66 protein-coding genes, 5 tRNA genes and 1 other RNA gene (1 of these 72 running past the window's edge) are annotated in these 56,670 nt (G+C 43.5%); 49 read left to right on the forward strand and 23 right to left on the reverse strand.

Annotated features, from left to right (window positions below; all coding sequences use genetic code 11):
* Positions 1-161: 161 nt before the first annotated feature.
* The 4 genes from COU90_01475 to COU90_01490 all read left to right on the forward strand — a co-directional run bounded on the left by COU90_01475 (position 162) and on the right by COU90_01490 (position 2,680).
* On the forward strand, positions 162-437 hold the full coding sequence (locus COU90_01475; protein PJE64495.1) for an acylphosphatase: 276 nt from the start codon (positions 162-164) through the stop codon (positions 435-437).
* A complete protein-coding gene (gene uppS, locus COU90_01480) occupies positions 373-1,146 on the forward strand; it encodes a di-trans,poly-cis-decaprenylcistransferase (protein ID PJE64496.1) in 774 nt (257 codons plus the stop codon). The genes COU90_01475 and uppS overlap by 65 nt, the downstream gene beginning before the upstream one ends.
* 164 nt (positions 1,147-1,310) lie before the next feature.
* The gene (locus COU90_01485; GenBank protein ID PJE64497.1) at positions 1,311-1,565 is read left to right on the forward strand and encodes a hypothetical protein; all 255 of its coding nucleotides are present in this window, start codon (positions 1,311-1,313) and stop codon (positions 1,563-1,565) included.
* Positions 1,566-2,098: 533 nt separating this feature from the next.
* Complete coding sequence (locus COU90_01490; protein ID PJE64498.1) at positions 2,099-2,680, forward strand: adenylyl cyclase; 582 nt, start codon at positions 2,099-2,101, stop codon at positions 2,678-2,680.
* Positions 2,681-2,683: 3 nt separating this feature from the next.
* On the opposite strand, the gene COU90_01495 is transcribed toward COU90_01490, so the two are convergent.
* From COU90_01495 to COU90_01540, 10 genes are all read right to left on the reverse strand, one after another.
* Positions 2,684-2,758 (reverse strand) — tRNA-Gly (locus tag COU90_01495).
* A 183-nt stretch (positions 2,759-2,941) separates the two neighbouring features.
* Positions 2,942-3,023 (reverse strand) — tRNA-Leu (locus COU90_01500).
* Positions 3,024-3,064: 41 nt separating this feature from the next.
* Complete coding sequence (locus COU90_01505) at positions 3,065-3,451, reverse strand: hypothetical protein (protein ID PJE64499.1); 387 nt, start codon at positions 3,449-3,451, stop codon at positions 3,065-3,067.
* Between the two features lie 77 nt (positions 3,452-3,528).
* The gene (locus COU90_01510) at positions 3,529-3,909 is read right to left on the reverse strand and encodes a hypothetical protein (protein ID PJE64500.1); all 381 of its coding nucleotides are present in this window, start codon (positions 3,907-3,909) and stop codon (positions 3,529-3,531) included.
* A gap of 50 nt (positions 3,910-3,959) precedes the next feature.
* A complete protein-coding gene (locus COU90_01515) occupies positions 3,960-4,319 on the reverse strand; it encodes a hypothetical protein (protein ID PJE64501.1) in 360 nt (119 codons plus the stop codon).
* A gap of 208 nt (positions 4,320-4,527) precedes the next feature.
* Positions 4,528-4,923 (reverse strand): hypothetical protein, encoded by a 396-nt coding sequence (locus COU90_01520; protein PJE64502.1) that lies wholly within the window; start codon positions 4,921-4,923, stop codon positions 4,528-4,530.
* A 33-nt stretch (positions 4,924-4,956) separates the two neighbouring features.
* Positions 4,957-5,352, reverse strand: coding sequence for a hypothetical protein (locus COU90_01525; protein ID PJE64503.1), 396 nt, complete (start codon positions 5,350-5,352; stop codon positions 4,957-4,959).
* A gap of 23 nt (positions 5,353-5,375) precedes the next feature.
* Positions 5,376-5,672, reverse strand: coding sequence for a hypothetical protein (locus COU90_01530; GenBank protein PJE64504.1), 297 nt, complete (start codon positions 5,670-5,672; stop codon positions 5,376-5,378).
* Positions 5,672-5,989: a hypothetical protein gene (locus COU90_01535; GenBank protein PJE64505.1), complete on the reverse strand. Its 318-nt coding sequence runs from the start codon at positions 5,987-5,989 to the stop codon at positions 5,672-5,674. The genes COU90_01530 and COU90_01535 overlap by 1 nt, the downstream gene beginning before the upstream one ends.
* Positions 5,986-6,423: a hypothetical protein gene (locus tag COU90_01540; protein PJE64506.1), complete on the reverse strand. Its 438-nt coding sequence runs from the start codon at positions 6,421-6,423 to the stop codon at positions 5,986-5,988. The genes COU90_01535 and COU90_01540 overlap by 4 nt, the downstream gene beginning before the upstream one ends.
* Positions 6,424-6,541: 118 nt before the next feature.
* Between COU90_01540 and COU90_01545 the strand changes: the two genes are divergently transcribed.
* Complete coding sequence (locus tag COU90_01545; protein PJE64507.1) at positions 6,542-8,977, forward strand: hypothetical protein; 2,436 nt, start codon at positions 6,542-6,544, stop codon at positions 8,975-8,977.
* Positions 8,978-9,049: 72 nt separating this feature from the next.
* Here COU90_01545 and COU90_01550 read toward each other — a convergent pair whose 3' ends face one another.
* The 4 genes from COU90_01550 to COU90_01565 form a co-directional block, all read right to left on the reverse strand.
* Complete coding sequence (locus tag COU90_01550) at positions 9,050-9,610, reverse strand: hypothetical protein (GenBank protein PJE64508.1); 561 nt, start codon at positions 9,608-9,610, stop codon at positions 9,050-9,052.
* Between the two features lie 65 nt (positions 9,611-9,675).
* A complete protein-coding gene (locus tag COU90_01555; GenBank protein ID PJE64509.1) occupies positions 9,676-10,842 on the reverse strand; it encodes a hypothetical protein in 1,167 nt (388 codons plus the stop codon).
* Positions 10,843-10,859: 17 nt separating this feature from the next.
* A complete protein-coding gene (locus COU90_01560) occupies positions 10,860-12,170 on the reverse strand; it encodes a hypothetical protein (protein ID PJE64510.1) in 1,311 nt (436 codons plus the stop codon).
* A gap of 8 nt (positions 12,171-12,178) precedes the next feature.
* Entirely contained in the window at positions 12,179-12,721 is a 543-nt protein-coding gene (locus COU90_01565; GenBank protein ID PJE64511.1) for a hypothetical protein, read from the reverse strand.
* 71 nt (positions 12,722-12,792) lie between these two features.
* Between COU90_01565 and COU90_01570 the strand changes: the two genes are divergently transcribed.
* Entirely contained in the window at positions 12,793-13,017 is a 225-nt protein-coding gene (locus tag COU90_01570) for a hypothetical protein (protein ID PJE64512.1), read from the forward strand.
* A 139-nt stretch (positions 13,018-13,156) separates the two neighbouring features.
* On the opposite strand, the gene COU90_01575 is transcribed toward COU90_01570, so the two are convergent.
* From COU90_01575 to COU90_01585, 3 genes are read right to left on the reverse strand one after another with little or no spacing between them, the layout of a single operon-like run.
* Complete coding sequence (locus COU90_01575) at positions 13,157-15,598, reverse strand: DNA gyrase subunit A (protein PJE64513.1); 2,442 nt, start codon at positions 15,596-15,598, stop codon at positions 13,157-13,159.
* Positions 15,599-15,624: 26 nt separating this feature from the next.
* A complete protein-coding gene (locus COU90_01580) occupies positions 15,625-15,876 on the reverse strand; it encodes a hypothetical protein (GenBank protein PJE64514.1) in 252 nt (83 codons plus the stop codon).
* Positions 15,877-15,926: 50 nt separating this feature from the next.
* A complete protein-coding gene (locus tag COU90_01585; protein ID PJE64515.1) occupies positions 15,927-16,538 on the reverse strand; it encodes a hypothetical protein in 612 nt (203 codons plus the stop codon).
* A gap of 96 nt (positions 16,539-16,634) precedes the next feature.
* Between COU90_01585 and COU90_01590 the strand changes: the two genes are divergently transcribed.
* The 3 genes from COU90_01590 to COU90_01600 all read left to right on the forward strand — a co-directional run bounded on the left by COU90_01590 (position 16,635) and on the right by COU90_01600 (position 18,691).
* The gene (locus tag COU90_01590; GenBank protein ID PJE64516.1) at positions 16,635-17,015 is read left to right on the forward strand and encodes a hypothetical protein; all 381 of its coding nucleotides are present in this window, start codon (positions 16,635-16,637) and stop codon (positions 17,013-17,015) included.
* A gap of 72 nt (positions 17,016-17,087) precedes the next feature.
* Entirely contained in the window at positions 17,088-18,347 is a 1,260-nt protein-coding gene (locus tag COU90_01595; protein PJE64517.1) for a 30S ribosomal protein S1, read from the forward strand.
* 68 nt (positions 18,348-18,415) lie between these two features.
* The gene (locus COU90_01600; protein ID PJE64518.1) at positions 18,416-18,691 is read left to right on the forward strand and encodes a hypothetical protein; all 276 of its coding nucleotides are present in this window, start codon (positions 18,416-18,418) and stop codon (positions 18,689-18,691) included.
* A 2-nt stretch (positions 18,692-18,693) separates the two neighbouring features.
* On the opposite strand, the gene COU90_01605 is transcribed toward COU90_01600, so the two are convergent.
* The gene (locus COU90_01605; protein ID PJE64519.1) at positions 18,694-20,769 is read right to left on the reverse strand and encodes a hypothetical protein; all 2,076 of its coding nucleotides are present in this window, start codon (positions 20,767-20,769) and stop codon (positions 18,694-18,696) included.
* Between the two features lie 169 nt (positions 20,770-20,938).
* A complete protein-coding gene (locus COU90_01610) occupies positions 20,939-21,544 on the reverse strand; it encodes an aminoacyl-tRNA hydrolase (protein ID PJE64520.1) in 606 nt (201 codons plus the stop codon).
* Positions 21,545-21,609: 65 nt separating this feature from the next.
* Between COU90_01610 and lepB the strand changes: the two genes are divergently transcribed.
* The 8 genes from lepB to COU90_01650 all read left to right on the forward strand — a co-directional run bounded on the left by lepB (position 21,610) and on the right by COU90_01650 (position 27,790).
* The gene (gene lepB / locus COU90_01615) at positions 21,610-22,263 is read left to right on the forward strand and encodes a signal peptidase I (GenBank protein PJE64521.1); all 654 of its coding nucleotides are present in this window, start codon (positions 21,610-21,612) and stop codon (positions 22,261-22,263) included.
* 39 nt (positions 22,264-22,302) lie between these two features.
* A complete protein-coding gene (locus COU90_01620; protein PJE64522.1) occupies positions 22,303-23,643 on the forward strand; it encodes a histidine--tRNA ligase in 1,341 nt (446 codons plus the stop codon).
* 46 nt (positions 23,644-23,689) lie between these two features.
* A complete protein-coding gene (locus tag COU90_01625; protein ID PJE64523.1) occupies positions 23,690-24,013 on the forward strand; it encodes a histidine triad nucleotide-binding protein in 324 nt (107 codons plus the stop codon).
* Positions 24,014-24,046: 33 nt separating this feature from the next.
* Positions 24,047-24,265, forward strand: a complete 219-nt coding sequence (locus COU90_01630) for a hypothetical protein (GenBank protein ID PJE64524.1) — start codon at positions 24,047-24,049, stop codon at positions 24,263-24,265.
* Positions 24,266-24,272: 7 nt separating this feature from the next.
* Positions 24,273-24,728, forward strand: a complete 456-nt coding sequence (locus tag COU90_01635) for a hypothetical protein (GenBank protein PJE64525.1) — start codon at positions 24,273-24,275, stop codon at positions 24,726-24,728.
* A gap of 12 nt (positions 24,729-24,740) precedes the next feature.
* Positions 24,741-25,163 (forward strand): rRNA maturation RNase YbeY, encoded by a 423-nt coding sequence (gene ybeY / locus COU90_01640; protein PJE64526.1) that lies wholly within the window; start codon positions 24,741-24,743, stop codon positions 25,161-25,163.
* 66 nt (positions 25,164-25,229) lie between these two features.
* On the forward strand, positions 25,230-26,459 hold the full coding sequence (gene ftsA, locus COU90_01645) for a cell division protein FtsA (GenBank protein ID PJE64527.1): 1,230 nt from the start codon (positions 25,230-25,232) through the stop codon (positions 26,457-26,459).
* A 155-nt stretch (positions 26,460-26,614) separates the two neighbouring features.
* A complete protein-coding gene (locus COU90_01650) occupies positions 26,615-27,790 on the forward strand; it encodes a cell division protein FtsZ (protein ID PJE64528.1) in 1,176 nt (391 codons plus the stop codon).
* Between the two features lie 301 nt (positions 27,791-28,091).
* Here COU90_01650 and rnpB read toward each other — a convergent pair.
* Positions 28,092-28,533, reverse strand: an RNA gene (gene rnpB, locus COU90_01655) — RNase P RNA component class A.
* Between the two features lie 121 nt (positions 28,534-28,654).
* Here rnpB and COU90_01660 point away from each other — a divergent pair.
* The 6 genes from COU90_01660 to COU90_01685 all read left to right on the forward strand — a co-directional run bounded on the left by COU90_01660 (position 28,655) and on the right by COU90_01685 (position 36,516).
* The gene (locus COU90_01660; protein PJE64529.1) at positions 28,655-31,135 is read left to right on the forward strand and encodes a hypothetical protein; all 2,481 of its coding nucleotides are present in this window, start codon (positions 28,655-28,657) and stop codon (positions 31,133-31,135) included.
* A gap of 73 nt (positions 31,136-31,208) precedes the next feature.
* On the forward strand, positions 31,209-32,885 hold the full coding sequence (locus COU90_01665) for a hypothetical protein (GenBank protein PJE64530.1): 1,677 nt from the start codon (positions 31,209-31,211) through the stop codon (positions 32,883-32,885).
* 374 nt (positions 32,886-33,259) lie between these two features.
* On the forward strand, positions 33,260-35,089 hold the full coding sequence (locus COU90_01670; protein ID PJE64531.1) for an elongation factor 4: 1,830 nt from the start codon (positions 33,260-33,262) through the stop codon (positions 35,087-35,089).
* Between the two features lie 253 nt (positions 35,090-35,342).
* Positions 35,343-35,729 (forward strand): hypothetical protein, encoded by a 387-nt coding sequence (locus COU90_01675; GenBank protein PJE64532.1) that lies wholly within the window; start codon positions 35,343-35,345, stop codon positions 35,727-35,729.
* A gap of 46 nt (positions 35,730-35,775) precedes the next feature.
* The gene (locus tag COU90_01680) at positions 35,776-36,342 is read left to right on the forward strand and encodes a hypothetical protein (GenBank protein ID PJE64533.1); all 567 of its coding nucleotides are present in this window, start codon (positions 35,776-35,778) and stop codon (positions 36,340-36,342) included.
* A gap of 103 nt (positions 36,343-36,445) precedes the next feature.
* Positions 36,446-36,516: transfer RNA gene (locus tag COU90_01685), tRNA-Gly, on the forward strand.
* A 55-nt stretch (positions 36,517-36,571) separates the two neighbouring features.
* Here the strand turns inward: COU90_01685 and COU90_01690 are convergent.
* Complete coding sequence (locus COU90_01690) at positions 36,572-36,892, reverse strand: hypothetical protein (protein PJE64534.1); 321 nt, start codon at positions 36,890-36,892, stop codon at positions 36,572-36,574.
* A gap of 93 nt (positions 36,893-36,985) precedes the next feature.
* Here COU90_01690 and COU90_01695 point away from each other — a divergent pair.
* The 14 genes from COU90_01695 to COU90_01760 all read left to right on the forward strand — a co-directional run bounded on the left by COU90_01695 (position 36,986) and on the right by COU90_01760 (position 46,506).
* Positions 36,986-37,061, forward strand: a tRNA-Thr gene (locus tag COU90_01695).
* A complete protein-coding gene (locus COU90_01700) occupies positions 37,028-38,143 on the forward strand; it encodes a peptide chain release factor 2 (protein PJE64535.1) in 1,116 nt (371 codons plus the stop codon). The genes COU90_01695 and COU90_01700 overlap by 34 nt, the downstream gene beginning before the upstream one ends.
* Positions 38,144-38,155: 12 nt before the next feature.
* Positions 38,156-38,839, forward strand: a complete 684-nt coding sequence (locus COU90_01705) for a cell division ATP-binding protein FtsE (protein PJE64536.1) — start codon at positions 38,156-38,158, stop codon at positions 38,837-38,839.
* 8 nt (positions 38,840-38,847) lie between these two features.
* The gene (locus tag COU90_01710) at positions 38,848-39,756 is read left to right on the forward strand and encodes a hypothetical protein (GenBank protein ID PJE64537.1); all 909 of its coding nucleotides are present in this window, start codon (positions 38,848-38,850) and stop codon (positions 39,754-39,756) included.
* 219 nt (positions 39,757-39,975) lie between these two features.
* A tRNA-Gln gene (locus COU90_01715) sits at positions 39,976-40,049 on the forward strand.
* 106 nt (positions 40,050-40,155) lie between these two features.
* Positions 40,156-40,776 carry a hypothetical protein gene (locus COU90_01720; GenBank protein PJE64538.1) on the forward strand — a complete coding sequence of 207 codons (621 nt, stop codon included), beginning with the start codon at positions 40,156-40,158 and terminating at the stop codon, positions 40,774-40,776.
* A 496-nt stretch (positions 40,777-41,272) separates the two neighbouring features.
* On the forward strand, positions 41,273-41,695 hold the full coding sequence (locus tag COU90_01725) for a hypothetical protein (GenBank protein ID PJE64539.1): 423 nt from the start codon (positions 41,273-41,275) through the stop codon (positions 41,693-41,695).
* Between the two features lie 75 nt (positions 41,696-41,770).
* A complete protein-coding gene (locus COU90_01730; protein PJE64540.1) occupies positions 41,771-42,493 on the forward strand; it encodes a disulfide bond formation protein DsbA in 723 nt (240 codons plus the stop codon).
* Positions 42,494-42,495: 2 nt separating this feature from the next.
* A complete protein-coding gene (locus COU90_01735; protein PJE64541.1) occupies positions 42,496-43,056 on the forward strand; it encodes a hypothetical protein in 561 nt (186 codons plus the stop codon).
* 2 nt (positions 43,057-43,058) lie between these two features.
* The gene (locus tag COU90_01740; protein PJE64542.1) at positions 43,059-43,655 is read left to right on the forward strand and encodes a hypothetical protein; all 597 of its coding nucleotides are present in this window, start codon (positions 43,059-43,061) and stop codon (positions 43,653-43,655) included.
* Between the two features lie 19 nt (positions 43,656-43,674).
* On the forward strand, positions 43,675-44,130 hold the full coding sequence (locus COU90_01745) for a hypothetical protein (protein ID PJE64543.1): 456 nt from the start codon (positions 43,675-43,677) through the stop codon (positions 44,128-44,130).
* A 356-nt stretch (positions 44,131-44,486) separates the two neighbouring features.
* A complete protein-coding gene (locus COU90_01750; protein ID PJE64544.1) occupies positions 44,487-45,038 on the forward strand; it encodes a hypothetical protein in 552 nt (183 codons plus the stop codon).
* A gap of 49 nt (positions 45,039-45,087) precedes the next feature.
* Entirely contained in the window at positions 45,088-46,005 is a 918-nt protein-coding gene (locus COU90_01755) for a hypothetical protein (protein ID PJE64545.1), read from the forward strand.
* A 114-nt stretch (positions 46,006-46,119) separates the two neighbouring features.
* Positions 46,120-46,506 (forward strand): cupin domain-containing protein, encoded by a 387-nt coding sequence (locus COU90_01760; protein ID PJE64546.1) that lies wholly within the window; start codon positions 46,120-46,122, stop codon positions 46,504-46,506.
* Between the two features lie 50 nt (positions 46,507-46,556).
* On the opposite strand, the gene COU90_01765 is transcribed toward COU90_01760, so the two are convergent.
* Complete coding sequence (locus COU90_01765; GenBank protein ID PJE64547.1) at positions 46,557-47,129, reverse strand: hypothetical protein; 573 nt, start codon at positions 47,127-47,129, stop codon at positions 46,557-46,559.
* 28 nt (positions 47,130-47,157) lie between these two features.
* Here COU90_01765 and COU90_01770 point away from each other — a divergent pair, with 28 nt between their 5' ends.
* Both COU90_01770 and COU90_01775 read left to right on the forward strand, forming a co-directional pair.
* The gene (locus tag COU90_01770) at positions 47,158-47,655 is read left to right on the forward strand and encodes a hypothetical protein (protein PJE64548.1); all 498 of its coding nucleotides are present in this window, start codon (positions 47,158-47,160) and stop codon (positions 47,653-47,655) included.
* A gap of 144 nt (positions 47,656-47,799) precedes the next feature.
* The gene (locus tag COU90_01775; GenBank protein ID PJE64549.1) at positions 47,800-49,755 is read left to right on the forward strand and encodes a peptidase M13; all 1,956 of its coding nucleotides are present in this window, start codon (positions 47,800-47,802) and stop codon (positions 49,753-49,755) included.
* Positions 49,756-49,762: 7 nt separating this feature from the next.
* Here COU90_01775 and COU90_01780 read toward each other — a convergent pair whose 3' ends face one another.
* Positions 49,763-50,395 (reverse strand): hypothetical protein, encoded by a 633-nt coding sequence (locus COU90_01780; protein ID PJE64550.1) that lies wholly within the window; start codon positions 50,393-50,395, stop codon positions 49,763-49,765.
* Between the two features lie 228 nt (positions 50,396-50,623).
* Here COU90_01780 and COU90_01785 point away from each other — a divergent pair, with 228 nt between their 5' ends.
* From COU90_01785 to COU90_01830, 10 genes are all read left to right on the forward strand, one after another.
* Positions 50,624-50,812, forward strand: a complete 189-nt coding sequence (locus COU90_01785; GenBank protein PJE64551.1) for a hypothetical protein — start codon at positions 50,624-50,626, stop codon at positions 50,810-50,812.
* 121 nt (positions 50,813-50,933) lie between these two features.
* Positions 50,934-51,314: a hypothetical protein gene (locus tag COU90_01790; GenBank protein PJE64552.1), complete on the forward strand. Its 381-nt coding sequence runs from the start codon at positions 50,934-50,936 to the stop codon at positions 51,312-51,314.
* 12 nt (positions 51,315-51,326) lie between these two features.
* On the forward strand, positions 51,327-51,953 hold the full coding sequence (locus COU90_01795) for a DNA-3-methyladenine glycosylase I (GenBank protein PJE64553.1): 627 nt from the start codon (positions 51,327-51,329) through the stop codon (positions 51,951-51,953).
* Positions 51,954-52,037: 84 nt separating this feature from the next.
* Positions 52,038-52,415 (forward strand): response regulator, encoded by a 378-nt coding sequence (locus tag COU90_01800; GenBank protein ID PJE64554.1) that lies wholly within the window; start codon positions 52,038-52,040, stop codon positions 52,413-52,415.
* A 48-nt stretch (positions 52,416-52,463) separates the two neighbouring features.
* Positions 52,464-53,177: a cytochrome C biogenesis protein gene (locus COU90_01805; protein PJE64555.1), complete on the forward strand. Its 714-nt coding sequence runs from the start codon at positions 52,464-52,466 to the stop codon at positions 53,175-53,177.
* A 76-nt stretch (positions 53,178-53,253) separates the two neighbouring features.
* Positions 53,254-54,348: a thiol-disulfide isomerase gene (locus COU90_01810; protein ID PJE64667.1), complete on the forward strand. Its 1,095-nt coding sequence runs from the start codon at positions 53,254-53,256 to the stop codon at positions 54,346-54,348.
* Positions 54,349-54,358: 10 nt separating this feature from the next.
* The gene (gene xth, locus COU90_01815; protein ID PJE64556.1) at positions 54,359-55,129 is read left to right on the forward strand and encodes an exodeoxyribonuclease III; all 771 of its coding nucleotides are present in this window, start codon (positions 54,359-54,361) and stop codon (positions 55,127-55,129) included.
* A gap of 115 nt (positions 55,130-55,244) precedes the next feature.
* Positions 55,245-55,727, forward strand: coding sequence for a peptide-methionine (S)-S-oxide reductase (gene msrA, locus COU90_01820; GenBank protein PJE64557.1), 483 nt, complete (start codon positions 55,245-55,247; stop codon positions 55,725-55,727).
* Positions 55,728-55,808: 81 nt separating this feature from the next.
* On the forward strand, positions 55,809-56,546 hold the full coding sequence (locus COU90_01825; protein PJE64558.1) for a hypothetical protein: 738 nt from the start codon (positions 55,809-55,811) through the stop codon (positions 56,544-56,546).
* Between the two features lie 29 nt (positions 56,547-56,575).
* On the forward strand, positions 56,576-56,670 hold the start of the coding sequence (locus COU90_01830; GenBank protein PJE64559.1) for a hypothetical protein. The gene runs 280 nt beyond the window's last position; only the first 95 of its 375 coding nucleotides appear in the window; it begins with the start codon at positions 56,576-56,578; its stop codon lies beyond the right edge, outside the window.

The raw sequence follows: 56,670 nt of genomic DNA on the forward strand, positions 1-56,670 counted from the left end.
GCTACAACGCGCTCCGCGCGTGGGAATTGTCAGCGATTTTGGAAATAGGTTCGAGCGTGGTAAAATAGAGGCACCAACGCAAAACACCCTTCGGAGGGTGTTTTTATGTGTTTGCTTTGAAAGTGACCTTTTCCCCGAACGTGTGTTATATTAGTACTCATATGCAAAAACAAATGACCTGTACCGTTTCTGGGCGGGTTCAGATGGTAATGTACCGCGATTTTACCTGCCGGCGGGCTCGCGCACTCGGGCTCACCGGATGGGTTAAAAATAACGATGATGGTACGGTAACCGTTGTGGCGGAAGGAGAAGAAGATGTTTTACGGGAACTGCTCTCCTTCCTTCATAGCGGATCTATGCTTTCGCGCGTAGATGATGTACGTTCAGCGTGGAAAGAGCCCTCCGGCTCTTTTTCCTCGTTTTCCATCGTTTATTAGCTTTTTATTTATGGAAAAGAGAAACGTACCAAAATGTGTAGGGCTTATAATTGACGGCAACCGAAGATGGGCACGCGCACAAGACCTCCCGGCATTTGAAGGACATCGCAAAGGATATGAAAAATTAAAAGATGCGGTCAGGTGGGCGAAGGATGCAGGCGTGAAGAATGTGATTGTATATGTATTTTCTTCCCAAAACTGGAACCGTGCCGAAGAAGAAATTTCCTATCTTATGAAGCTTATTAGGCGTCTTTTAATGGAAGATGCGGAGGAGTTTAAGAAGGAAGAAGTGCGTCTGCGTATTATCGGCGATCGCACGCGGCCTTCGAGAGATATTATGGAAACGGCGCGAAAACTTGAAGAAGAAACAAGACATTTTACGGCATGCACCCTTGCTCTTGCATTTTCGTACGGCGGGCGCGAAGAAATTACGGATGCGGTGAACCGTATAGTGGCGGAGAAGGAATCGTTTGGCGGGCGGGCAATAACCGAAAAAGATATAGCGGAGCGTTTATGGACGGCGGATATCCCTGATCCGGACCTAATAATCCGTACCAGCGGAGAGAAGCGACTTTCCAATTTTCTTCCCTGGCAGTCGGTGTATAGTGAGCTCTTTTTTGTATCCAAGCACTGGCCGGCATTTACGAAGGAGGATTTTTTAGGAGTTCTGGATGAATTTGCCGGTAGAGAACGTCGGTATGGGAAATAATAGTTTATTATTATGAGCGAGTTACTGTATGACGTTAGAATCTCTTTGGAGGAGTTAGGAAAAGTGTTTTTAGTGCCTGTATTTGTAAATTAACGTTGAACTAACTGTGGACAAGTACATAAATGCACGCTATTCTGGCATAAGATTTGCAAATAGGAGGTTCTATGTCAGATAAGAAATATCGTCTCCAAATAGATTTCGGCGAGGAAGCATACCATGAGCTGTGTGATTTGGAACAACAACTCGGTGCTCATTCTAAATCAGAAGTAATCAGAGATGCTCTTGGTGTGTTGTGGTGGGTAAATGATGAGATACGAGATAAGAACAAGATTCTTGTTGAGAAACGTAAACAAGAAGGGCAAGAACAAGCCGAAGTAAAGGAAGTCGTTTTTCATTTTATTAAAAAACCTTCCACCTAAACCCAAAAGACAATTCCCCCTCTTTATTAGAGGTTCTAATTCCCGCTATGGGTAGCGGGAATTTTTGTTGAGAAATAAGGGTTTATTATATGGAGCGAGTTACTGCATTACGTTAGAACCTTTGTGGAAGGACTTGGGAGGTTCATTTCTATACCTTTGTTTGCTCTGAATGGGTAAAAAGTGTTGAAATATAGGGATTTTCTGTGCATTCAGGATGGACAAGCGAAGAAATACATGCTAAAACAATGCCAAATTGGAGTACTCGTTGAAAAATGAATAAAGGAGGAGCTCATGAAGCATTTCATATGTCTTGAAGGCATAGACACATCACAATCTGTTTCAATTCTGGCTCTAAAGGCGGTACTACGGAAGCTCAAACGCCGCGTGGCTTGGCAGAGTATGAGGTATTAGATCTCTATAAAAATTGGGATGATGTTCCTGAAGATTTCCGTCCAAAGTAGAAATCTATATTCTTTAATCGGCTGATCAGATATTTCTGGTCAGTCGTTTTTTTTCATGCTATATTCATATGCATGAAGACGGAATACGAAGCCACATTTACGAATATAGATAAAGAATGGATGCGCTCAAAATTAAAAGAAAGTGGTGCAATTCTTGTGCGTCCGGAGTTTCTTCAAAGACGTGTTACTTTTAATTTGCCAAATGGGGTTATTATACAAGGTGGATGGCTGCGCGTACGAGACGAAGGAGATAAAATCACGCTTTCTCTCAAAGCAGTACACGGCGATGGAATTGAAAGCCAAAAAGAAATACTTCTTACAGTTGATGATTTTAATCAGGCGGCAGGGCTTTTGACCATTCTTGGCTGCAAGCAGAAATCATATCAGGAAACAAAACGAGAATTGTGGAAGATCGGCGCCGTGGAAATTACCATTGACGAATGGCCGTTTTTGGAACCGTTTGTGGAAGTGGAAGGATCATCTGAAGCAGAAGTGAAATCTACATCCGAGCTATTAGGGTTTGATTACAACGATGCATTGTTCTGCGCTGTCGGAACACTGTACAGCAAAAAATATGGAATAGAGGAAAGTATTATAAACAACAAAACGCCAAAGATTGTTTTTGATATGGAAAACCCGTTTCTTGCTACTTGATTCTTGAGCGGGTAAGGGGAGTCGAACCCCTATCTCATCCATGGCAAGGATGTATAATAGCCATTATACGATACCCGCAATCAGCTTTTGTGTGTCTTTTATAACATAGTTACCCCGCTTTTTCCAGTTATGAGTAAGATATATAACGGGATATCGCAGGGTATTTTATTTTCATACCGTGTTAGTGTTTTTGTACATTTGCACACCGCATATTTGGAGTAAATGACACACTACACAAAAATATCCGGGAGATATTTTGTGTGCCGGGGAGAGGACTCGAACCTCCACAGGTTTCCCTACCAGTTCCTAAGACTGGCGCGTCTACCAATTCCGCCACCCCGGCGTGTTACGCTAGCATATAGTTTTTATGCCGTCTTGTCTATATTATATGAAAGGGTCCAGGATGGGGCCGGGAATAGGGGAAGGTGTTTGCGAGCCAAACAGAGTGCCGGAGATAAGGCGTACAATCCCCCACATGCCGATCATTATAAAAAGAGCAATTATGCCCCAAAAGATGAGCTTCCTTCCTTGTTGTATTTGCTGTTCGTCACCTCCCGCGGATACATATCGGATAACGCCCCATATGAATATGACGGTGGCAAGTATCATAAGAACCGGAATGGTGCTGTCTAGAAAGGTGGTCATGCGGGTAAAAATATCTTTTATGGTAAGGTCTCCTCGGACGGTAGGGTTCGTTGTTTGCGCATATAAATTATAGGGAGATAGAAGTGTTGTTCCCAGAGAAGCTACTGCTGATACTATGTTTTTCATGTATATATTGTACCGTATTTGATATAAAGATAAAAATAAAAACCCGGCATGGCCGGGTTTTTATGCATCACGATCTTCTACTGTTGAGGTCCGAGTGGGATAGGTGTTGGATTGTCTGCTGATCCGCTAGGATTACCGCTGCCGAAAACAAAATCGAGCAAGATATTTACGAATCCCCAGATGGCAACCATAACGGCAAGAAAGATAATGCCCCAGATGATGTAACCGCGTGCTTCCTTTATCTTTTCCTCGTCGCCTCCGGCGGTAATGTATTTCACAATACCCCATAAAAAGAGGAACGTAGCAAGAAGAATAAGAAGAGTAATGAGGAAGTTAACAATATCGGTTACCGCCTGCAAGTTCTCCTCTATATGAGTTCCCGAAAACGTTTGCGCGGAAGCAAGAAAGGGAGCTGTCAGTAAAGAAAGAGGGGAAAGATATTTAAGTAATGTTGTCATTATGCTCTTTGAATATTAATTAATAATACGAAAAGTTCGACCTGTATTGGTTACTGATTTGGTCCCAAGGGAATATCGGTAAAGCTGTCAGCCCCTTGTCCAAAGATAAAATCGAGAATAAGGTTTACGAATCCCCAAACGGCAACCATAACGGCAAGAAAGATAATGCCCCACACAATCATCCCGCGGGCTTCTTTTCGTTTTTCTTCATCGCCACTTGCCAGGATGTAGCGCACAATACCCAAAAGGAAGAGGAATGTGGCAAGAAGAATAAGGAAACTTATCAGGATGTTGATAATATCGGAAGCGTCTGCAAGGAGATCTTCAATATTCACATTTACCTGCGCAAGGGCGATAAAAGGAAAAAGAAGAGATCCTGCCGCAATGCCGTAACGTAAACGATGTATCATGACAAGAAAATTATATTAATAATGTCTGCCCGCGGATAAAGCAGGCAACCTGCTTGTTTGAGTAAGAATTGCATGTATGGTGCATACAATAATGACCTTTGAAAAGTACATATAAATGTATCGTAATAGTATCATGAGCCAAATAGTGTCTACAATACGCAAGAAAGGAATGTTGGGGATAGTTTTCTCCAGTGAAAATTTTCGTTCATTACGGAAGGGCGCCTTTATCAAGGCGCGGGCCGGGAGGAATTACATCATTATTATTAATGGCATTTGGGTCATCGAATACAAAGTTAAGAAGAAGCGCAACAAATCCCCAGATGGCAACCATCACAGCAAGAAAGATAATACCCCATACGATAAACTTTCGTGCTTCGGCAATTTGGTCTTGGTCTCCATGTGCCGATATGTACCGCACGATGCCCCACATAAATACCGCCGTTGCTAGAAGTACAAAAAAAACGATACTGGCATTGATAAAATCAGCAACGTCAACGAGAACGTCCCCAATATCAATGTTACCCTGGGCTGATGCAAAAAACGGCAGGGATAATATGCTGTACATAACGGCTATGGGTGAGATGTATGCGTAGTGTTTGAACATAATGATAATTATGAATAAAGGACAGTACTTATATTAGGGTAGTCTGTCAATTAATGCGTTCGTATTTCCTTCGGGACCCATTGGTATGGTGGTGAAATCATCTGCTTCTTTGTTAAAAAAGAAATCGAGCAAGATATTGACGAATCCCCAAACGGCAACCATAACGGCAAGAAGGATAATGCCCCATACGATAAACTTTCGCGCTTCGGTGCGCTCGTTTTCATCTCCTCCGGCGGCAATATAGCGAACAATACCCCAGAGAAAAAGGAATGTGGCGCCTAAGATGGCGAGGGATATAAGGATGTTGAAAAGAATGGAAAAAGAATCAAGAACATTGAAAATATCATCTCCCGAAAACTGCGCGAGTACCGCTCCGGGAACGGCAAGAAAAGAAAGGGAAGGCAGGATGTAGTGTAGAAATGTTTTCATGTTTTGTGCGGTGCTGATATTGTCTATATGGGCTGTACGATATCTATGGGAATGGTTGGTGCCGGATCAAGGCCTGATCCGAAAACGAATCCGAAAAGCAGTGCAACAAGTCCCCATACGGCGGTAACGACGGCAAGAGAGACGATGCCCCAGACAATAAATCTTCGTGCTTCAGCGATTTGGTCTTCATTTCCGCCGGCAGTGAGGTAGCGGACAATACCCCACATAAATACCGCCGTTGCCGTTACCATTAAAAGAGGAATAACGATATTATTTAGAAGAAGCGCAATATTATGCAGTATGGCATCTATAGTAAGCATTATAATGCACTGAAGAAGTTAGAAATAACGAGCATGATGGCGCCGGTGCCAAACATAATAAACATACCGACAATGCCCCAAATGATATAGCGTTTTCCCGTTGCCTGCGCTTCCTCGCTGTCAGCGCCCGCAATAAACCGGATGAGACCTATAATGAATACTACGGTAGCGAGTACAAACAAAAATACAATGGCCGGTAATATGGCCTCATTCCATAGTTTTTTAATGATATCACCAAGCGTAGGGCTTGCCGGAATCTGTGCATGCGCCGAAGGGATGCCAAATAATAATTCCATGTAGGAAAGAATAATACTCATGGTACGCTAAGATTTTTAGCAAAGTTTACGATGGCCGTTGCGATAGCAAAGGCACCGATAACAATGACACCGCCGATAAGTGCCCAATAGAAAGTTGTTTTTGCCTGTTGGAGTTTTTGTTCATTTCCGCCGGACGTAACAAACAAGAACCCGGCGTAAATAAGAAAAATGGCAACGAGAGGAATGCCTATAGCAATAACGGCATTTGCGATTGCTTGTACGAGTTCGCCGAATGTTTTTGCGGCGATGGGATTGCTAATACCAAGCCCTCCGGTGGGTCCGGCAGGTGGCGGCGGTGTGGGTGTGGGTGAAGGAGGTGGTGGAGGAGGTGGTGGAAGTGATTGCGTATTCCCTGATAAGGGCAGGGTGAGTGCAAACAGGGCGAGAAGCATTGCGCGCTTTTTTGCAAAACGGATTACGGATGAAATAGTCATGTAATTATAATACTACAGAAAAAGAAACTGCTATAGAGGATTATCCACAGAACAGAGAAAGTATAGCGGAATTCTATAGTATAATGAAAAGCATTATAAGATATTAACTATTGTAACCATGATACGCGCGCGCTTTTCCTTTATGCACATACTTTTTTCTGTCGTATTTGGCGTGGGAGGTATGCTGGCGTTATTTTTTACATTCACGTATGCACAGTCATCAGCGTGTCATCTTTTGAATTCAAGCAATCCGGTTCCGCAGGGATATGGTGCCGCATATAATTCATTTTCAACAGGAAGAGAGCTTATTGCCGAGACGTTCTGTGACAATAATACCGTATCTGTTGTGGTAGGACAAAATGAAGATCAAAGTACGGTGGCGGTATGGAAACAGGGGTGGAAATGGAACGGATCGTCGTGGTCGGAGATAACACTTTCCGGAACGCCGTTCACGGAAGATAGTAACTGGATTTTAGGAACGGGGCGCGTATTTATTCCGAGCAGTTCTTTTTCGGAAGGAGTACATGCGGTGGCGGTATTCGCCTGTGTTCTTGAGGGGGGTAATTGGCAATGCGGGTGTCGCGATAACTCTTGCGGTACCAGTAATTGGATGCTTCAGCAATTTGCTGTTTCCTCAACACTTCCTCCGTCACCGAGCGGATGTATAGGCGCACCGCAGGGAGTGTGCGATGCGTACGATAACGGAACGGCAACGGGTACATACTGCAAAGACGGAAATACCCGTACCGTAACGGGGGATCCGGATTATGTATTTTGGGCCGCAAACAACACTATTTACCATCGTCTTTCCGCGCATGTCTTTATTGAGGTGTCTACGGGAGAATGGGATGCCGGACAAGCGGTATGCGAATCGGTGGAAAGCGCGCTTGATGTTGGCGGCGGCGGACAGTCATGTATAGGCGCACCGCAAGGAGTGTGCGATGCGTATTTAAATGAAACGGCCACCGGTACATACTGCAAAAATGGCATAATGAGTACCGTAACAGGGACGCCCGAATATGTATATTGGGGTGCAAATAATACTATTTATCACCGCATGGCACACAATGTATTTGCCGATGTTCCCCAAGCAGATTGGGACGTATACGAGACAGCATGTCAGGCAGGTACGACGCCAAACGGGTGCACGGGCGCGCCACAAGGAGTATGTACGGCATATATTAATGAATCGGCAACGGGCACGTATTGCAATGACGGCGTGGAAAGTACCGTGACGGGAGATCCGGATTATGTATATTGGGGTGGGAACGATACCATTTATCATCGTCTTTACGATAGGGTTTTTAATACGATTTCAAAAAGCGAATGGGACGGCACGAAAGCTATTTGTGCGGCGGAAGAATCGATTGCCAACTCGATAGTGCAGTGTAAGGGCGCGCCTCAAGGAGTGTGTGATGCGTATACAAACGGCATAGCAACGGGTACATACTGTAAAGACGGAAATACCCGTACCGTAACGGGAGATCCGGATTATGTATTTTGGGCGGGGAATAATACTATTTATTATCGTCTGGGGACTGGTTCATTCGTACCGATTTCAGAGGCGGACTGGAATGCCGGACAGGCGGCATGCGGGAATGAATCGGTGCCACGGTGCATAGGCGCGCCTCAAGGAGTGTGTGATGCGTATACAAATGGTACAGCAACAGGCACGTATTGTACGGATGCAAGTACCCGTACCGTAACGGGAGATCCGGATTATGTATTTTGGGGTGGGAACGATACTATTTACTACCGGCTTGCCGAAGGAGTATTCATACCCGTACCGCGTTCCGAATGGGATGCCGGGCAGAGTGCCTGTGAGGCAATGGAAAGCCAGCTTTCTTTGGGTACCGCATGCGTAGGCGCTCCGCAGGAATTGTGTACAGCATACAATAATGGAACGGCAACGGGTAATTATTGTGCGCATGGCATAATGAGTACGGTTGCGGGAGACCCTGATTATGCATACTGGGGTCCTACCGATACTATTTATTACCGTCTTGCTCATAACGTTTTTGTTCCGGTGGCGCGCAATGAATGGGACGCATATGAACAAGCATGCCTTCTTGGTATTAATAATGAAAACAGATGTGAGGGAGCATCAAGTTTTGTGTGTGACACCTATAAGGAGGGTATCGCTACAGGAACATATTGTCGGTATGGTGCGGAAAGTACCGTAACGGGAGATCCGGATTATGTATATGACGGTTTTTCCGACACTATTCACTATCGTTTGTGGGATGGTGTGTTTGAAACAGTGTTGAGTCCTAGTTGGGCGGCGGGACAAGCGGTATGTGCGTTGGAAGAGTCGGTGCGGAATACCTATACAACATGTACGGGCGCGCCGCAAGGGGTATGTAATGCGTATAATAACGGAACGGCAACGGGTACATACTGCAAAGACGGAAATACCCGTACCGTAACGGGGGATCCGGATTATGTATTTTGGGGCGGGAACGATACCATTTACTACCGGCTTGATAAAGGATCTTTTGCGGAAATACCCCGTGCTACCTGGGATGCATTTCAAACACAATGCGATAGTATGTAATTGCACATAATACAGACAAAAATCCGTTATTTATATAACGGATTTTTGTTTAGGCACCATTTATGGTGTGTCTCAAAGGGGAGTTCCGGTGGGACAAAAACTTAATCCCAGTTCTTTGCCGATGTATTTATCATTGACGCTTTGTGGGACACGGACGGAAATTTTTAATGTACATGCCTGTTGTGGTGTAATATCCAGAAGCATAAGCAGGTCACGTTCCATTTCAGCACGTACAAAAGGGATATTGGAGCCGTTGTTTATGCTTACGGTAAAGCTTGTATCCGGCGGGTAATACAAAAGCGTATACGAAGTTTGTTCGTCGTGGAGAAATACAATATGTTCTTCGGTGATTATGATCGTGGGATCCGTATAAAAATTATGTACGGACATTGGCTCACCGGACCAGTCGTTAACGGTGAACGTATCTCCCGTAGGTAAGGGGGGTGCGGTAATATTTCCGTCCCCGGTATTCGATCCCGGTATTGTTCCGGGAACGGGAAGCCCGTTTTGACCGGGATTAATTATGACGTCCGGAGGCGTCACGGATGTACGAAAAAAGAACGCGTATATACCGAAACCAGTAATACTGACTACGACTATAACTATAACAATAAGTAAATGGCGAATATTCATAAATGTACTGTACTATAAATCATGATTTTAAAAAATGACGTATAAGTAAATGATAAAAGATGTAATTATAATAGATTACAGTCGCCGGCGGTTGACCAATCTTTCCAGGTATTCCCCGCTTCCGCATATACCTGACATGCTGCCTTAATGTTTGATTTGGCATTTTTTGCCGCAACAACACAGCTTGTATAGAGGCTTTGGTTTACAATGACATACTTGCCTCCGCTCAACTGAAATGCGGATGGACAATTGAGTCCTGCCACTGAATGAACAGCTATATTGATTTGAAACAGTCCGATGGAGAAAGGGCAATTATTGGGTGGATAAGGCGCGGGGCATCCGCCTCCGGTGGCGCGGTCCACCGTGCTTTCTCTCGTCGGGTTACCCGCGCTTTCAGCGCCACATATCTGCGATGCTTGGTTTGCCACGGATGCAAAGCATGAGGAAGGAGAAGAAAGAGCGGAGACAGAGCACGGTCCGATGCTTACCGGACTGCATGTTCCCCCTCCCGCCGCCGGACAGTTATCTCCCGGATTATTATCTTGGCACGTTGTCCATACTTTGCCGTATGTCGCGTTCTCGGTACATACTTGAGAGCCGCTTGCCGGTCCGCAACCCATAAAATTACATGCCTGGGTATCTCCCAAATTTTCCGTACAAATCTCAAAGCATGCTGTGTCCCATATACCGTTTAAACACGCTTGTGTACCAGCACCTCCGGAGGTGGTTGTGCACGCACGCGTTGGTGTAGCTGTCGGGTCGCATGCTTCCGCGCCTCCTCCCCCTCCTCCGCCGCCCGTAAATGCTGGAACGATACGTGCCTGACAGGTAGGAAAATCGTTCCAGGGAAGACCGCCTCCGAAGTTTTTAAATCCGATTGTGGAAAGAAGAGTGCTGATAATAACCCATGCGGCAAATGCAATGAGAATACCGATAATTGTGTTGTATAGAGCGGCTTTTCCGGTTTCGAGTTGTCCGGGGTTTCCGCGGGATGTAAGAAGGAGTATACCGCCTATAAGAAGGGATATAACGGCTACCGGAAGAATAAACTTAAAGAGGATAAAATCGATAATATTCTTGACGAGTACATATAAGTCGCATAAATCGCATGCTTTTGTATCCCCGCAGGGAACAAGACCGCCACTTTGCGCATGTGCCATGTCACCCAATAATACGCCGCCTAATCCGAAAAGGAGAACAATAATAAAGAGAGTTGTAAGGATGCGGCGCATAGTTATGGTGTGTATTATTATTTTCTATCGTCGAGTAAGGTTGTAAGGCGTGCATGCGCTTCCGTTGCCGCGGTGTGCGGTTCGCGCCCGGCCAAAACGGCTTGTATCATATTTGTAAAAATGGTATCGGTTTCTTTTTCATGCGGATCATACCAGGTACGCGCCCGACGCGCCTCTTCATACATAATCGAAAAAATAGAATTTTCATGTCCGCGAGCAAGTACTGATCTTCGCACCGGCGCCATGCCAAAATTGGCGGCTATAAAGGGCGCTATGTCTTCCGAAGCAAAAAATTTAGCAACTTGCCACGCCTCTTCCTGGTTGGTTGATGTTCGGGATACCACGAATCCTTCCGTGCGTCCGTATCCCATACGAAGAGGGGCATCCGTATATTGAGGTACTAACGCTACCCCTATATTTACATGCACATTTGCTTTCATAATATCCGTAAGGTCACTGGCACGACCGACAAACATGGCGAGATCTTCGCGTGCAAAAGCCGATACGGGATTGGAGAATGTGCTATTCCAGCTGTAGGATGTTTTTTCTCTCTTGCCAAAATCCGTATAGAATCGAAGAGCCGATTCCGTAGGAGAAACATTAATGGAGTTTATGATGCGGCTTTCTCCCAGCGTGACATCTTTTGTTGCCGGATCAACAATAGCAGTGCCTCCCTGTAGAATAAGCAAGCTCATAATATCTTTTGCGTGTGGGATATTACGCGCAAGACCCATGGCGGATCCTGCACGCGTGATATTATCGCCCCCATTTTTTTTGGTAAGACGGATGCTTTGAATAAGAAATTCATCCCACGTGGTGGGCGGCAAGGACAGCGCCTCTCCGGCAAATAAATCTTTATTCCAAAATAGCACGAGAGGATCAATGGCGAGAGGAATGCCGAGGATGAGGCCATTTTGAAAAAATATATCACCGGCGGCTTCAATGTTTGTTTCTTCAAATTCTCTTTGAGTCATGTAAACGGAGGGTACCGGTGTTATCTTGTCTCGCATACGATGAAGCATGGTGTCGGGAATAAGCCACATATCAGGACCCGTGTCTATAGCAAGAGCGTTGATGAGATCATTTTCGAATGTATCCGAACTTTTTTCAACGTAGGAAATTTTAATACTTGAATACTCCCGTTCGAATAAATCAATACTATCTTTCATGACGGAGTACGGATGTATGCCCCATATGGTAAGGAATGTTTTTCTATTTGTATTGCGAATACCGGGGATAATACCAAGTAAAATAAGTACCACGACAAAAATAATGGCAATGGTGCCGATATAAATGGCAAGCTGGAGTTTGCTAGTTTCTTTATTCATAGCATTGCTTATTTACCGCCATCCGTTTTTTTAAATAACATACCATAGTGATGTGATCCGGCACTGAATTCTTTATCAAATACAAATCCTTCCTGTATCAGTAAATGTTCCACTTCCTTGCGGGGAACACGATATGGCAAAGGAGGCCCCGTATCCGATCCGCCTTCATCCCAATCGATAACGGCAGTATATCCGCGGGGTTTAAGTATGCGCCATGCCTCTTTAATAACAGCATTCTTTTTATCCGTCTGAAACAGTATATTAGCTATAAGAACAAAATCGATGGCGGTATCGGCAAGGCCGGAACCGCGTGGGCGTTCTACATCGGCACGGATTGATTCAATATGGTGGATACCGGCGGTTTCCGCTTGAGAGCGTACGGCTTCCAATGCTTCTGTTTGTACGTCAATGGCATATACGATTCCTCCGGGTCCTGTTAATTTTGCAAGCGAGAGCGCCCAGTGTCCGCCGCCGGTGCCAAAATCGGCAATATGCATGCCGGGCAAAATATTAAATGCTTTTGCAACAACGTCGGGGTGTAAAAATGCCATACGGATAGTATACCGCAGTACCGGGTAAGTGGTAAGTGGGTTCTATAAAGAATATGTGAATAGATGTATGAGTGTGGGGAAATAAAAACACCCCTATATGGGTGCAAACAAAGATAAACGCCCATATATTTTATGGGCGTCTAGATGCGGCAGGAAATGAGGTGGGGGTTATATGGGTGGAGGTCCTCCGCATAAGTAAAATTTTAAGTAAAGAACTTAAGGGTCAGCCCGTGGCTGGGCCGGTGAGTATTTCATCTGCCCTCCTCTTTAGGTTGATGTTTAGGTTGATGGGTTGATGAGATTAACGGGATATTAGCATAAGGCGTATTATGCGTCAAGCCCTTATGTTTTTTACTGTAAGTAACGGCAAGTAAAAAAATATTGTGAAATAATGCTTTTATTCCAATTAAAGTAATCAATCTTCTAAAAAAGGAATTAGAGAGTGGTGATGGACGCTATTTTATCATTTGTATCCATCTTCATGATGCGTACGCCTTGTGTGGACCTGCCGAGCGTGGATACGGTGGATAAGGTGGTGCGAATAACCTGTCCGTGCTGGGAGACAGCGATAAGATCTTCTTCATCGGTTGATATAATGCGCGCGGCAACGATAGGTCCGGTTTTCGCCGTTATGTTCATAGTCTTAATGCCGGATCCGCCGCGTCCTTGTATTTTATATTCTCCGATATTGGTTTTCTTTCCGAATCCGTTTTCCGCAACTACCAAAAGTTTCTGATTTTTTGCCGTTTTTGCTATTACGTCGGCTCCCACAACGTTATCATCTTTCTTTAGTTTAATACCGCGCACGCCCGCTGATGTGCGTCCCATGGTGCGCGTATCTCCTTCCTGAAAGCGGATACTCATCCCTCCCTTGGTAACAAGAATAACGTCATCGCTTTTATGCAGTGTATGCACCCACCCGAGCGCATCGCCTGCTCCCAGTTTAATGGCAATAATACCGGATCTTCGGACATCGGTAAAAAATTTCGCTTCTATTTTTTTAACGATACCGCATCGGGTAATCATAATAAGAGAAAGTTCCGCAATATCTTTTTGGGCTTTTGGTATGGGCAGAATGGAAGTTATCTGCTCGGTGTCGGCAAGCATGAGAAAATTGGCTATGGATTTTCCCTTTGACGTGCGTCGTCCTTCGGGAATTTCATAGGAGTGAATCTGATATACTTTGCCCAGGGAGGTAAAGAATAAGAGATTATCATGTGTATGCACGGTAAGAAACTGATCCACAACGTCTTCTTCTTTTGTGGCCATGCCGATAGTGCCCTTTCCACCGCGTTTTTGCATACGATACTCCTGTGGATCAATGCGCTTAATGTAACCGCTTTTTGTAAGGATGATGGCCGCTTCCTCCTCCGGTACCATGTCTTCTATGGAAATGGATTTTGCGGCATGCGCTATTACGCGCGTGCGGCGCTCTTCGGGGAATGCTTTTTTCAGTTCCTCTGTTTCATTTTTAATGATGGCTAAAATCTTTTTCGGATCCTTTAAGATGCCCTTTAATTCGGCAATCAAGCGCAGTTTTTCGGCAAGTTCATCTTCTATTTTTTTACGTTCCAGTCCGGCGAGAGTTTGCAGACGCATTTCAAGAATGGCGCTTGCTTGTATGGTGGTAAGTGTGAAATTATTTATCAGATTTTTATGTGCTTCTTCTTTATCTTTCGATTTTCTGATTGTGGCTATTACCTTATCAATGTGGTCAAGGGCGATTTTAAGACCCTCCAGAATATGAGCGCGTTCTTCGGCTTTTGTAAGGTCAAAACGCGTGCGCCTTTCAATAACCACTTGCCGGTGCTTTATAAATTCTTCCAGTATTGTTTTGAGAGCGAGAACTTGAGGCTGTAGACCATCTATGAGTGCCAGGGTATTTACATGAAATACGCGCTCCAGATCAGTGTGCTTATAAAGAGCGTTAAGTACTTTTTGCGGAAAAGCGCCGTTTTTAAGGTCGATGGCTATACGCATACCGTCTTTATCAGATTCATCGCGCAGGTCACGAATACCCTCTATACGTTTTTGATTTACCAGGTCGGCAATTTTTTCCAGAAGCGTCGTTTTATTCACCTGATAGGGGATGGAGTTGATGATGATTTGGAATGATCCCTGTTTTGTTTCTGTTATTTCAGCTTCACCCCGTGTGAGAATACCGCCTCTGCCGGTTGCATAGGTTTGTCGGATGTCTTTTTTATTGAAAATAATACCTCCCGTAGGAAAGTCGGGACCTTTTACGAATTCCATTAAATCTTCCGTAGTGGCTTGGGGATTTTCTATTAGGTGTATGATGGCATTCGCGAGTTCCAGCATGTTGTGCGGTGGAATATTTGTTGCCATGCCAACGGCAATACCCAAAGAGCCATTGAGGAGTAATTGCGGTACAACAGTAGGAAGTACGACGGGTTCTTGTTTGGATCCGTCATAATTCGGACTAAACGGAACGGTATCTTTTTCAATATCGGCAAGCATAAGCTCGGCAATGCGCGCCATACGGCACTCGGTATACCTCATTGCCGCCGCTGAATCTCCATCAATACTGCCAAAATTACCCTGTCCTTCAATGAGCGGATAGCGAAACGAGAAATCTTGCGCCATGCGCACCAAAGAGTCGTATACGGCGGTATCTCCGTGCGGATGATATTTCCCCAGTACTTCTCCCACAACATTTGCCGATTTTCTGTATTTGGCAGAATGGGTAAGTCCCAGCTCATGCATGGCGTATAAAATACGGCGGTGTACGGGCTTTAGTCCGTCACGAACATCGGGGAGGGCGCGCATGACAATAACAGACATCGCATAATCCAAATACGATTCTTTCATTTCGGTGACAATTTCGCGTCCCTCGGTTCGTTCAATAATATCGTCCATAAAAAGTAATGGGAAGTATAATTATATTAATCGTAAAAATGTGTAATGGAATCATGAATCATTTCTCCCAAAAAAGAAAATGGGGAGGAAATATCGGCGGAAAAATCCTTAAACAAAATGGTTGGAGATGATTCTTTAATGGTAAGAGAATGTCTTGTAACGGCAAGCCACATACCGATAATGCTTGTCATGATCAGAGCAACGCTTATGAAAAGAATGCGTTTTCGTATATGTTTCGGCTTGTTTTGTACGCGAGCGATAAATGAAAAAAAATCCATAAGGGTTAACTTGTTTTTATAGTGAAATTGCTCAATGCCGATATGTTCGTTTATTTGCCGCCCTGCAAATAAACGAGCCGCATACCTTCCGTTGGCAGATCCTTTATTTTAAACGTGAACTTTTCCTCCGGCTTGGTTCCTTCTCCGAATTCTTTAATAAATGCATCGGGCGCGTCAAGAGGAAGAGAAAGTCCCGGAAGTGCATAATACATAGGAATAATAATACGCGGTTCAATTTGAGTTACAATAGTTGCCGCTTCCGATGCGGTAATGGAGTTACTTCCTCCGACAGGTACAAAGAGCACATCCGGTGTGCCGATAAAGGCGCGTATTTCATCAGATAGCTTTGCTGTGCCGATGGGTCCTAGATGACAAAGGCGCATCCCTTCCCATTCTATTGTATATAATGTGGCAAGTTCGCCCGCCATACCTTCTATGGTAATGCCTTTTACCTCATATTCTCCCGGATCAGTTATAAGAAATGGGTTTCCCGTGAGGGTATCCATGGTATTGTGTGCGGCATTTGCTTTGGTGGTAAGAGCCACATCTGCCTGAAACCGCGGGGGAGTAAGGCCTGTTTCTTTTGAAAAAGGATCAATCGCAAGAACCGTATCTCCCGATTGAATTTTAAAGCATGTCACGCCATAATAGGTGATTATCATTTTCGCATTGTAGCGTTTTATACATGCTTTGGATAGCTTGACAAATTTATAAATACAATATAGAGTATTGTAAAACTCATTGATGAGGAGGGTGTTATGGAAAGGGGTTTTAGGCCTTGGGAAGTGCCGTTTGTGATGTTGGCGGTTTTATACCTTATGTCGGAAGAAGGAGAGCAGGGACTTACTATCCATGAGATAATTGACCATGTTTACAGTATAAATGAAGGGAAGCGCAAGCTTTTTTATGGAACGGCACGAAATGCGCTTTTTCGTATGGAGCGCATGCGTTATGTCAAAATGACATGGGAGTTGAGAAAAACAAAAAGGGGCAACCGTCATATGTGGGAAGTGACCATTCTCCCCGCAGGGATGGATGCCCTCCAGGAAGAACTGAAAATGGTTGCTTCCCAGTTTAGCTTTGTCCTTGCTGTACGAAATGTTGATATGTTGAATATTCGCCGCCGTAAAGCGGCATAAGGGCCGGAACGTATTGCTCCGGTTTTTTTCTTGCATTTTTTTTAAATCTCCGTATACTGACGGATACATATTATGACTGAAGAACAAGCCCACAACAAGGACACGTCCCTTCATCGAGCACCGGAAGGAAGCGAAGAAAACGGCGGTACCGATCAGGCAACAGCTGTTTTGGATGATGCTGAGCACGCCGCTTCCCAGCGCCGGTTTATGGATGCCGTATATAAGATTATGCAACCTATTGCTGTGCCTAAAGTCGGCGAGCTCATGGATGGTGTAATAATTGCCCGTAAGGGGCCGTATGTTTATATTGATCTGGGTCCTTTCGGCACCGGTGTTATTTATGGTCGCGAGTACTATAATGCCCGTGATCTCATAAAGCCGCTCAAAACGGGAGATGCCGTAACTGCAAAGGTGGTGGAAATAGAAAATGAGGATGGATATGTTGAGCTTTCTCTGCGTGAGGCGGGACGGGATAAAATATGGCAAGAAGCTGAAGACCTCATGAAGAAGAAACAGCCGGTACCTATGAAGGTATTTGCGGCCAATAAGGGCGGACTTGTTATTTATTGGAACGGCGTACAGGGATTCCTTCCGGTATCACAGCTTACAGCAAAACATTATCCGCGTGTGGAAGGGGGTGATAAAGGACGCATTCTTTCCGAGCTTCAGAAATTTGTGGGCGGGTTTATGGACGTAACAATTCTTGATTATGACCCTAAAGAAGAAAAACTTATCTTCTCGGAGAAAAACGTGGAATCGGATGAACTGAAAGAAACATTATCTCATTATGAGGTGGGACAGGAGATCGAAGGAGAGGTGACGGGAGTTGTTGATTTTGGTGTATTTGTGAAAATAGAAGAAGGTCTTGAGGGACTTGCTCATATCTCTGAACTGGATTGGGGGCTTGTTGAAAACCCTTCCGATCTTTTTTCGGTGGGGGAGAACGTACGCGCTAAAATAATCAGTATTGAAGGCGGTAAAATTTCCCTTTCCATCAAGGCGTTAAAACATGATCCGTGGCAGGATTTTGCCGGTAAGCACGCGAAGGGTGATATTGTGGAAGGTCATGTTAAAAAGCTTGATAAGTTCGGCGCCTTTATTGAAATTCCCAAATTCTCTTTGAGTGGTCTGGTGCATATTTCCGAATTTGGTTCCGAAAAAGTTATGAACGAATCTTTGGAGGCGGGAAAAGATTATCATTTTCAAATTTTAAATTTAAACCCGGCAGACAGAAAACTATCTCTTAGTTTTGTCAAAGAAGGAGGTGAAGCAAGTACGAAGAAGGTCAAGAAAGAAGAAAAAGAAAAACCTGACACCGAGAAGGAAGAATAACGAAATAAAAACAAAAAGCAAAAAACAGCAGTTATCTTTAACAGCTGCTGTTTTTTTGGGAGGCATGTATGAATCGAGCGGAAGAGAAAGAGTTATTTGAATATGCGGTGGTGCGCTTCATTAAAAAGGCATCCCCCGTCGATATGCGCATTTTGTCTTGTATGATCAAAGAAGTATCGCTCAAGCATAATCATGAATGCATCATATGGGCGTGGCAAGAGAAGTGTGGCAAACTTAATATAAAAAACGATTACGGCGTTACGGAAAAGGTGCGTGATGAACAACGCCGCTATTATAGCTGTCCGCAGGAATGTTGCATCGCGTTTCTTCGCTTCATAAGATAATCTTATGAAGTTTTTTTATGCTGTAGCTCTTCCACCGCTTCCGCTAGCATTTGGCAGTAAAGATTCATACCAATCTGATTTACATGTCCGGATTGATTGCGTCCGAGTATGTTTCCCGCGCCACGAATATCTAAATCACGCATGGCTATGTCCTGCCCGGCGCCAAGATATTGTGTACGAAACAAGGCATCCAGACGCATAGAGGCCTTTTCTTTGAGATGTTTCGCCTGATAAAGAAAGTAGGCGTATGACTGCACGGAACTGCGCCCGATGCGTCCGCGAAGTTGATGCGCTTGGGAAAGTCCGATACGAGAGGCGTCTTCCACAATAAGTGTGTTCGCGTTTGAGATATCAATGCCGTTTTCAATAATGGTGGTGGCAAGAAGAATATCCGTTTTATGGTCGCGAAAGTCATGGATGGTGGAAATAATATCATCTTCTTTCATGCGTCCGTGTATGGTGCCGATACGGGCACGGGGAATCAGTTTTTGCAGAAACTCTTTTGTAGGACTTAATGTGCGAATACGGTTTGATAAAAAATATACTTGTCCTCCACGCTCCAGTTCCGCTTCAAGTGCCTGTGCAACGGTACGTTTTCCAAAAGGAAGGATGAATGTTTTTGGCGCTATGCGATCCGGCGGAGGCGTATGAATAGAGCTCATGGTGCGCAGGGATGAAAGGGCGAAATGGAGCGTGCGTGGTATGGGCGTTGCCGAAAGAGACAATACGTCCGTTCCCTCTCGCTTATTCTTCAGCTGTTCTTTTTGTTTCACGCCGAAGCGTTGTTCCTCATCTATAATAAGAAGACCTAATTGTCTGAACTCTATATCTTTTGAAAGGAGGCGGTGCGTACCTATAACAATATCAACCGTACCTGCTTGCAAGCGGCGCACAATATCACCCTGTTCTTTTTTCCCTTCTACACGGCTTAATCGTTCCACACAAACGGGGAATTCTGCAAAACGGCCGGAAAATGTTTCAAAATGTTGTTCGGCAAGAATGGTTGTGGGAGCTATTATAGCAACTTGCCTCTTGTTGAGAACTGAACGAAATGCGGCACGGAGTGCTACCTCTGTTTTTCCAAAACCGACATCCGCCAAAAGAAGATGATCCATGGGATGAGGAGATGCCATTTCCGAAAGAATACTCTCAATGGCGCGTATCTGATCGGGTGTTTCTATGTGTTCGAATCCGGCGGCGAGTTCTGCCTCCATAAGAGGAGTTGCGAGAGCGGGTGTTCGTTCGGCAAGCTCACGAGTTGCATACAAGGTAAGAAGATCTCGCGCGAATGCGATAATATCTTCCCGGACTTTTTTCTTTGTGCTGTACCATGTCGATCCTCCCAGGCGATGTATGGCTGGTGTACGGAATCCAACATAGGGGGTTATTTTTTTTATCATATCCTCCGGCACTAATAGTATATCCGGAGGCGCATTTGCTCCCTTTGGTCGCGCATATTCGATTTGAAGATACGACGCATGCGCATTATTCGCGGGTATTTCCGGCGTCACGGAAGGATTTATCGGCACGGCACTCTTTTTTGTATTTTCTGGCGGCGGTATTGGGGCGACAGGTTTACTATCTCTTTGGATAATTCCCTTAAAAATTCCTACGCCATGATCCACATGCACAACAAAATCACCGGGGCGAAGAGATCCCAATGAGCATTTCTCAAGAAGTTTCTTTTGTGATGCGTCAAGTTCCGCTACGGGTACCGGCGGCGGTATGGCTTCAATTTCTTCCACCGTATTTCCCAAAAAATCTATACGGTACGGTGTTTTCGTATTAATGGGAAATATGCGCACCTCACCTCCCATAACCGTACACTCACCAGGATATGTAAGCATATGTACTTTTTCGTAGCCAAGATCGTTTATAGTGCGGAGAAATTCGGATATTTTAAGGGGGGTATTTTTTGTGATAAGAGTCGTATGTGTGCGCCAGAAAGGGTTTAATGTGCGCGCATGCCGTATGGCTTTGGTATTTTTTCCAAACCAAACAACGGACTTTTCCAAAAGATGGGGGTGTAGTCCGGCTATAAGAAGTTCCTGTAATTTATCTGCCTTTTTCGGTGGCACATTGTTTTATATACTATAGAAATAAATAGCAAACAAGGGGGGTACTGTGGAACTGAAAAAAAACATCCCTACGCGGTCTTTTGAAGCATGGGCGGAGGGTAGTAGTATTATCGGTTTGGTTGCTTTCAGGTTCGTGCTCCTTGGTATTATAGGCATTGCCGTTGTCGCGTTATTTTTCTGAATGCACGGCATTCATTGCCTTTGAGAGTCCGTAACAGAGCACCGCTTCCACGGCAGAAGCGGCTTTTTTTACCCCCTTTTTCAGCACCGTTTTTTCTGCGGGAGACAAAGGGCCTGTCACTATCTTATGAACAATTGCTTTGCTTTGTGATTTTTTAATGTCGCTTGCTTTTGCAATACCAATGCGTATGCGCGTAAATTCCTTTGTTTTAAGGGAACGTACAATGGATTCAATCCCTTTGTGTCCGGCGGTACCGCGATTAAACATTATTTTTACGGTTCCGAGAGGCAGATCCAAATCATCGTGCACCACAATAACACGTTCTGTGATTTGTTTTTTAGACGGAATTTTAAGCGCCGTTGTTGTACGCCCGGAATTATTCATAAATGTTTCGGGAAGTAAGAGGAGTACGGGTTTTTTTGCAATATACCCCTCTGAAACAAGTGCTTGTAGTTTTTTTTCTTCTTTGAACGAAGAGAAATTATTATCATGTGCTAAAAGTTCCAGTGCCGCCCGCCCGGCATTATGCCGTGTGTCTGCGTATTCCGCTCCCGGGTTGCCGAGCCCCAAAATATATATTGGTTTTTTGTTCATGTATTCATTATGCACGACCGGTACTCATTTTAACAATAAAGCGAATCCTTGATTTTTACTGAAATATGGGGTATTATTGTCTTTATAGAATAAAAAATATGCAAGAAACACAGGAAAAAAAATCAACACATAAAGAAGATGAAGATATAGCGATTACAAAAAACGAGACGAAAGACAAGCACCGATCTTTTAAGGAAGAAGTTTTTGATCTCTTTAAAGTTATCGTTATTTCTCTCGTTATCGTACTTCCCATTCGGTTGTATGTAGCTCAACCCTTTATTGTACGCGGCGCTTCTATGGAGCCAAATTTCTCAAATGGGGAATATCTCATCGTTGATGAAATTTCTTATCGCTTACATGAGCCGAGGCGCGGGGACGTTATCGTGTTTCGATATCCGGAAGATCCTTCGCAATTTTTTATAAAACGCATTATTGGCCTTCCGGAAGATACGGTAATCATTAAAAGTGGGACGGTTACCATTCAAAATGATAATTATCCTAATGGATTATCTCTCGATGAAACATATATCCCTTCGGAAACACGCACCGTACCGGACGGAGAAATCACGGTGGGCAAGGATGAATATTTCGTATTGGGAGATAATCGTGAATTTAGTTCCGATTCCCGAAGATGGGGAATGCTTAACGAGGAATTTCTTGTGGGACGCGCATGGCTTCGGCTGTGGCCCCTTCTTAATATTGGGGTAATCGGAGAGTAAGGTGTTAGTAATGTTATAAGTTTAATTGAGTATACCAGTATGCCGGCAAAAAGAATTCCAAAAGAACAGATACAAACTCCCAAAGGAACACGGGATATTCTGGCTCAAGATGCGCCTTATTTTGAGCGCGTTATTCAGGTAGCAGAAGAGATTACGCGTTTTTACGGTTTTATGCTTATTCAGACACCGCATTTTGAAAAAACAGAAATCTTTGAACGCACACTTGGCGAAGCGAGTGATATTGTCGAAAAGGAAATGTATAATTTTCGCACGCGGGGCGGAGATCATCTTACTTTGCGCCCGGAAGCAACGGCGGGTATTGCGCGGGCGTACATTCAGCATGGCATGGGATCGTGGCCGCAACCGGTAAAGATTTATACGCACGGATCTTTTTTTCGGCATGAGCGTCCTCAACGAGGCCGCTTTCGGGAACTAAGACAATTTGACTGGGAGATATTAGGGGAAGATGATCCTATTACTGATTCCCTTGTTATTCGTATCATGTATACGGTTCTTGTTGAGCTCGGGTTTAAAAATATCGCTGTTCAGATTAACAGCATCGGGGACACCGAATCACGCGCAGTATACAGAAAAGAGCTTGTTGCTTTTTATCGGAAAAATGTAAATACTCTTTGCAAAGACTGTAAGCGTCGTTTGAAGGAAAATCCTCTTCGTTTGCTTGATTGCAAGGAGCATACCTGCATCGAACTTCGGGAAGATGCGCCGCAAATAATTAAATATCTGGGAGATGCGTCCAAAAAACGTTTTAAATGCCTGCTCGAATTTTTGGAGGAAGGAGATATTTCTTATTTTATCAATCCGTATTTGGTGCGCGGATTGGATTATTATACCGATACGGTATTTGAGATATTTGTTAATTGCGAGGATGCATCCGGTATTATGGAACAGGAAAATACAGATGGGAATAAGCCGACGCCGCTCGCACTTGGAGGGGGTGGCCGATATGATGGCCTTATGAAAATATTGGGAGGAAAACCCACGCCGGGAGTGGGTGCCGCATTGGGTATTGATCGGATAGTAATGGAAATGAAAGAACAGGGACTTAAAGCCGCCGAAGAAGTTCGTCCGCATGTGTTTCTCGTGCAGTTAGGACCTTCCGCAAAGCGTAAATCATTCGGACTCATGGAAGAATTTCGTAAGGCGCATATCCCTATAATGGAATCGGTGGGAAAAGATTCTATTAAAAGTCAGCTTAAAATTGCGGATAAGGTGGAGGCGGATTACACGCTTATTTTGGGGCAAAAAGAAGCATTGGATGGCACGGTCATTGTGCGTGAAATGACTACGGGCGTTCAGGAGACGGTACGGATGGCGGACGTGGTACAGAATGTTAAAGACAAGCTAAAAAAGAAGCGCTAGGGTTTCCTAACTCAATCAGTGCCTTTTGTGGTACAACATACATTTTATGGAAGATTGTATATTTTGCAAAATAACCAAAAAGGAAGCGCCGGCGGAAATACTGACCGAAACGGATAATTTGGTGGTATTTAAGGATATTAAACCATCAGCGCCGGTGCACCTCTTGATTGTTCCCAAAAAACATGTAGTATCAATTGCAGAGCTGAAGGCAGAAGATCGTGGCCTTGTTACCGATATGATATATATGGGAAAGGATATGGCGGTAAAAGAGGCTCTTTCCGGGTATCGCTTATCGTTTAATGTGGGGCGCGGAGGAGGTCAGCTCGTGGATCATCTTCATCTGCATTTGTTGGGAGGATGGAATCAATAGTACTCCTACCTAAAATAATAATAATATAGAGATATGCCATTATTTGTACATAAAAAGCAAAAGGAGTCGGTAGGCGCGTTCTTGCGTCGTTTTTCGCGTGTCGTGCAACACAGCAAAGTTCTTGTGCGCGTGCGAAATAATCAATTTAGAAAGCGTCCTTTAACGGAGCGGCTTGAGAAATATAACGCCATTCGTCGTGCGGAGAAGCATGTAAAAATGGAGAAATTACGCAAACTGGGTAAGGTAGAGTAGAGAACATATGTCGAAAAAGCAAATAGAAGAACATCTCATGCAGGCCATGAAAGAAGGGAACGACGAAAAGCGTTCCATCTTACGTATGGTTCTTTCCACGATCCGTAATGCGGAAATTGAAAAGGGTAAAAAGGATGAAGGTCTTTCTCCCGATGAAATGATTCAGCTTTTGCGTACTGAAGTAAAGAAGCGAAAAGAAGCGGCGGCTGAGTTTTTAAAGGGAAACCGTTCCGATCTTGCCGAAAAAGAAGAACGTGAAGCCGCTATGCTTACGGTATATTTGCCCCCGGAGCTTACCGATGATGAGCTTATCGCTATTATACGGAAAGCCATTACGGAAACGGATGCTACGTCGGAAAAGGATTTTGGGGTGGTTATGAAAACAACCATGACGCTTGCAAAAGGGCGTGTGGGGGGAGATCGGGTATCTATTGCGGTAAGAGAAGAGCTTAAGAAATTGTAAGCTAGAACATTTGTGGTGTCTCGAAAAAAAATCAGCACATTAGCTATTACAAATACTACGTCATACCGCATCCCGCGCAAACTTTTGCAGGATGCCTTTTCTCTTGCGGCTAAAAAGCATATCATGGAGGTAAGTCTTGTATTTTTATCGAATGCAAAGATGCGTACTCTAAATGCAACGTATCGGGGGAAGGATTATTCTCCGAATGTTCTTGCTTTTCCGCTTGATGAACATGGCGGAGAAATTTGTATAAATCCCATGGTGGCGAAACGGGAAGCTAAAGAATGTGGATGCACGTTACGTATGCGTTTTGTGCAATTATTTGTCCATGGTCTTTTGCATCTACAAGGGAAAGATCATCAAAATACAAAAGACGCCGAGGAAATGGAACGGGAAGAAGACAGTATCGTGCGGAGTGTAATACCTACTGTATGAGAAGTTTCCGGAAATGGAGTTTCTTAAAAAGCCCCTGTTCTATTACATAAATCTTAACCAAAAAGGATGGGAAGAAATAATATAACGGTAGGGCTTGATGTGGGCTCATCCACTATTCGTATTGCGGCTATGGCACCGGACACAAACGAAGGTGCTTCTTTGTTGGGATACGGCGTTTCTCGCGCGCTTGGTGTGCGCCGGGGAATTGTTATTGATGTAGCGGATGCAACAAAAAGCATTTCTGAAGCGCGTACGGAAGCGGAGCGTATTATTGGCATGCCTATTACGCATGCGTATGTTTCGTTTGGCGGACCGGGGCTTATGGTATATTCCGCCCGCGGAACGGTTGCGGTTTCCCGTGCCGACGGAGAAATTAGTGAACATGATATTGACCGTGTTCAACAGGCAGCTCACGCCGAGTTGCCACAGCTTTCGAATAGGGAGATTTTACACGAAGTCGTTTTAACATATGCCGTAGATAGGGAGGTTGATATTAAAAATCCGGTGGGCATGATTGGTAATCGCTTGGAAGCGCAAATGCTTTTTATAACGGCATTTACACCGCATCTAAAGAATTTATTACGCAGTGTAGAGGCCGCCGGTATTACGGTGGATGATGTTGTGGCGGCTCCTCTGGCATCCTCTCGTGCGATATTATCCAAGCACCAGAGAGAAATTGGCGTTTTGCATATGGATATAGGGGGCGCTACGGCATCACTGGCGGTGTTTGAAGAGGGATCGCTCCTTTCGGCAAGTATTTTCCCCTTGGGATGCGATCATATCACTAATGATATCGCTATAGGGTTTCAAATTCCGCTTGATGCCGCGGAGCATATGAAGATCATGCATGGTACGCTTCTTTCCGAGGCGGAATCGAAAAAAGACGTAGTACGCCTGGCAGATTTCATGCCGGAATCGGAAGCATTTGTTTCGCGGAAAGATCTTGCCGATATTATGGCCGCTCGTGCCGCTGATATTTTTGAAATGACGGAAAAGCATTTGAAGAAAATTGGACGCTCCGGCTTACTGCCTTCGGGCGTAGTGCTTACGGGAGGGGGAGCGAGTATGCATGGCGTTGTTGATTTCGCTCGCAGAGAACTTAAGCTTCCGGCGGAGATCGGTATGATTCAGGCGGTTGCCGCACCGGAGCATATTCTTATTGATCCGGCTTGGACGGTGGCGATAGGACTTTGTTTATGGGCCGGAGAAAGTAATACGGGGCGTTCATTTGGTGCGTTTTCAATGCCAAAGGTGGGAGCATATATTATGCGCGTTATTCGTCCGCTTATTCCGTAAACGTATTTTATCCCCACTCTATCCACAAGAAATACCCATATGTGTTCTTTAGAGCACATATCTTTTGTTATTAGCGCAAGATTGACGGCGCTTCATGAGGGCATTAGGATAGACATACACAGGTACGCCGAATTATAGTAATTTTTCATTGTATTATGCCAAGTATTAAACCAGACGTAGAAGCATTTGCCCGTATTAAACTTGTCGGTGTGGGGGGAGCCGGAGGAAATGCGGTAAATCATATGATTCGTCTCAAAGTACAGGGGACGGATTTTATTGCCATCAATACCGATGCGCAGGATCTTCATCATAATCTTGCTCCCAAAAAAATTCACATAGGAAAAAATCTTACAAAAGGATTAGGTGCCGGCATGAATCCCGAGCTGGGACGACAAGCGGCCGAAGAAACAATTGAAGAAATTAAGGATGCTCTTAAGGGAGCGGATATGGTTGTTGTTGTTGCGGGTTTGGGTGGCGGCACCGGCACCGGAGCGGCTCCGGTTGTCGCCGAAGCGGCGCGTCAGCAAGGAGCACTTACTATTTCGGTGGCAACAAAACCGTTTTCATTTGAGGGCGCACAACGCATGCGTATTGCTGATGGCGGTATGGAAAAACTTAAAGATGCCGTGGATGCCATGGTTATGATTCCAAATGATCGTTTACTCGCCGTGATTGAAAAAGGAACATCGTTCAAAGAGGCGTTTATCGTATGTGACGAAGTGGTGCGTCAAGCTGTTCAGGGAATTTCCGATCTCATTACTATGCCGGGTATCGTAAATGTGGACTTTGCAGATGTAAAAGCGGTTATGCAGGACGCCGGATCGGCGCTTATGGGTATCGGAAAAGGAACGGGAGAAACGCGTTCTACGGATGCGGCAAAGCAGGCAATTAATTCGCCCCTTCTCGATATCGCCATTGATGGTGCGCGCGGCGTTCTCTTTGCTATTCATGGTGGAGCAGATATGTCCATGTGGGAAATTCAAGAAGCCGCCCGCGTTATTACGGAATCTATTGATAAAGATGCAAAAGTTATATTCGGCGCCGTGGAAGATACGCGTCTTAAGAAGGGTGAGATGCGAGTTACCGTTATTGCTTCGGGATTTCCGGCCGATGCACGCATTGGCATGGGGCAACCTTCGGGAGTTCCAATAGCATCGGTGGCGGACACGTCTTCCACGGAACGAAAACGTTCACCTTCGGGAGAAACGGTGATTAGTGTTACAAAATCAAATCCGGCACGTACCCAACCGGCAAAAAATGAAAACGAAGAAGACGAGGAGAAGGAAGATAATGAGTGGGATGTTCCGGCATTCTTTCGCCGCCGAAGGTGAGGTTGGCAAAGAGTTATATATAGATTTTGAATTCTCGTGATATCATGAGTAATCGCAAAAAGAAAAACACTCGTGGAAACACGAGTGTTTTGATAGGAGCGCGCGTCATTTTAGTTAGATGGCGGCAAGTTTAACAGCAGTAACAGGGCTAAAATAATAAAAAATACACCAAAAACATAAAGGAGACACAGTCCCACTTTGGTTGTTGTGCTTATCCGCATTAAGAACCTCCTATGACTCTTTATATATTAAAATACATTGTCGAGCAATCAAAAAACCCGCCGGTAAGGCGGGCTTAATGACGTGCGTATATCTATAAGCCGGGTTCTGTACCAATTTTATACAGAATATAAAATTGGCGATGATCATCTATCTAGTCGTACAATTACTTGTACGATCAAGCTCCTTCCTTACATTAAGTAATGCAAGGCACAGGATTGCACCGGATAAGTGTTTTTCACCCGATATTGTTGCCAATGCCGGCTGTGAGCTCTTACCTCACCTCTTTTCACCCTTACCCGGCACATATTTGATATGCGAATACATACCAAATATGTGCCGGGCGGTATAGTTTCTGTGACACTATCTCGTTCCGCATAATGCGGAAGGCGGCCGTTAGCCGCTATCACTCCTTCGACATTGCGTCAAAGCGGTGCCCGGACTTTCCTCCCGACATATATCTATTTCTAATAGATATGTATCTAAGAAATAGATATACACCCGGCGATCATCCGATATACAACGCATATTATACAACCTTAATAAATATAAGTCAATAATGCTCTTACTTGCTTGGATGAGCGGTATGCATCTATAATGAAGTGTACGTTGTGTGATATCAGGATAAGTTAATTAATAGGAATTATGGAACCACCATTAACAAAAACATCTTTTCGGAGTGAAAATGTTTCCGGGGAATGGGAAGAAGAAGCAGGATCAATAGCGATACATGGAAATACTGTTTTCGAAGAAGATGAACAGCTAAAAACATCTTCATCCGACGAATCAGAGGAGGATTCTGTATGGACGCGCATTACTCGCTGGGTAGTGTATCTAATAGCGTTGTTAGCGCCGCTTTGGTTTTTGCCGACGACGGTAACACCGCTTGAAACCAATAAGCTTTTCCTTGTTTCCTTTCTTGTTATTATCGGATTCATCGCATGGTTGGGTCGTGCCATTTATGCGGGAAACGTTCGCATACCCCGCAGTCGTTTGCTCCTTGCTTTGCTTGTGTGGCTAGGTATATATCTCCTTGCTTCTGTTTTTTCTGGAAGTCCGGATACAAGTTTTTGGGATCCGACGGCACGTTCATTTTTCAGCCTTTTGATATTTTCACTAATAACATTTCTCACCGCTGTTAGTTTGGAAGCAAAAGATATCCGCCGAGTATACGGCTTTCTTCTTATAGCTGGTACGATAGTTGCGGTATTTACTCTTTTTCGTACGGTGTTTAACCTTAATTTTCTCCCCTGGACATTTGCGGGCGGGCGTACATTTAATCTTATCGGATCATGGAATGCGCTCGGTATCTTTTTCGGATTTTTACTGGTGACGGTGGCGCCTCTCTTGGAAGGCAGTCTTCCGCGCATTACAAAAGCATTTTTGGGTATACTTGCGGCGGGATCATTATTGTTAGCGGCTCTAGTTAATTTTTCTTATGTATGGATTGGTATCGGCTTTATATCCATTATGTTTCTTGCGTATTATTTGTCTCGTTCCGTCAGTAGAAAAGCAATCGGTATGCCGCTTATTCTTCTTCTTATATCCGTTTTATTTTTTCTTTCCCGCAATCAGATTGGCGCGTTTGTAACGGCTCTTAACGCACCTCTTGATGTAACGCCGTCATTTTCCACCACGTTGCATCTTACGGGAGAGGTGTTAAAAAAATCACCCGTTTTCGGACTGGGACCAAATACATTTGGTCAGGCATGGGATTTATATAAAGATCCAAACATTAACAATACTGTTTTCTGGAGTCTTCGTTTTGAAACGGGGTCAGCTTCTGCGACAACTCTTCTTGCCATGACAGGCGTACTGGGCGGTATCGGATTTCTTGTGTTTATAGGACTGATTATATGGTATGGCCTTATGTTGTTGGGAAGGTTTCCTGATGAGGAAGGACCAATTAAGAAATCCATTGTGATAGGAACTTTTTTGGGAACCGCCTTCCTGCTGTATGCATGGTTTGTGTATCCGCTTAATAGCGCGCTTTCCATACTTACATTCTTGTCTATCGGACTTTTGATTGCCGAGGGGCGCATTATCGGCTTGGTTAAAGAGCGGAAATTTTCCATTGTAGCTGATTCTTCCAAAGGGTTTATCGCCGCTCTTCTCATAATTTTCTTTATGGTGTTTGGTGTTGTCGGTGTTTATATTACCGGACAAAAATATGTAGCATCGGTGTTTTATGGTCAGGGTATTTCGCGTCTTAATGAAGATGGAGCTGTTAATGCCGCAGAAGATTCATTTCGGCGCGCTGTTACGTTTGATGCAAATCGTGATGAATATTTGCGCGCGCTTGCTCAAACATCATTTATAAAATTACAACGCAGTGTGCAAAATGCCGAAAATCTTCCCGCCGAAGATGTTCAGAATACATTTCAGCTTGCCCTCTCCAATGCTATATCGAGCGCTCTTGCCGCTACACATGCAAATGGCGGGGATTCGGTGAATTGGCGGCTTCTCGGACAAATCTATGAAGTTGTCATTCCGTTCGTAGACGGAGCATCGGAAGCATCCATTAATGCATATAAGGAGGCTATTGACCGTGCGCCATTAAATCCATCGCTCCGTGATGATGTTGCCCGCGTATATCTGATTATGGGGGATCAGGTTCAGGCACGGGAATCATTGCAAAAAGCCATTGAGCTTAAAGGGGACTACGCAACGGCTCATTTCCGGCTTGCACAGATTGCGTCCATTAAAGGAAATACGGAAGACGCAATTCAGAATACCGAACGAGCAGCTCTTTCGGCTCCGAATGATATCGGTATTCTGTTTCAATTGGGGCTCCTGTATTATCAGGAAGACCGTTTTTCCGATGCCCGGCAGATTTTGGAACGCGCAGTACGTTTAAGTACTAACTTTTCCAATGCACGTTATTTCCTTGGTCTCACGTATGCCGCATTAGGAGAGGATGTCAGTGCTATAGAGCAGTTTACGCGTATCGCGGAGCTTAATCCGGATAATAGGGAAGTTAAACAGATTTTAGCGAATTTGGAAGCAGGACGAAATCCTCTTTCGGGTATTTCGCCTCCCGGACCTGCTCCTCTTGAGCGGGAACAGCCTCCGGTGGAAGAAGAAATTACGGAAGAGCCGTCGGATGAAGTCATAAACGAAGAATAGCAATATAATGAAAATAAAGCGGTTACGATTAAGTCCGGTAAAGACGGTGTCGTTGTGACCGTTTTTATGTAACATGAGACGAGTTCTGGAGTTGTTCCATAGAGAATTAAAAGGAGTACATCAAGCTGCCGTGCTTCTTGCGGGAGCAACAATCGTAAGTAGTCTTTTAGGGCTTTTGCGTGATCGTTTTTTGGCGTCCACCTTTGGTGCCGGTGCCGAGCTTGATATTTATTATGCGGCATTTCGCATTCCTGATTTTCTCTACACGGTTTCCATTTTATTTATAGCGTCTACGGCAATTATTCCCGTATTTCTTGATGTTCTTGTAAAAAACGAAGAACGTGCCAGGGAAATTATTCATGCGCTTTTGACAATTTTTCTGTTATTTATGGGGGTGGTACTAGGGATCGTATATCTGGCGCTTCCGAATATATTGCCCTTTCTTGTTCCGGGATTTGGCGGCGAAGACAGTGCGCGTGCCGTTGAGGTATCGCGTATTTTACTTCTTTCTCCTCTATTTCTTGGTCTTTCGCATCTTCTCTCAAGCGTTACGCAGACATTTAAGAGGTTTTTTATATATGCCTTAAGTCCGCTCTTTTATAACATGGGTATTATAGGGGGAATTATATTTCTAGTGCCTCGTTTTGGCTTGTCGGGACTTGCAGTGGGTGTTGTTGTGGGGGCGTTTTTACATATGGCTATTCAACTACCAAGCATTATACGGCTGGGATTTCCTCTCGGCTTTACATTTGTATTTCCGCGGGAAATAAAAGATATTCTTATGATTTCTTTTCCGCGTACTATCGGTCTTGTTGCTATGCAACTCACGTTTATAGCCATTACCGCCATAGCATCCACTATTGGTGTGGGGTCTATTGCAGTATTTAATCTCTCTTATAACTTGCAGTCCATTCCGCTTTCCGTTATCGGTCTTTCTTACAGTATTGCGGCATTTCCCACCATGGCGGAGCTTGTCATAAAAAAAGACCGAAAAGTATTTTTCGACCATTTGGGCATGGCGGCGCGGCATATTATGTTCTGGACCATGCCGCTTTCCATTTTATTTTTGGTGTTGCGTGCGCACATTGTCCGCATTATCCTGGGCGCCGGAGCATTTGGGTGGGTGGATACGCGCCTTACGGCAGCAAGTCTCGCATTATTTTCTTTTGGTATTGTGGCACAGAGTTTAGTTGCGTTATTTGTACGATCATTTTATGCGCTAGGGCGTACAACAGCTCCGGTGGTTCTTAATGTATTTTCTATGGGACTCACCGTTGTTTTTGCATTCGTCTTTGTTTCCCTTTTGAATACAGGATCAATGTTTGCCGATATATTTTCACGTATCCTTCGCGTAGAAGGTGTTCCTAATATTTCCATGCTGGGACTTCCTTTTGCGTTTGCATTAGGGAGTATTATAAATGCTGTGTTGTTGGGAATAGGTCTTTCGCGTATTGATTCATTGTTTCGAAATTGCCGTATTCTTGTTTCTTTGGGGGAAATTATGGTTTCAAGCGCATTATTGGGAATTACATCCTATATAGTTCTTCATGTTTCGGCAAATTGGTTTAATCAGGAAACATTTCTGGGTATATTCCTGCAAGGAATATGTGCCGGTCTTGCGGGAATAGGTATGTTTCTATTATTTCTTAGAATAAGAAATAATAAAGAATTCAAAGAAGTATACGTGGCCCTCACACGAAAGTTTTGGAAAGAAAACGATGCTTTTGCGCCGGAGCAAGACAGGATCTAATATAAAATATATGTTATAGAGGAACTTATGCACAGGAATATGGAAACAAGCAAGGAGTATATGGTATAATATAGGTCATATGGGAAACATGTATACTAATCAAAAAAGCACAACATCTCGCTCTGAAGAACGGCCGCATAAATATGGTCCTTCCGTTATCCATCTCATCGCTATCGGCGGCATTCTTCTTATAATGATAGCGACCATTTTTGCAATGCAGTCATAGGGTGTGTTGCAAGGAGGAAATAAAAAAACCACGCTTATAGGTGTGTTTTTTTTATGGAATAATCGTATGGTAATATTCTTTTTTTAGAATCTTTTTCTGTAAGCATAATTTTGACAAAAGGCTTGCCGCGTAGCACAATGGATACGCTATGAATACATCACCAGACCGCATACGTAATTTTGTAATTGTTGCTCATATTGATCACGGAAAGTCCACGTTGGCTGATCGTTTCTTGGAGGTGACCGCCACCGTTGAAGACAGGAAGATGAAACCTCAACTTTTAGATCAGATGGATCTGGAGCGTGAGCGGGGCATTACTATTAAAATGCAGCCGGTTCGCATGCTCTATACCCTCCATGAAGTTCCGTATACTCTTAATTTAATAGATACACCCGGACATATAGATTTTTCGTATGAAGTATCGCGCGCGCTTGCCGCAGTGGAAGGTGCCATTTTGTTGGTGGATGCAACGCAGGGTGTGCAGGCGCAAACGCTTACCAATCTTTATATTGCTATGGATCAGAATCTTACGATCATTCCCGTTTTGAACAAAATAGATATGAAGGAGGCGAACATAAAAGAATCGGAAGATGAGCTTATACAGCTTTTAGGGGTTGAGCGGGAAGATATTATGAAAGTTTCGGGAAAAACCGGAGAGGGTGTAAAAGATCTGCTGGAAGAGGTTATAAAAAAAGTTCCACCGCCTGCGGTTTCCGGAAATACTTCCCTGACACGCGCCCTTATATTCGACTCGGCATACGAAAGTCATAAGGGAATTATTGCATTTGTGCGTGTTATGGAGGGGTGTATTGCGCGCGGAGATAAGGCTCATTTTCTCGCAACGGATGCTTCGGCGGACGTAAAAGAAGTAGGAATTCTTCTTCCGGAACACACATCCTCCCATTCCTTGGAAGAGGGTGAGATCGGGTATATTGTAACAGGAATTAAAAATCCGTCCGATGTGCGTATCGGAGACACTGTCTCGGTACAGCATACGAAGCAGATAATGAAGGTAGAACAGCTTCCCGGCTATCGGGAATCGCGTCCGATGATTTGGGCAAGTTTTTACCCCGAATCTCAAGATGACTTTGATATGCTGGAAGAGGCACTGGGTCGTTTGCAGTTAAATGATGCCGCGCTTACATTTGAAACGGAATCATCTTCCAGTATGGGACGCAGTTTTAAATGCGGATTTCTCGGTATGCTTCATTTAGAGATAGTAACGGAACGCTTAAAAAGGGAATTTAATGTTCCCGTTATAACAACAAGTCCATCGGTGGCATATGAAGTAACGCGAAATGACGGCAGTACGGAAATTATTTCTTCTCCGGTAAAGTTTCCACCCAAGGATCAAATTATGCATGTACGTGAACCATGGTTCTCCGTGGATATTATTGTTCCGGAAGCATATCTTGGTAATATTTTAAAACTTATTGATGCTCACGAAGGATCAGTCCTTTCCACCAAGCCGTTCGGACAGGGAGAGAATAGCGGGGATTCAGGACGGCTTATAGTGGCATCGGAAATACCGCTTCGGGAAATTGTTTCGGATTTTTTTGATACGCTAAAAAGCGTAAGTTCTGGATATGCCTCCATGCATTACGAAGATGCCGGCATGCGTCCGGCGGATGTGGAGCGCATGGATATTCATGTAGCGGGTGACAGTGTTCCGGCGCTCTCGCGTATTCTTTCCCGAAAAAAAGCTCCATATGCGGCCCGTGAAGCCGTGAAGTCATTAAAAGAAATACTGCCCCGCCAGTTGTTTCAGGTAAAAGTCCAAGCTCTTCTGGAGGGACGCATTATAGCATCGGAAACAATATCCGCCCTCAAAAAAGACGTTACCGGCTATCTTTACGGAGGGGATAGGACACGCAAAATGAAGCTTTGGAAAAAACAGAAGGAGGGAAAGAAGAAATTAAAGGAGATGGGACGAGTTACCATTCCTCCGGAAGTTTATCTTAAAATGATGAAAAAATAACCACTATCCGAAATATTCGGAAGCGAGATTTCCGCCGTCCACTCGAAGCCGGAGAATATCGAGAGGTTTTTCCTTTTATGGTATCCTGGTATTAGCCAAGTTATCAGAAAAAAAGAGAAGGACCGAAAGAGAAAATAATCATGCTAAGAGCAATGAGGATACTAAAGATAACCCACATGCTCTTAAGAACTTGTTTTGATTTTCGTGACCGCATATATACAAGTATAAAGAATTAGAAAACAATAAGGAAGTCATGAGAAATTTTCAAGAAAAACGACAATGGCGCGACATTTTATCTTCCCGGTTTATTATTATACCGCTCTTTTTACTTCTTATTATTGGAGGCGTTTCCAGTTTTCGCGCCCTTATGCAGGGATGGGAAGCTCAAAGTGCACGTAAAGAAACGGAAGTGCGCATTCAGGAGCTTGAAGAAGAGCGGCGCCAGCTATCATCCGAACTGGAAGAGTTTAAGAGCGGGCGCGCTATAGAGCGCGAAGCACGGCAAAAATTGAATTTACGTAAACCTGGTGAAGAAGTCATTATTATTGTAGATGGCGAAGATAAGGAAGATAGTCCTGTTTTGGAGAAAAAGGGAATCGGCGCCCGTGTGGCCGATTTTTTCAGGCAGTGGAGAGAATAAGAAGTTTTTGCTATGCTGTAATTATTATTATGAATACTTATATTATATGAAACGATCCGCTGGTGTTATTCTTGTTATTGTGGCCATTTTTGGTCTGGGGCTATTTTTTACGGGACTCTATCCGGTGGCACGCATAAACGAGGATATTGTTCTGCGTCGTACGTTTAGTGAACGCGCAAAAGCGCTTATACAGTTTGAAAACAGAACGCGCTCACGCATAAACGGAGCAGAACTTACGGAGGATGAACAGCGGGAATTGGAGCGTGTTGTTCTTGAAAATCTTATTATAAACACGGTTCTCACGCAATACATTAGACATAATTTTACCGAAACAGATCTTTTTATTGAAGCGGAACTGCGAGTGGAAGAAGCGCTTTCATCGGCCGATGCCGATGTATTACCGCGTGCTACAAGCGAGCTGTATGGATGGAGTGTTGATGAGTTTAAAAAGAATGTACTTTTTCCACAGGCGCTCATGACCGTTCTTGAAGAGCGGGTTTCTGTGGATAATTCCAATTTTAAGGAATTTGTACGGGAACAGCTTGTGTATAGTGACGTTTCCCTTTATCTTATTCCGTGGAAATGGCAAAACGGCGAGGTGGTGGAAAGATAAATTCGCAAGAAACCATACATTATATGGGTGGTACGCATATTCACGGAATAGGCGGACACCGTTTAGTAACGGAGTGTAATCGTGCGTAATATAAGCGCTACCGGCGAGTGTGGTATAACGGCATTACGTAAGCTTCCCAAGCTTGAAACGAGGGTTCGACTCCCTTCACTCGCTCATTCGGTTATACTCCCCGCAAGAAACCTGCCGGTGCGTTAATGAAAAAAGGACGTTACGGTTCCAATAATAATCGCTTTTCGAAGCTTCCACGTTCTTCAATTATTTTGTTTTTCACCGCATTAACATCTTCCTGTGAAAACCCTTTTATGCTTCGCATAATATCGGTAATTTCGTAGAGGTATGCAAGTCGTGTTTTAATAAATTCCGCATTATCCGGCTCCTCCGTCATTTCTTGTATTTCTTCAATAAGTTTTCGTCGAAGCCACTCAAAGTATTCTGTATCATCTTCCAGAACGCGTGTTTTAAGTTTCGTGCCTTCGGCCGCAAATTTTTCGGGCATCTTGTCCCGAATCAGTTTTTTAAATATTTTCATACAGATAGTATACTATACTCTGTACTTTTTATGCCACCGTTTTTTTGTCATTGAAAAACATGAATTACCATGCTATTTTTGTACATACGTCATGCCACCTTAGCTCAGCTGGTAGAGCGGTTCCTTCGTAAGGAAATGGTCCGCGGTTCGAATCCGCGAGGTGGCTCCATGAACGATCTAAAAGAACGTCTTGTGCAGATAATGGAATCCGTTTCCCACTGGCAGGCGGGAAATATTGACATTGCAGGAAAAAAGGAAGAAATCATTCGATTAGAGCACGAGGCAACTCTGCCGGCATTCTGGGATAATTCAGAGCATGCGGCCGAGGTGACAACTCGCATGGCTGACCTAAAGGAAGAAATAGAAATATGGGACGCATTATTCGGCGAAGCAAAAGAACTGGAAGAACTATTGGCGGTTGCCGGTGCGGATGAATCCCTGTATGAGGAACTTACGGAAAAAATAACGGTTCTTGAAAAAAAATTAAAGGATGCCGAAATGACCCTTTTATTTGCAGGAACATATGCCCGCAAGGGTGCTACCGTATCTATCTATGCGGGTGCGGGCGGACAGGATGCGGAAGATTGGGTGCGTCTTCTTCTTCGAATGTATCAAAAGTATGCAGAAGATAACGGATGGTCCGTAACGGAACTGCATCGGCATGAAAATGAAATGGGCGGTATTAAAAACATAACGTTTGAAATTGCGGGGAAAAACGCATACGGATATTTAAAAGGAGAGCAGGGCGTACATCGTTTGGTGCGTATTTCTCCGTTTAATGCCGATAAAAAACGACATACGTCATTTGCGTATGTAGAGATATTCCCCGACATTGATGATGCGCCTGATGTTCATATAAACGAGGATGACATCGAATACGACTTTACACGTTCCGGCGGCAAGGGCGGACAAAACGTTAACAAGCGCGAAACGGCCGTGCGGCTTACGCATAAGCCGACCGGCATTGCGGTGCGCGTGGAAACACAGCGTTCACAGGGACAAAACAAAGAACGCGCACTCAAACTTCTTCGGGCAAAACTGTATCAGTTGCGGGAAGCATCACATAAAAAAACAATAGAAGAATTAAAAGGCGCAAAAATAGCTATAGAATGGGGGAGTCAAATTCGTTCGTATGTATTTCATCCGTATCAGATGGTAAAGGATCATCGCACGGGCGTGGAGACGTCCCAAGTTGATGATGTCCTTGAGGGAGGGCTGGATGATTTCATTGCGGCGGAAATTCGGTTATAATAGAAATCACATATGATATTTTTTGATAACGTATCACGGATCTATTCAGGAAATGCGATAGCGCTCGAAGGAGTAACTCTCACCATCGAGCCGGAAGAGTTTGTTTCTATCGTGGGACAGTCAGGAGCGGGAAAGAGTACGCTTCTTCGTCTCTTACTCGCAGAAGAGAGTCCTTCTTCGGGAAAAGTTTTTTTTGATTCTCTGGCATTAGATGAGCTAAGCCAAAAACAGCTCACGCCCATACGCCGTCGCATTGGTACGGTGTTTCAGGATTTTCGTCTGCTACCGCATAAGACCGCATATGAAAACATTGCCTTTGCAATGGAGGCGGCCGGTCAGCCGGATGATGCAATTCATTCCGATGTTCCGCAGGTACTGGAACTTGTGGGTCTTCTCGATAAAGTGGAAAACTTTCCGCATGAGCTTTCCGGGGGAGAAAAACAGCGCGTTGCTATAGCGCGCGCCATTATAAACCGGCCGGATGTGGTTATCGCAGACGAGCCCACGGGAAATCTTGATCCGCTTAATACTTGGGAAATAATTAAACTGCTTGCAAAAATAAACGAGTTGGGAACAATCGTTCTTTTAGCCACGCATAATCGTGATATTATTAACGCATTAGGAAAACGGGTCATCACGCTTGAAAAAGGGCATGTCGTTCGGGATGAAAAAAGAGGCCGTTACGTACTTAAATAACGCATACTATGTTTATAACAATCAAGCGCATCACCAAAGGAGGTATTATAAATTTTTGGCGCAATGGCTGGATATCATTTGCCACCGTTTTGGTTATGGTCATAACTCTTTTTGTAGTGGGAGGTCTTTTTTTGGGGAGTGTTGTTCTTTCATCGGTACTTGATTCTCTGGAGGATAAAGTTGATATCACAGTATATTTTGCCCAGGAAGCGCCGGAGGGGGATGTTGTTGCTGTGCGGGATGCACTTCTTACGCTTGGCGAAGTAGAGGACGCGCAGTATATTTCCCGCGAGGAAGCATTATTAAGTTTCCAGGAACGGCACAAGGAAAATACTCTTATTACGCAGTCGCTTGCCGAACTGGGTGAAAACCCCCTCGGTGCCAGTATAACCATTCGTGCCACCGATCCGTCGCATTATGAGGCAATTAGTAATTTTCTGGAGGCGAATGTTCTCTCTAGTATTCTCGATAAAGTAAACTTCCGGCAAAACGAGCTTGTTATCAATCGGCTTACTAATATTCTTGATGTATCGCGTCGCGTAGGCATTGGTGCCGGGATTATTCTGGGATTTGTCGCGTTTATCGTTGCGTTTAATACCATACGCATGGCAATTTACACGAGCCGCGAAGAAATAAAAGTAATGAAGCTTGTGGGTGCTTCTAATTGGTACACGCGCGGTCCGTTTTTAGTAGAAGGCTTTCTCCACGGTCTCTTTGCGAGCATTATTACGATACTGGTATTTTTCCCCATTACGTTCTGGGTGGGACCGCGCGCGGAAGCGTTTTTCGGCGGTCCTGATTTGTTCATATACTACACAACCCATATCATACAATTATTCCTCCTCCTTTTCTTTGTGGGCATTATGATAGGCATCCTCTCAAGTTCCTTTGCCATTCGCCGGTATTTACGGGCGTAAAACGGAGAGCCTCGATCTACACTTGCTTTTTTTATGCGCTTTTGATACCCTTAAAAAAGATCCTCTCTTTACCTGCCGTAAGCGGACAGGGTCATAAGCAATTCTCTCCTCCTGAATTAAGCTGGCCTTGTCCGCTCCCTCTTCATTTTTCTCTGCCCTTCGGGGCTTTTCTTTTTGGTTGATTAATCATCTTTCATACGTTACATTATGAGTACCTATTGCCGGATAGTGAAATGGTATCACGATTGGTTCTGGTCCAATTATTCTAGGTTCGAGTCCTAGTCCGGCAGCCAGTTCGTGCGTAGTGTTTATGCTCAAGGAGCGTAGCGATCTCGTGCGCTCAAGGTGCGTTGTAGGCAACTTGTTATAAAAATATGGCGGTTGCGATAAAATAAAACTATGAATAAAAAAACTAACATTCTGTGCATCCATGGAGGGATGACGTTTAAAAATAAGAAAGATTATCTAAGTTTCTTAAGGAATAGGAAGATATCGATTGATAAGAAGGTAAAGTGGTCGGGCAAGTATTTAGATGAGAAGCTAGGGCGAAATTTCCAGATCATTAGGCCAAGGATGCCGTTACAAGACAATGCTATGTACGAAGATTGGAAAATTCACTTTGAAAGACACCTTCCATTTTTGAAAGGGAAATTTATTCTCATTGGAGAATCACTCGGTGGTGTCTTCTTGGCTAAATGGCTATCAGAAAATAAATTACCTAAGAAAGCAGTTTCTGCATTCTTAGTATGTCCTCCTTTTGATAATGATCTGATTGGAGAAGATTTAGTTGGAGGTTTTAATCTATCTAAAGACCTGTCTAAACTCACTCACAACGCTAAAAATATTTATCTGATGTTCTCAAAGGATGATGATTGTGTCCCTGTGTCTCATGCTGATAAATATAGCAAGAAGCTACCCGATGCGAATATCATTATTTACAAAAGCAAGAACGGACACTTCAATATCTCCAGCTTTCCTGAAATTGTGAGATATATAAAGGATGACGTTCGTAAAAGGTAAGGTGTCTTGCCCGAGTGTTTGTTAACGTGCTCGAAGAGCGTCGAATTGGTAAAATAAAATAGTTGAAAATAACCTTGCGGGGCTTGATCGACCACGGTTCTAGCTCGACTCGGCCAGCCCAAATTTTGCCCAAATCTTCGATTTGGATGCAAAACTTTAGGGCACTGGAGCTCCACAGAGCTTAGCGCATACATTATAAAGAAACGCAGCGACTATACGATTTTGTTTACTTATAACCGAAAGGAGTTAGAAAACAAGAAGTGCCCTCGTGGTAAAAACTTCAGGTGCCAAAGCCCGCGCACGGGCGTGGTACATACCTGTCAAATCTTCGATTTGGATGCAAAACTTTAGGGCACTGGAGCTCCACAGAGCTTAGTGCATACATTAGGGTGCCAAAGCCCGTCGCGGCATACCTGTTGAGTGCAGTATCCAGAAAGAAAAACCCACCCGCGAGGGTGGTTTTTCTTTCTTCCAAAATCAGCTATAATTTTAATTAATGAAAACTGTTTCGCCGATTTCAAAGTACCTCCTTCTATTCGCTGTTCTGGCGTTCTTTCTTGTCAGTTTTTTTGGGTTGGGACATACAAACATGGCAACAGGTCCGGATGGACAAATGTCCTCAAGTAACTGCTTCATGCCCGGCATGACGGCATCGCTCTGTCAAATGAATCCATTTGAGCATATCGCCACGTGGCAGAGTATGTTCACTGCGATACCGAGTCAGAGTGATTTTGTCTTGCTTCTTTTTGCTTTACTCGCGCTTAGTGCTTTTTTCATTCGGTCATATCAGAGTATGGCCCCACCTCAAGCACTCGTCTTGTTACAACCAGTATTTGCATACTACAAACGGCGCATGCCAATAATGCATTCACTTCAAGAAGCATTCTCAAACGGCATTCTCCACCCAAAGATTTTCTAAATACAGCTGCTCTCGTTAGCAAAAAGCAAAGCGGTTTTTTGCCGTTTATTAATCCTTAATCATACTCAATTAATTATGGAAGAATCATCAAAAACAAATATATTATCAATCCCCATAGCAATTGTCATTGCCGGAGTACTCATTGCCGGAGCTGTTTACATGGGCACTAGTAATAAGGCGGGCATTGCAGAAAACCGGCAGCCGCAAGTTGCTGAACAACAGCAATCAGGAAATCTCGATCAGATGGCTCCCATTACAAGCGAGGACCATATTCGCGGCAATCCGAATGCCCAAGTTATAATCGTCGAGTATTCCGATTACGAATGCCCGTTCTGTAAAGGATTCCATTTGACTATGCAGAGAATTGTTGATGAGTATGGCGACAAAGTTGCATGGGTCTATCGGCACTTTCCGCTCGATTCCATTCACTCAAAAGCGCGCTCGGAAGCGTTGGCGGCAGAGTGTGCCGCAGAGCTTGGCGGTAACGATGCTTTCTGGAAGTTTACTGATCGCTTCTTCGAGCTGACGCCGTCAAATAATCAAACAGACACGGCTACCGTACTGCCGCAAATCGCGCGTGAGATTGGACTTAACGAACCACAGTTTGCTTCATGTCTCACAAGTGGAAGGTACGATGACCACATTCAAGCAAATCTCGATAACGGTATTGCAACCGGCGGAAACGGTACTCCATGGAGTATTGTTGTTACAAAGAGTGGTAAAAAATACCCGCTCTCGGGCGCACAGCCGTACGCATCAGTGAAGCAGTTCATTGATCTTGCGCTCCAAGAGAAATAACTATGAGCACCCATCTGCACAACATCAAACAAGCGTTTACGGAGGTGTTCGCACATACTTCCTACATCGCGCTCGCAAGCGTACTTACGCTTTTTGCGTTTGTGTTTGCAGTGTGGTTCCCGAATCTCGGACTCATCATTGACGTATTCACCACTTCAAGTGCTCCGATAGTAGCAAAACTTAAACTCATAATGAGCTTACTTGGCGGTATCGGTACCAACTTTAGTGTGCTTTCTGCAGGATACACAATTGCTATTGCCATTCTCTTCGGAATACTTGTCGCGATGATTGTCTATCTTATAAGGAAGAGACAAGCACAACTTGGAGGTGGCACTCTTGCTACGGGACTTGGTGGCGTGTTCAGTGGCATCCTTGGTGTTGGATGTGCAGCTTGTGGATCCTTCCTCCTCATGACAATACTTGCTTCATTCGGAGCGACGGGTGCAATAGCGCTTCTACCACTCAAAGGAGGAGAGTTCGGTGTTGTGAGTGTCGGATTACTTGTTATATCACTTGCGATCACCGCCAGGAAAATTACTGAACCATTAACATGCGAATCATAACTATGAACAAACAAACGATATTCGCTGGAACCATAGTTTTCTTGTTTATCGCGGGGGTATTCATTCTCGGAGATTCTCCTAGCGGACAAGACGAACATGGCATCAGCGGGGTTACGAAAACAGCACTTGCCGCGAAGTTCGAGGATTTATCACAAAACGGCAACTCATCTTGTTCGGGAGGATTCAAGGAATCCATAGCCGCCATGCCGTCCGAGGCACATCTCAAAGGGTCGTGCTGTTCGCCCATGAGCCTGCATCGCTACTCCGAACAAGTGGAAGGCCTGGAAAAATTCAAATCAGTTCCGGGGCAAGACATCAATCTCATTCCGAACAATCCATACGACATTGAAGTAGGACTCGCCCAAGAGTTCATCGGCTACTACGACCTCATCCTGACGCCGGAAGAACAAGCGGCATACGACTACGCGATGCTGAACTCAAACGAAAGAGGTCCGTGCTGTTGCCAATGTTGGCGCTGGTATGTGTACGGAGGCTTGGGTAAGTACCTTATTCAAAATCACGGCTTTACTGGCGAGCAGTTGACTGAACTCTGGAATCTCTCTGACGGCTGCGGTGGAGATAGTGAGCATCGCCACTAATACAAACTAAACAACCATTATGAAAAATATACTTATCATCAGCGGTATCGCCATACTGCTTCTTGCCGGAGGGGTATGGTGGTCAAAGTCGCTCCAATCAAGCGATCCAAATGTTATCTCAACACGTGGCGTGCACTGGCATCCAGAACTGACCATCTACGTGAACGGCGAGAAGCAAGATATTCCCCCAAACATCGGCATAGGGACGCAGTATGCATCCATGCCGACCTTCGACCAAAGCATGCGCATGACCGCTATGCACACGCACGAACCGGACGGTATCATCCATCTTGAGTTTCCCGGTCGTGTGACGCTAGAAGACACGACACTCGGCAACTTCTTCGCTATATGGGGCAAGGACATGATGAAGGACTTCGGAACACTCACAAGCATGACCGTGAACGGAAAAGAAGCAAACGAGTTCGAGGCGTATGAAATGAAGGATGGTGATAAAATTGAGTTGAGGTACGAATAAATCCATGATCAAGATTCTTAATGAAAACAACGCAACGTTCTATTAGTGTGAAATCTGCGTCTATCGGTACAAAGAAAAAGAGTGGACGGAGAAATGCGAAGTGTGGCTTAAAGAGCACCACAGCTGCAATCTTGATATAACTTCTCACGCTTAAGAAAATAAATAATTTACACTCAACAAAAAAACCACCCTCGCATGTGGTTTTTTTGTTGATGATTTTCTTATGCCATCGTCACCATCTTTTCTGTTTTCATGCCGAGCTATGTATGTGGCAGTGCCGCTCTCAACTCAAATCATAAATACAGTATAATGTTCCTCTATCCTTTTTATGGAGGTAATATGGTATACAGTATTATATGAGAAAGACATTTTCAATTATTATCATCATACTAGTCGTTGCCGGTTTTGGCGTAGCGTGGAAGGTTACGAAAAAAGAGGCGGCGATACCTGATTCGATCGTAACAAATTTTGAAGAATGTGTGGCGGCGGGTAATTTGGTTATGGAGTCATATCCCCGCAGGTGCCGGAATGCAGGAGAAACATACACCGAACATATAGGTAACGAGCTTGAAAAAGCGGATCTCATCCGTATTAATTCGCCGCGCCCCAATCAGAGTATTGAAAGCCCTCTTACCATTATAGGAGAAGCACGGGGCAGTTGGTTTTTTGAAGCAAGTTTTCCTGTATTTCTTACCGACTGGGATGGTCGCATAATTGCCCAAGGAATTGCCACGGCCGAGGGAGAGTGGATGACAACGGACTTCGTACCGTTTAAGGCCGTACTTGTGTTTACGGTGGATGAGAATGTCTACAGCACCAGAGGAACTCTTATTCTTCAAAAGGACAATCCTTCCGGACTACCCGAGCATGATGATGCACTTGAAATTCCGGTAGTGTTTGTAAAATAATAAATATCTCACGGTTGGGTGACGGGTTTGTATATCGTCTACTCGTAAGATGTTAACCTATACATATATGAAAAAAATAATCTTATTCTTTGTTTTAGCAGGAATAGTTTTTGGCGGATGGTATGTTTATACGCATATAGCAAGTCCGGAGACTGTAATGAGTGTTTCGGATCCTCTTAACGCAACCTACGTTATTGCCGGAGAATCATTTACGTTAGTTGATGGATTGGCGGAAAAGGAGATTGCGCCCGGATCCGCTTCAAAGAAAGTAGTGCGGTATTTTGGCAATGAGCTTTATAAAGATCTCAATGATGATGGCAGGGAAGATGTTGTTTTTCTGCTTACGCAAGAAACAGGAGGTTCGGGCGTATTCTTTTATGCAGTTGCGGCACTTAATATGGAAACCGGTTATGTTGGATCGGAAGGGATATTTCTGGGCGACCGTATTGCCCCACAAACAACCGAACCGGGTACCGGAAAAATTGTGATTATTAATTATGCGGATCGTGCGCCCGGTGAAGCATTTGCCGTTCAACCGTCTTATGCCAAAAGTTTATATATACTGCTTGATCCGAACACCATGCAGTTTGGCGAGGTTGTTCAGCAATTCGAAGGTGAAGCCGATCCGTCCCGTATGACGCTTGATATGAATGTATGGACATGGATTAAGACGGTCTATAATAATGACACGGAGTTGGTACCGCGTAATCCAGAAGCGTTTACCATCAGTTTTGCAAACGGCGAGTTTTCTGCCACAACGGATTGCAACGCCATGATTGGACAGTATAAAGTCGAAGGCGATACAATCACATTTGGGGACATTGCTTCGACAAAAAAGTTTTGTGAAGAATCTCAAGAGCAGGAATTTGCTTCCATGCTTAGGGATACGGGATCGTTTTTCTTTACAAGCAAGGGCGAACTTATCTTTAATCTCGTTTTTGACGGTGGTTCCGTTTTGTTTCGGTAAGATATCTTGCAATCTTTTTTGTCGATCCGATTGTCGGCACGGCACTACAATTACCGGACATCTCCCTTTAATGAAGAAGATGTATTATCGGGTATAAGCTAACCTAGTAACAATATGAAAGGATATATCATTAACATTGAAAAATCTACAAAAGATAATACCGATTATCGGCGAGTTTTATATACGGCAAAACACAGTCAGCTTGTTATTATGAATATACGCCCGGGCGAGGAAATCGAGGAGGAAGTGCATGATCTTGATCAGTTTATACGCTTTGAGGCGGGGGAAGGTGTGGTGATACTCGACGGCGTTGAGCATAATGTAAAAGCGGATGATGCCGTTATAATTCCGGAAGGCACGCGTCATACAGTTGTAAATACGGGTTCTGTTGACCTTAAGCTTTATACAGTATATTCTCCTCCGGAACACAAGGATAGTGTTCTGCAGAAAACGAAAGCAGATGAGCATGAAGAACATTTTGATGGCGTAACAACAGAATAGGGCTGTTATTGGCAAACGGTAATGCGTAAGAGGGAGGTTGTTTCTGAATGCTACCGCTTCCGATGGTGAATCAGCATCCAATTTTTTGCGAAATATACGAAGCATACGCCGGCGGAGAGAATCAGCAAATAGGTAAGCATGATTACCGTATATGAATACGGAACGTCTCGGAGAGTCCCCAATATAATGGCAAATGTCCACGAAACAGCCGAAACAACGCCGCTTGAGAGAAGAAATACGCGATGTCGAATAAATTCATCAGAAGAAGGAAGATGATGGTTTAAGTGCCGAAATAAGCGGGGCAAATGGCTTTTATGGAATATAACGCCGTTTATGACGATAAGAAGAACGATAGTCATTTTAGAGAGAAACTTGGAAGAAGAAAGATACATTTCCATATCAAGAAAAAATAGACCGGCACCGGAAAGGATAAGAAAGATGAGCCCGATAATAACCATGGAACTTCCCAGGGTAAGAAACCCCAGTTCCGTTTTTGATATGCGTTCATCACGCACGGATTTAAAAAACATGGCATCCGACGTAAAAGCGCCTCCCGCGCCGATAGCAACGCCGAACAAATGAGTAATAAGGAATACTGTTTTTAGATCAATAAAATCGAACATAAATCTATAATAAACAGGGTGCGGCGGTTTGGAAAGGCATGATTATTTGATTTTATTCGGCATGCGAGGGAGTATTAAGGATATGAAACAGACAGGATTTTTTTATATTCTTATTTTCGTATCACTCGCTCTGCATGTAGTATGGGAATCGTTGCATGTGGAATTGTATACTGGCTACGAACATATAACCGGACTGCCTATCGTATTGTACGCGTCCTTAGGAGACGTACTATACACCTTTCTTGCGCTTGGCGTGGTGGCACTGTTTAGGGATTTGCCGCGGGCGCTTTTTTCGATGCACCCGCGCGATTATATCGGCCTTGCCGTTCTCGGATTTTTCATAAGTGTTTTTGTGGAATATAAGGCGTTTTTCTTCATGCGGTGGGAGTATACGGACGCCATGCCGATTATTCCTTTTTTGGGAATAGGGCTTTCACCGGTTCTCCAAATGACAATTCTCCTCCCGCTTTCGGTGTGGATTTCTTGGTACATATATGGCCTATGCATAAAAAGATTACCCACTTGATTATAGGTTGGTTTTTGTTTGTAATTTCTATATGTTTTAGGTGGTTGCTATGTTTAAGGGGATGTGGTTATGAGGGATGAAAGGGGTACTGGAAGATATCTTTTTCCTCCTGTATACTGGCTTCATAAACAGTAGCTGTCATACATGAACCATATCGACAAAGAAGATTTTGACGAATCAGTGTCTCCCGGAGACGATTTTTTTCAGTATGTAAACGGCGGATGGTTGGAGAGTACAGAAATACCTCCCGCGGAAAGTACATGGGGTACGTTTTATATTCTTCGCGACCAGAGCAATGCTCAACTAAGAGAGATTGCGGAAGATTTGCTGGAGGATAACAATAGGGAAAAGGGGAGTAATGAGCAAAAAATCCGTGATTTTTATAAAACGGGAATGGATATGAGTACGCGAAATGAGCATGGTATAAAAGCCATTCAAGAAGAGCTGTATAGAACGAATGTTGATACGAAAGAAGATGTTATTCAGACACTCGCCCGTTTCCATACTCTGGGTATCGGTGCTTTGTGGATGCCCTATATAGAATCGGATGATAAAAATGTGGATGTTATGATTTTTCGCCTGCATCAGGCGGGTATCGGACTTCCGGACAGAGAGTACTATCTTGCAAAAGACAGTGAGCGGGAACAAATTCGGCAGAAGTATGTATCTCACATAGTGCGCATATTTTTGCTTATTGGTAAAAATGAAGAAGAAGCCCGAAAGGGCGCGGATAGTGTTTATGCTATTGAGCATGCGCTTGCTGAAGTATCCATGACGCGTACCAAGCTTCGGGATATAGCGGCACAGCACAATAAAATGACGCGTGAGAATCTTGCAATATCGTATCCCGCTATTCCGTGGGCGGCATATTTTTCTGCCGTTAATCTTCCGGATACGGAGCAGGAAATTATTGTAGATCAGCCGGAATTTTTCACAGCGATAGAAAAACTATTACAAACGCTATCATTCGAAGACTGGCGTTTATATCTTACGTGGTGTCTTGTTCACGCCGCCGCTCCTTTTTTAAGTGAAGAATTCATTAATGAAAACTTTGCATTTTACGGACGTGTGCTTGGTGGTGCAAAAGAGTTGCGTCCGCTCTGGAAACGCGTAATTACGGTGCTTGATGGCGTATTGGGAGAATGTATTGGTCAGGAGTATGTAAAACGTTATTTCAGCAAAACAGCAAAGGAGCGTATTAATGAATTGGTTGATAATCTCATTCTTGCCTATGAGGATCGTATTAAAAATCTTTCATGGATGGGTGAAGAAACAAAACAAAAAGCGATTGAAAAATTACACGCTATTGAAAGAAAATTGGGCTATCCTGATACATGGCGGGATTATTCTGCGCTTTCCATAGGAAGCGATTCATATATAAAAAACTATTTTCGGGCAATGGTGTTTGAATGGAATCGGATGATTGCCAAATTAGGCCGTCCGGTGGATCGTACGGAATGGCATATATCTCCGGCAACCGTTAATGCTTATTACAACCCGCTCTACAATGAGATTTTGTTTCCTGCCGCCATCTTACAGCCCCCGTTTTTTCATGAGCGCGCTGATGATGCTCTTAACTATGGCGCAATTGGTTCGGTAATCGGACACGAACTCACACATGGATTCGATGATCAAGGAAGTCAATTTGACGCAAAAGGAAATCGAAAGAACTGGTGGAATGAGGAGGATAAGAGAAAGTTTGAAGAAAAAGCCGGCATGTTGGTCGAGCAATATAATGCGTACGAAGTACTCCCGGGAAAATATATAAACGGCGAACTTACATTAGGGGAAAATATTGCCGATTTAGGCGGTCTTACCATTGCTTATGATGCGTTTCAAAAATCACAGAAAGGAAGGGAATTTCTTCAGATAGATGACATGACACCAGATGCACGGTTTTTTGCCAGTTTTGCCATTGGAGAGCGCGGTAAGATGCGCGATGAGCTTGCGGCACAGATGCTTATTGTCGATCCGCACTCACCGGCGAAAGCGCGGGTAAATAATATTGTTTCCAATATGGATGAATTTTATAATGTTTTTCGTGTTACGGAGCAAGATAAACTTTATCGTTTACCGGAAAAACGGGCAAAAATTTGGTAAGGCATTATTACATTTTTGGTTTTTTTATCACCTGGACAACTTTTCCGTTTATAAGAAAATTGTCATCGGGATGAATATAGATGGGAGGGAAGTCTTTTGTGGAATCGGAAACAAGAACAATCTGTTTATTTTCCGCGTCCCAATAATAGCGTTTGATATTTGCGGTATCATCGATTATGGAAAGCACAACATCACCATTCTGGGGGACGATGGCATCCGGATCTATAATAAGATAATCTCCGTCCTCAATATTTTTTTCGGCAATAGAAGCCTTGTTCATGGAAGGACCACTCGCCTTAATGGCAAAGATGTTTTTTTTGCGGCCCAAAATTGCAGAAGATATTTTTAAATATCCCTCAATATTTTCGTCTGCAAATATTGTTGCGGGACCGCAGTTGGCGGCTCCCACAATAGGTACAGAAACAAGAGGAGAGTTATGAATACGTCCGCGGGATACTTTCTCGATGGACTTTTTGTGCGTATCTATTTTAAGGAGACCTTTTTTCTCTAGCTGGGATAAATGATGTTTTACTTTTTGGGGATACTTTTCGCCAATATGAGATCCAATTTCTCGAAGCGTCATACCGCTAATATTTTTTTCATTTACAAGAGTAAGAATTTTTTCTTGAAGAATATGCATGGCATACAGGTTAATAAATAAGTAAAAGTCATAACAATACTTGTAGAATACGCCGAAGAGGGTGGTATGTCAAAAAGTTATCCACATCTTTAGAAAACTAGAATTGTTGACAAGCTGTACGGATAGAAACTATCATAAGAATATTATTAAATAAAAAGGCAAGGGATGTGTTGATGTACAGCATTTTATAGATTATGTACTGCTAATGCATACCGTCTTTCAAACACCATGAATAAAATTACATCGGTGCGACTCGTTAAAGGAGAATTAAAAAAGGTCAATCAAATTATCGATTACAAAATTCTTCACGGATTTTCTTACCATAAAGAGGCGCAGTATCATAAGTCGCTCTTGAATCGCCTGAATAGTCTTACGCGCCATGGGTGGATGGGAAATCCGTTTACAAGCTTTACATAACATCATATGGATACGGCACTTTATTCTATGCAAGAAACATGTGAGATTCTCGGACGAGTTTATTCAACACCGGAAAAAATAGCAAAGATACATAAAAATTACAAAAATAAAAAGGGGAATTATGAAAATAACACTTTGCGGATCATTAGGCGTAATGGACACTATTATGGCCATAGGGAAGGAGCTCAAACAATATGGCCACACCGTTTTCTTTCCCACCCAAGATAATAGGCAGGAAAATAACAGCGTGCAGAGAAAAACTTATATAAGTAAGCATATGAATAAAATAAAAAACTCTGATGCAATCTTTGTGGCGAATGTTGCAAAAAATGGTGAAAAGAATTACATTGGCGCACATACATTTATGGAAATGGGATACGCACATTATTTGGGAAAGAAAATATTCACCCTCAACGATCTTCCCGATCAGTCATATATAAAGGATGAGATTATGGTAATGAATAGCATGACTGTAGGAGGTGATTTTTCAAAACTTGTATAAAATTAGTATCGCATGAATATAAAAAAGAACGGTATAACAAACGCAAATTCACATACACGTCGTTGTGCGTGGATAAAAGGAGACACCCTTATGACAGCATATCATGATGCTGAATGGGGTGTTTCTTTACATGATGATAAAAAATTATTTGAATTTCTTATCCTCGAATCTTTTCAGGCAGGATTAAGCTGGAAAACCATTTTATATAAACGAGATAATTTTAGAAAAGCATTTGATAATTTTGATATTAAAAAAATTTCATTGTATGACGATAGAAAAATACATACGCTTCTTAATGACCGCGGGATTATTCGTAATCGTCTGAAAATATGCGCCGCAATAAAAAATGCCCGTTTAATTATTAATATAAAAGAAACATACGGTAGTTTTGATGCGTATATATGGAACTGTGTTCCGGGACTTCCACTGCAGAATGCATGGAAGCATGTAAGTAATATTCCTGCGCGCACAAAAGAATCCGATTTTATGAGTATATGTTTAAAAAAGTATGGATTTCAGTTTATTGGCTCGACCACGTGTTATGCTTTTATGCAGGCAATCGGAATGGTAAATGATCATACAATTGACTGTTTTAGGTATAAAGAGGTATGCGAGTCACGTTCTGTGTCTAATAAATAAGGATATATGTATTTGTGTATCGTTATTTGGTATCATGATGGTGTAGATGTGGCGGGGTATATTATTAGAAATTAGAAGATTATTATGGATGCAAAAAAGAAAATTCTCCTTATTGACGATGACATGGCAATGGGGAAAACACTCAGTGATTATCTGGGGAAAATAGGATACGAGGTACATTCGGCACTTGACGGGGAAAAGGGTTTTGCAGAGGCAAAGGATTGGATGCCGGATATTATTCTTCTCGATATGATCATGCCTGTTATGAATGGCATGGAGACGTTAAAAGCGTTACGGGAAGATCCGCAAACAGAGAAACTTCCGGTGATTATACTTACGAACGTGGAAATGCCGGAAGAGGTTTCCGAGGTTATGCAGATGGGAAGCGTTTACTACTTAATAAAAGCGAATTATAGTATGGAGGATATTGAGAAGAAGATTAAAAGTGTTCTTGCTGAATAAGATACGGGTAAACGATGGTATATATAATTAACGGAACAATTACAGAATATGTTTGACGTATCTCTTTTTGTGGCGTTTGGTGCCGGTATTGTGTCGTTTCTTTCCCCTTGCGTGCTTCCCATTGTACCGGGATTTTTGGCTTATTTGGCAGGTTCTTCACTCGACACAGCGGATACAACTGGGCGCCGTGAAATTTTTATAAACAGCATATTTTTTGTTTTGGGGTTTTCCGTTATATTTGCTGTTTTAGGGGTAATACTAAATGGTTTTTTGCAGGCGGCAGCATATACACTGCAGGAATGGCTTTCCCGTGTAGGAGGTGCTGTTATTATTATGTTCGGCCTTTACCTTACCGGTCTTATATCCTTACCATTTCTTGAAAAATCTCATACAGTACGCGTAACAAAAACATTTCAATCGCGCTATGTAACATCCTTTGTATTTGGAACAGCATTTGCTGTAGGGTGGACACCCTGTGTAGGAGCGGCATTGGGAGTTATTCTCGGTCTAGCGGCGACTAACCCGGGAACGGCACTGTATCTTTTGTTTTCTTATGCGTTAGGGTTGGGATTGCCGTTTTTGTTGGTAGGATTTTTTGCGGCGCAAGCGGCAGGTGTTATAAATCGGTATGCGGAAAAATTGCATTATATAACAGTTGTATTCGGCGGTATTCTTATTATTCTTGGTATTTTGGTATTTACACAGAGTCTTTCCCAGATAGCCAATTTTGAACTTTTAAATAGATGGCTTTTACGGGAATAGAAGTCATATATTATAAAAAATCGATAGATTCATGAAACGAAAAAGCATTATAAGTATATTGGTTGTGGGCGCTATTATGGGCGTCATTATATTTTTGGAGTCTGGTAAAGTTGATATGGTAAAAATTCAGGATGGTCTGGGCGATCTTAATATATCATTATTTGGCACGGACGATGATTCCTCACAGGACCGTATTCAGAAAAAACAGGAACAATATGAATTTGCAAAAGAAATTTCTACGCCTGACGGATTTATAAATACGGATGGCAGTACAATTGAAGAGCTTATAGGAGAGAAAATTATCCTGGTTGATTTTTGGACCTATTCCTGTATTAATTGTCAGCGTACAATTCCTTATCTTAACTCATGGCATGAAAAATATGCCGACGAAGGATTGGTCATTCTCGGTATTCATACGCCGGAATTTGAATTCGAAAAAGAATATGCAAATGTAAAACGTGCGGTAGAACAATTTGGTATTATGTATCCGGTCATTCTTGATAATGATTTTTCTACCTGGCAATCGTACAAAAACCGCTACTGGCCGCGAAAATATCTTATTGATATAGATGGCTTTATTGTATACGATCACATTGGAGAAGGTGGATACAATGAGACGGAAGAAAAGATAGTAGAACTCTTAAATGAGCGGCGGGGCGTATTGGGAGAACAGGGGAATGTTTCCATAAATACCGCCTCTCCCGTAGGCGTTGAAAGCATTACGGACGTTCGCACACCGGAGACATATTTGGGTGCAAAACGGGTGGAATATTTGGCAAACCTCCCGTCGGAAAAATGCATAAGCATGTCATGTACGTATGAGGTCCGAGGGGAGATAGAACAAAATACATTTCAGCTACAGGGCGTATGGCAATTACGTCCCGAGGAATCTACGCTTATTTCCGGAGAAGGATCTTTATTTCTTCATTTCTTTGCCGGCAAGGTAAATGTGGTGGCGGGATCTGAAACTCCTGTTGAGGCCGAATTATATCTCGATGGAAAACGCGTTGAGGATGAATTTGCCGGTGCGCATGTAAAAAATGGATCTGTCATATTCCAAAATCACGATCTTTATAATCTTATCGATCTTAAGGGAGATGCCGGTGCTCATATTCTTGAAATCCGCGTGAAAAAATCAGGACTTTCCGCGTTTGCTTTTACGTTTGGATAAGCCGTATATTATGAAATTAGTATCTTGGAATGTAAATGGTCTTCGAGCCGTGCATAAACGGGAAGAATTTTTGCCGTTTTTAAGCGCGATAAAACCGAACATACTCTGTTTGCAGGAAACAAAGGCGCATCCTGATCAATTGCCAAAGGAGCTCACGGAAATTCCCGGGTATTATGCTTACTTTGCATCTTCTGAGGTAAAAAAAGGATATAGCGGAGTAGCTTTATATACAAAACGAGAGCCAAAACGTATAAATACAAAGTTGGGAATTTCCAAATTTGACGAAGAAGGACGTATGATAGAAGTGGAATATGACGACTTTATGTTGTTCACGGTATATTTTCCGAATGGCGGCCAGGGTTCGCACCGGATCGAATACAAACTTGAGTTCTATGATGCATTTCTTTCATACATAGAAAAATTACGGAAGAAAGGGAAAAATATTATTTTCTGTGGGGATGTAAATACGGCGCATGAAGCAATTGATTTGGCGCGCCCGAAAGAAAACGAAAAAAATACCGGCTTTCTGCCAGAGGAACGCGCCTGGTTGGATGAGCTTGCGGCGCAGGGATACATTGATACATATCGGCATTTTAATCCGGAAAAGACGGGGGCGTACACGTATTGGGATATGAAAACATTTGCTCGCGACCGCAATGTTGGCTGGCGGATCGATTATTTTTTTACCCATGCCACCTATATGAAGAATGTAAAAAAAGCAGATATCCTCGCAAATATCTACGGCTCGGACCACTGTCCGGTGACATTAGAGCTTATATAATTATTTTTTCTTTGTCATACATTTAAAAAGATATAATTTTGCATGTTATGGTGTTGGGGAGGTGATTTTTTGGAATCGCCTTTTTTATTTTCCTCATACGCGATATATTTTATATATGAAAAATAATTTAAAAATAGCCACTTTCGGCGCGGGATGCTTTTGGGGTGTGGAGGCGGCATTTCGGAAAATAAAAGGTATAGAGGATACGGCTGTGGGATATATGGGCGGGAAGACGGAAAATCCGACATATGAGGATGTGTGCGGCAACACAACGGGACATGCCGAGGTGGTGCAAATAGAGTATGATCCGGAGATTGTTTCTTATAAAGAGCTCTTGGACGTATTTTGGAAGATTCATAACCCCACAACGATGAATCGCCAGGGACCGGATATCGGTTCGCAGTATCGATCGGTCATCTTTTTTCATACGCCGGAACAGGAAGCTATGGCGTGCGCATCAAAGCATGCACTTAGCGAATCTCATGCGTATGACGATCCGGTTGTAACGGAGGTTGTGCCTGCGGACGTATTTTATAGGGCAGAGGAATACCATCAGCGTTATTTTGAAAAAAATGGCGGAGGAACGTGCCATATATAATATGTTCCATAATGGAGTGAAAATCCGGCCTTCCCGGTTTTTTTTATGCAGTTTTTTGGATAAATAGAGTATAGTAAATATATGAAAGGAAGTATTATTTTTGGCATAAGTATAATTTTTTTATTTACGGGAATAAAAGGTGTTCAATTCTATAAACGGTTTCGCATTAGTAAAGATCTTGTTCAGAGCGCGAAGCCGTTTTCTTATACAAATCCTCTTTCTTTTAAAAAAATACTGATAGTAGGTGATAGTACGGCTGTGGGCGTGGGAGTATCCGCACCTGAACAATCCATTGCCGGAAGGATCCATAAAGATTACCCGGAAATTTCCATAGAAAATATGGCTGTAAGCGGGCAAAGACTTTCCGATACATATGCTATTTTAAAGACCGTCACCGCTTCGTATGACCTTATTCTCATACAGAGCGGTGCTAATGATATTTTATTTTTTACCGGTAGGGAGGATACTTTTCGTAAAGCGCGTCTTATGGTTATGGAAGCGAAAAAACACACACAAACGGTTGTTTGGCTCACGTCTGGTAATATCGGTCTGGCACCTCTTTTCCCCCGGCCAATAGGTTGGTTGTATGAAATGCGTTCTCGAAACTTTTTGCGCGAATTTCAAATAATTGCTGACGATACAGATGTTTTATTTGTTGATGTGTATACGACAAAAGAACATGATGTATTCGGTAGGGATGTGGAAAGATATTATGCGGCGGATACCCTGCATCTTTCCGGTGAAGGGTATGCCGTGTGGTATAATAGCATCATAGAAACATTGCGGGAATCAAACACTTTGCATGTTCTTGGGGAATAAGTAGTTATAAGGCAATAACACATATGAGTATGTATCTTTTCGCTCGATGGTTTATAAATGCATTCGCCATTATGGCGGTGGCATACCTTCTTCCGGGCATTGAAATTTCGGGGATCTATATAGG

The organism is Candidatus Ryanbacteria bacterium CG10_big_fil_rev_8_21_14_0_10_43_42 (assembly GCA_002793915.1).
GTDB lineage: Bacteria > Patescibacteriota > Minisyncoccia > Ryanbacterales > 2-02-FULL-48-12 > 1-14-0-10-43-42.

Bases quoted from the DNA above. Each gene is read 5' to 3' on its own strand.
- COU90_01575 (PJE64513.1), bottom strand. From the start codon at position 15,598: ATGGACGATATTATTGAACGAACCGAGGGACGCGAAATTGTCACCGAA.
- COU90_01800 (PJE64554.1), top strand. From the start codon at position 52,038: ATGGATGCAAAAAAGAAAATTCTCCTTATTGACGATGACATGGCAATG.
- COU90_01630 (PJE64524.1), top strand. From the start codon at position 24,047: ATGCCATTATTTGTACATAAAAAGCAAAAGGAGTCGGTAGGCGCGTTC.
- COU90_01780 (PJE64550.1), bottom strand. From the start codon at position 50,395: ATGCATATTCTTCAAGAAAAAATTCTTACTCTTGTAAATGAAAAAAAT.
- COU90_01475 (PJE64495.1), top strand. From the start codon at position 162: ATGCAAAAACAAATGACCTGTACCGTTTCTGGGCGGGTTCAGATGGTA.
- COU90_01690 (PJE64534.1), bottom strand. From the start codon at position 36,892: ATGAAAATATTTAAAAAACTGATTCGGGACAAGATGCCCGAAAAATTT.
- COU90_01590 (PJE64516.1), top strand. From the start codon at position 16,635: ATGGAAAGGGGTTTTAGGCCTTGGGAAGTGCCGTTTGTGATGTTGGCG.
- COU90_01660 (PJE64529.1), top strand. From the start codon at position 28,655: ATGGAACCACCATTAACAAAAACATCTTTTCGGAGTGAAAATGTTTCC.
- COU90_01700 (PJE64535.1), top strand. From the start codon at position 37,028: ATGGTCCGCGGTTCGAATCCGCGAGGTGGCTCCATGAACGATCTAAAA.
- COU90_01665 (PJE64530.1), top strand. From the start codon at position 31,209: ATGAGACGAGTTCTGGAGTTGTTCCATAGAGAATTAAAAGGAGTACAT.
- COU90_01735 (PJE64541.1), top strand. From the start codon at position 42,496: ATGAGCACCCATCTGCACAACATCAAACAAGCGTTTACGGAGGTGTTC.
- COU90_01730 (PJE64540.1), top strand. From the start codon at position 41,771: ATGGAAGAATCATCAAAAACAAATATATTATCAATCCCCATAGCAATT.
- ftsA (PJE64527.1), top strand. From the start codon at position 25,230: ATGGGAAGAAATAATATAACGGTAGGGCTTGATGTGGGCTCATCCACT.
- COU90_01560 (PJE64510.1), bottom strand. From the start codon at position 12,170: ATGAATAAAGAAACTAGCAAACTCCAGCTTGCCATTTATATCGGCACC.
- COU90_01620 (PJE64522.1), top strand. From the start codon at position 22,303: ATGCCGGCAAAAAGAATTCCAAAAGAACAGATACAAACTCCCAAAGGA.
- COU90_01720 (PJE64538.1), top strand. From the start codon at position 40,156: ATGAATAAAAAAACTAACATTCTGTGCATCCATGGAGGGATGACGTTT.
- COU90_01755 (PJE64545.1), top strand. From the start codon at position 45,088: ATGTTAACCTATACATATATGAAAAAAATAATCTTATTCTTTGTTTTA.
- COU90_01545 (PJE64507.1), top strand. From the start codon at position 6,542: ATGATACGCGCGCGCTTTTCCTTTATGCACATACTTTTTTCTGTCGTA.
- COU90_01600 (PJE64518.1), top strand. From the start codon at position 18,416: ATGAATCGAGCGGAAGAGAAAGAGTTATTTGAATATGCGGTGGTGCGC.
- COU90_01535 (PJE64505.1), bottom strand. From the start codon at position 5,989: ATGAGTATTATTCTTTCCTACATGGAATTATTATTTGGCATCCCTTCG.
- COU90_01760 (PJE64546.1), top strand. From the start codon at position 46,120: ATGAAAGGATATATCATTAACATTGAAAAATCTACAAAAGATAATACC.
- COU90_01710 (PJE64537.1), top strand. From the start codon at position 38,848: ATGTTTATAACAATCAAGCGCATCACCAAAGGAGGTATTATAAATTTT.
- COU90_01525 (PJE64503.1), bottom strand. From the start codon at position 5,352: ATGAAAACATTTCTACACTACATCCTGCCTTCCCTTTCTTTTCTTGCC.
- COU90_01745 (PJE64543.1), top strand. From the start codon at position 43,675: ATGAAAAATATACTTATCATCAGCGGTATCGCCATACTGCTTCTTGCC.
- xth (PJE64556.1), top strand. From the start codon at position 54,359: ATGAAATTAGTATCTTGGAATGTAAATGGTCTTCGAGCCGTGCATAAA.
- COU90_01705 (PJE64536.1), top strand. From the start codon at position 38,156: ATGATATTTTTTGATAACGTATCACGGATCTATTCAGGAAATGCGATA.
- COU90_01580 (PJE64514.1), bottom strand. From the start codon at position 15,876: ATGGATTTTTTTTCATTTATCGCTCGCGTACAAAACAAGCCGAAACAT.
- COU90_01805 (PJE64555.1), top strand. From the start codon at position 52,464: ATGTTTGACGTATCTCTTTTTGTGGCGTTTGGTGCCGGTATTGTGTCG.
- COU90_01585 (PJE64515.1), bottom strand. From the start codon at position 16,538: ATGATAATCACCTATTATGGCGTGACATGCTTTAAAATTCAATCGGGA.
- COU90_01795 (PJE64553.1), top strand. From the start codon at position 51,327: ATGAATATAAAAAAGAACGGTATAACAAACGCAAATTCACATACACGT.
- COU90_01485 (PJE64497.1), top strand. From the start codon at position 1,311: ATGTCAGATAAGAAATATCGTCTCCAAATAGATTTCGGCGAGGAAGCA.
- msrA (PJE64557.1), top strand. From the start codon at position 55,245: ATGAAAAATAATTTAAAAATAGCCACTTTCGGCGCGGGATGCTTTTGG.
- COU90_01650 (PJE64528.1), top strand. From the start codon at position 26,615: ATGCCAAGTATTAAACCAGACGTAGAAGCATTTGCCCGTATTAAACTT.
- COU90_01675 (PJE64532.1), top strand. From the start codon at position 35,343: ATGAGAAATTTTCAAGAAAAACGACAATGGCGCGACATTTTATCTTCC.
- COU90_01595 (PJE64517.1), top strand. From the start codon at position 17,088: ATGACTGAAGAACAAGCCCACAACAAGGACACGTCCCTTCATCGAGCA.
- COU90_01515 (PJE64501.1), bottom strand. From the start codon at position 4,319: ATGATACATCGTTTACGTTACGGCATTGCGGCAGGATCTCTTCTTTTT.
- COU90_01530 (PJE64504.1), bottom strand. From the start codon at position 5,672: ATGCTTACTATAGATGCCATACTGCATAATATTGCGCTTCTTCTAAAT.
- COU90_01490 (PJE64498.1), top strand. From the start codon at position 2,099: ATGAAGACGGAATACGAAGCCACATTTACGAATATAGATAAAGAATGG.
- COU90_01790 (PJE64552.1), top strand. From the start codon at position 50,934: ATGAAAATAACACTTTGCGGATCATTAGGCGTAATGGACACTATTATG.
- COU90_01725 (PJE64539.1), top strand. From the start codon at position 41,273: ATGAAAACTGTTTCGCCGATTTCAAAGTACCTCCTTCTATTCGCTGTT.
- COU90_01505 (PJE64499.1), bottom strand. From the start codon at position 3,451: ATGAAAAACATAGTATCAGCAGTAGCTTCTCTGGGAACAACACTTCTA.
- COU90_01670 (PJE64531.1), top strand. From the start codon at position 33,260: ATGAATACATCACCAGACCGCATACGTAATTTTGTAATTGTTGCTCAT.
- COU90_01680 (PJE64533.1), top strand. From the start codon at position 35,776: ATGAAACGATCCGCTGGTGTTATTCTTGTTATTGTGGCCATTTTTGGT.
- COU90_01555 (PJE64509.1), bottom strand. From the start codon at position 10,842: ATGCGCCGCATCCTTACAACTCTCTTTATTATTGTTCTCCTTTTCGGA.
- COU90_01775 (PJE64549.1), top strand. From the start codon at position 47,800: ATGAACCATATCGACAAAGAAGATTTTGACGAATCAGTGTCTCCCGGA.
- COU90_01810 (PJE64667.1), top strand. From the start codon at position 53,254: ATGGGCGTCATTATATTTTTGGAGTCTGGTAAAGTTGATATGGTAAAA.
- COU90_01825 (PJE64558.1), top strand. From the start codon at position 55,809: ATGAAAGGAAGTATTATTTTTGGCATAAGTATAATTTTTTTATTTACG.
- COU90_01635 (PJE64525.1), top strand. From the start codon at position 24,273: ATGTCGAAAAAGCAAATAGAAGAACATCTCATGCAGGCCATGAAAGAA.
- COU90_01550 (PJE64508.1), bottom strand. From the start codon at position 9,610: ATGAATATTCGCCATTTACTTATTGTTATAGTTATAGTCGTAGTCAGT.
- lepB (PJE64521.1), top strand. From the start codon at position 21,610: ATGGGGTATTATTGTCTTTATAGAATAAAAAATATGCAAGAAACACAG.
- COU90_01610 (PJE64520.1), bottom strand. From the start codon at position 21,544: ATGAACAAAAAACCAATATATATTTTGGGGCTCGGCAACCCGGGAGCG.
- COU90_01540 (PJE64506.1), bottom strand. From the start codon at position 6,423: ATGACTATTTCATCCGTAATCCGTTTTGCAAAAAAGCGCGCAATGCTT.
- COU90_01765 (PJE64547.1), bottom strand. From the start codon at position 47,129: ATGTTCGATTTTATTGATCTAAAAACAGTATTCCTTATTACTCATTTG.
- COU90_01750 (PJE64544.1), top strand. From the start codon at position 44,487: ATGAGAAAGACATTTTCAATTATTATCATCATACTAGTCGTTGCCGGT.
- COU90_01565 (PJE64511.1), bottom strand. From the start codon at position 12,721: ATGGCATTTTTACACCCCGACGTTGTTGCAAAAGCATTTAATATTTTG.
- COU90_01785 (PJE64551.1), top strand. From the start codon at position 50,624: ATGAATAAAATTACATCGGTGCGACTCGTTAAAGGAGAATTAAAAAAG.
- COU90_01625 (PJE64523.1), top strand. From the start codon at position 23,690: ATGGAAGATTGTATATTTTGCAAAATAACCAAAAAGGAAGCGCCGGCG.
- COU90_01520 (PJE64502.1), bottom strand. From the start codon at position 4,923: ATGTTCAAACACTACGCATACATCTCACCCATAGCCGTTATGTACAGC.
- COU90_01740 (PJE64542.1), top strand. From the start codon at position 43,059: ATGAACAAACAAACGATATTCGCTGGAACCATAGTTTTCTTGTTTATC.
- uppS (PJE64496.1), top strand. From the start codon at position 373: ATGATGTACGTTCAGCGTGGAAAGAGCCCTCCGGCTCTTTTTCCTCGT.
- COU90_01510 (PJE64500.1), bottom strand. From the start codon at position 3,909: ATGACAACATTACTTAAATATCTTTCCCCTCTTTCTTTACTGACAGCT.